The organism is Akkermansia sp. 54_46 (genome assembly GCF_001917295.1).
Taxonomy (GTDB): Bacteria; Verrucomicrobiota; Verrucomicrobiia; order Verrucomicrobiales; family Akkermansiaceae; genus Akkermansia; species Akkermansia muciniphila.
Genome location: NZ_MNUD01000035.1, coordinates 1 through 55,040, shown reverse-complemented (window position 1 = coordinate 55,040; position 55,040 = coordinate 1). Strand labels below are relative to the sequence as shown.

61 protein-coding genes and 1 tRNA gene (1 of these 62 running past the window's edge) are annotated in these 55,040 nt (G+C 54.4%); 40 read left to right on the top strand and 22 right to left on the bottom strand.

Features of this window, described 5'->3' with window-relative positions; translation table 11 throughout:
* The 9 genes from der to BHW66_RS09595 form a co-directional block, all read right to left on the bottom strand.
* On the bottom strand, window positions 1–1,192 hold the 5' portion of the coding sequence (der, locus tag BHW66_RS09635; RefSeq protein WP_240044118.1) for a ribosome biogenesis GTPase Der. Its footprint begins 230 nt before the window's first position; 1,192 of the gene's 1,422 nt are visible here — the first part of the coding sequence; it begins with the start codon at window positions 1,190–1,192; the stop codon falls past the left edge of the window.
* A gap of 48 nt (window positions 1,193–1,240) precedes the next feature.
* Window positions 1,241–2,332, bottom strand: a complete 1,092-nt coding sequence (locus BHW66_RS09630) for an LptF/LptG family permease (RefSeq protein ID WP_094139643.1) — start codon at window positions 2,330–2,332, stop codon at window positions 1,241–1,243.
* Window positions 2,333–2,483: 151 nt separating this feature from the next.
* Entirely contained in the window at window positions 2,484–3,020 is a 537-nt protein-coding gene (locus BHW66_RS09625) for a recombination protein O N-terminal domain-containing protein (RefSeq protein ID WP_102733678.1), read from the bottom strand.
* Window positions 3,020–3,793: a tetratricopeptide repeat protein gene (locus BHW66_RS09620; protein WP_102733679.1), complete on the bottom strand. Its 774-nt coding sequence runs from the start codon at window positions 3,791–3,793 to the stop codon at window positions 3,020–3,022. The genes BHW66_RS09625 and BHW66_RS09620 overlap by 1 nt, the downstream gene beginning before the upstream one ends.
* A 7-nt stretch (window positions 3,794–3,800) precedes the next feature.
* Window positions 3,801–5,702 (bottom strand): 1-deoxy-D-xylulose-5-phosphate synthase, encoded by a 1,902-nt coding sequence (gene dxs / locus BHW66_RS09615; RefSeq protein ID WP_286689017.1) that lies wholly within the window; start codon window positions 5,700–5,702, stop codon window positions 3,801–3,803.
* Window positions 5,668–5,928: an exodeoxyribonuclease VII small subunit gene (xseB, locus tag BHW66_RS09610; protein WP_012419371.1), complete on the bottom strand. Its 261-nt coding sequence runs from the start codon at window positions 5,926–5,928 to the stop codon at window positions 5,668–5,670. Before xseB ends, dxs begins: the two co-directional genes overlap by 35 nt.
* Before the next feature lie 7 nt (window positions 5,929–5,935).
* Complete coding sequence (locus BHW66_RS09605; protein ID WP_215439312.1) at window positions 5,936–7,813, bottom strand: hypothetical protein; 1,878 nt, start codon at window positions 7,811–7,813, stop codon at window positions 5,936–5,938.
* Complete coding sequence (locus BHW66_RS09600) at window positions 7,810–9,201, bottom strand: sigma-54 dependent transcriptional regulator (RefSeq protein WP_031930155.1); 1,392 nt, start codon at window positions 9,199–9,201, stop codon at window positions 7,810–7,812. The genes BHW66_RS09605 and BHW66_RS09600 overlap by 4 nt, the downstream gene beginning before the upstream one ends.
* A complete protein-coding gene (locus tag BHW66_RS09595) occupies window positions 9,198–10,349 on the bottom strand; it encodes an ATP-binding protein (RefSeq protein WP_046438004.1) in 1,152 nt (383 codons plus the stop codon). The genes BHW66_RS09600 and BHW66_RS09595 overlap by 4 nt, the downstream gene beginning before the upstream one ends.
* A gap of 131 nt (window positions 10,350–10,480) precedes the next feature.
* Here BHW66_RS09595 and BHW66_RS09590 point away from each other — a divergent pair, with 131 nt between their 5' ends.
* From BHW66_RS09590 to rplN, 18 genes are all read left to right on the top strand, one after another.
* Complete coding sequence (locus BHW66_RS09590; protein WP_065529601.1) at window positions 10,481–10,912, top strand: thioesterase family protein; 432 nt, start codon at window positions 10,481–10,483, stop codon at window positions 10,910–10,912.
* Between the two features lie 5 nt (window positions 10,913–10,917).
* Complete coding sequence (gene gpmI, locus BHW66_RS09585; RefSeq protein WP_022198350.1) at window positions 10,918–12,462, top strand: 2,3-bisphosphoglycerate-independent phosphoglycerate mutase; 1,545 nt, start codon at window positions 10,918–10,920, stop codon at window positions 12,460–12,462.
* Between the two features lie 574 nt (window positions 12,463–13,036).
* Window positions 13,037–13,420 (top strand): 30S ribosomal protein S12, encoded by a 384-nt coding sequence (gene rpsL, locus BHW66_RS09580; protein ID WP_012419365.1) that lies wholly within the window; start codon window positions 13,037–13,039, stop codon window positions 13,418–13,420.
* 26 nt (window positions 13,421–13,446) lie between these two features.
* Complete coding sequence (gene rpsG, locus BHW66_RS09575) at window positions 13,447–13,920, top strand: 30S ribosomal protein S7 (protein WP_012419364.1); 474 nt, start codon at window positions 13,447–13,449, stop codon at window positions 13,918–13,920.
* Window positions 13,921–13,983: 63 nt separating this feature from the next.
* Window positions 13,984–16,131 (top strand): elongation factor G, encoded by a 2,148-nt coding sequence (gene fusA, locus BHW66_RS09570; RefSeq protein ID WP_012419363.1) that lies wholly within the window; start codon window positions 13,984–13,986, stop codon window positions 16,129–16,131.
* Between the two features lie 37 nt (window positions 16,132–16,168).
* Window positions 16,169–16,477: a 30S ribosomal protein S10 gene (gene rpsJ / locus BHW66_RS09565; RefSeq protein WP_012419362.1), complete on the top strand. Its 309-nt coding sequence runs from the start codon at window positions 16,169–16,171 to the stop codon at window positions 16,475–16,477.
* A 45-nt stretch (window positions 16,478–16,522) separates the two neighbouring features.
* Complete coding sequence (gene rplC / locus BHW66_RS09560) at window positions 16,523–17,158, top strand: 50S ribosomal protein L3 (protein ID WP_022198349.1); 636 nt, start codon at window positions 16,523–16,525, stop codon at window positions 17,156–17,158.
* A gap of 41 nt (window positions 17,159–17,199) precedes the next feature.
* Window positions 17,200–17,808 carry a 50S ribosomal protein L4 gene (rplD, locus tag BHW66_RS09555; protein WP_012419360.1) on the top strand — a complete coding sequence of 203 codons (609 nt, stop codon included), beginning with the start codon at window positions 17,200–17,202 and terminating at the stop codon, window positions 17,806–17,808.
* Between the two features lie 6 nt (window positions 17,809–17,814).
* Window positions 17,815–18,099 carry a 50S ribosomal protein L23 gene (gene rplW / locus BHW66_RS09550; RefSeq protein WP_012419359.1) on the top strand — a complete coding sequence of 95 codons (285 nt, stop codon included), beginning with the start codon at window positions 17,815–17,817 and terminating at the stop codon, window positions 18,097–18,099.
* A gap of 26 nt (window positions 18,100–18,125) precedes the next feature.
* On the top strand, window positions 18,126–18,962 hold the full coding sequence (gene rplB, locus BHW66_RS09545) for a 50S ribosomal protein L2 (protein WP_012419358.1): 837 nt from the start codon (window positions 18,126–18,128) through the stop codon (window positions 18,960–18,962).
* A 35-nt stretch (window positions 18,963–18,997) separates the two neighbouring features.
* Window positions 18,998–19,267: a 30S ribosomal protein S19 gene (gene rpsS, locus BHW66_RS09540; protein ID WP_012419357.1), complete on the top strand. Its 270-nt coding sequence runs from the start codon at window positions 18,998–19,000 to the stop codon at window positions 19,265–19,267.
* Between the two features lie 20 nt (window positions 19,268–19,287).
* Entirely contained in the window at window positions 19,288–19,998 is a 711-nt protein-coding gene (locus BHW66_RS09535) for a hypothetical protein (RefSeq protein WP_012419356.1), read from the top strand.
* Between the two features lie 38 nt (window positions 19,999–20,036).
* A complete protein-coding gene (gene rplV, locus BHW66_RS09530; RefSeq protein ID WP_012419355.1) occupies window positions 20,037–20,375 on the top strand; it encodes a 50S ribosomal protein L22 in 339 nt (112 codons plus the stop codon).
* Between the two features lie 39 nt (window positions 20,376–20,414).
* Window positions 20,415–21,104: a 30S ribosomal protein S3 gene (rpsC, locus tag BHW66_RS09525; RefSeq protein WP_046437843.1), complete on the top strand. Its 690-nt coding sequence runs from the start codon at window positions 20,415–20,417 to the stop codon at window positions 21,102–21,104.
* Between the two features lie 52 nt (window positions 21,105–21,156).
* Complete coding sequence (gene rplP, locus BHW66_RS09520) at window positions 21,157–21,579, top strand: 50S ribosomal protein L16 (RefSeq protein WP_012419353.1); 423 nt, start codon at window positions 21,157–21,159, stop codon at window positions 21,577–21,579.
* Window positions 21,580–21,593: 14 nt separating this feature from the next.
* On the top strand, window positions 21,594–21,797 hold the full coding sequence (gene rpmC / locus BHW66_RS09515; RefSeq protein WP_012419352.1) for a 50S ribosomal protein L29: 204 nt from the start codon (window positions 21,594–21,596) through the stop codon (window positions 21,795–21,797).
* A gap of 48 nt (window positions 21,798–21,845) precedes the next feature.
* Complete coding sequence (gene rpsQ, locus BHW66_RS09510) at window positions 21,846–22,118, top strand: 30S ribosomal protein S17 (protein ID WP_012419351.1); 273 nt, start codon at window positions 21,846–21,848, stop codon at window positions 22,116–22,118.
* 37 nt (window positions 22,119–22,155) lie between these two features.
* Window positions 22,156–22,521, top strand: coding sequence for a 50S ribosomal protein L14 (rplN, locus tag BHW66_RS09505; protein WP_012419350.1), 366 nt, complete (start codon window positions 22,156–22,158; stop codon window positions 22,519–22,521).
* Between the two features lie 611 nt (window positions 22,522–23,132).
* Here the strand turns inward: rplN and BHW66_RS09500 are convergent.
* The 4 genes from BHW66_RS09500 to BHW66_RS09485 all read right to left on the bottom strand — a co-directional run bounded on the left by BHW66_RS09500 (window position 23,133) and on the right by BHW66_RS09485 (window position 31,196).
* Window positions 23,133–23,975 (bottom strand): DUF4332 domain-containing protein, encoded by an 843-nt coding sequence (locus BHW66_RS09500; protein ID WP_046437840.1) that lies wholly within the window; start codon window positions 23,973–23,975, stop codon window positions 23,133–23,135.
* 18 nt (window positions 23,976–23,993) lie between these two features.
* The gene (locus BHW66_RS09495; RefSeq protein WP_046437838.1) at window positions 23,994–26,666 is read right to left on the bottom strand and encodes a valine--tRNA ligase; all 2,673 of its coding nucleotides are present in this window, start codon (window positions 26,664–26,666) and stop codon (window positions 23,994–23,996) included.
* Window positions 26,667–26,820: 154 nt separating this feature from the next.
* On the bottom strand, window positions 26,821–29,781 hold the full coding sequence (galB, locus tag BHW66_RS09490) for a beta-galactosidase GalB (RefSeq protein WP_046437836.1): 2,961 nt from the start codon (window positions 29,779–29,781) through the stop codon (window positions 26,821–26,823).
* Between the two features lie 296 nt (window positions 29,782–30,077).
* The gene (locus tag BHW66_RS09485; RefSeq protein WP_031930148.1) at window positions 30,078–31,196 is read right to left on the bottom strand and encodes a peptidylprolyl isomerase; all 1,119 of its coding nucleotides are present in this window, start codon (window positions 31,194–31,196) and stop codon (window positions 30,078–30,080) included.
* A 205-nt stretch (window positions 31,197–31,401) separates the two neighbouring features.
* Here BHW66_RS09485 and BHW66_RS09480 point away from each other — a divergent pair, with 205 nt between their 5' ends.
* From BHW66_RS09480 to BHW66_RS09465, 4 genes are read left to right on the top strand one after another with little or no spacing between them, the layout of a single operon-like run.
* Window positions 31,402–32,100: a UbiA family prenyltransferase gene (locus BHW66_RS09480; RefSeq protein WP_180971367.1), complete on the top strand. Its 699-nt coding sequence runs from the start codon at window positions 31,402–31,404 to the stop codon at window positions 32,098–32,100.
* Between the two features lie 55 nt (window positions 32,101–32,155).
* Entirely contained in the window at window positions 32,156–32,806 is a 651-nt protein-coding gene (locus BHW66_RS09475) for a MotA/TolQ/ExbB proton channel family protein (protein ID WP_012419344.1), read from the top strand.
* A 24-nt stretch (window positions 32,807–32,830) separates the two neighbouring features.
* On the top strand, window positions 32,831–33,262 hold the full coding sequence (locus BHW66_RS09470) for a hypothetical protein (RefSeq protein ID WP_012419343.1): 432 nt from the start codon (window positions 32,831–32,833) through the stop codon (window positions 33,260–33,262).
* Between the two features lie 19 nt (window positions 33,263–33,281).
* Window positions 33,282–34,046, top strand: coding sequence for a hypothetical protein (locus BHW66_RS09465; protein WP_046437832.1), 765 nt, complete (start codon window positions 33,282–33,284; stop codon window positions 34,044–34,046).
* 263 nt (window positions 34,047–34,309) lie between these two features.
* Here the strand turns inward: BHW66_RS09465 and BHW66_RS09460 are convergent, their stop codons facing one another.
* The 4 genes from BHW66_RS09460 to BHW66_RS09445 form a co-directional block, all read right to left on the bottom strand.
* On the bottom strand, window positions 34,310–34,753 hold the full coding sequence (locus BHW66_RS09460) for a hypothetical protein (protein WP_012419341.1): 444 nt from the start codon (window positions 34,751–34,753) through the stop codon (window positions 34,310–34,312).
* A gap of 13 nt (window positions 34,754–34,766) precedes the next feature.
* Window positions 34,767–35,030, bottom strand: coding sequence for a hypothetical protein (locus BHW66_RS09455; RefSeq protein WP_012419340.1), 264 nt, complete (start codon window positions 35,028–35,030; stop codon window positions 34,767–34,769).
* A gap of 79 nt (window positions 35,031–35,109) precedes the next feature.
* Window positions 35,110–35,742 carry a hypothetical protein gene (locus tag BHW66_RS09450; RefSeq protein WP_046437828.1) on the bottom strand — a complete coding sequence of 211 codons (633 nt, stop codon included), beginning with the start codon at window positions 35,740–35,742 and terminating at the stop codon, window positions 35,110–35,112.
* A 106-nt stretch (window positions 35,743–35,848) separates the two neighbouring features.
* Window positions 35,849–36,181, bottom strand: a complete 333-nt coding sequence (locus BHW66_RS09445) for an HU family DNA-binding protein (protein ID WP_256150996.1) — start codon at window positions 36,179–36,181, stop codon at window positions 35,849–35,851.
* Between the two features lie 120 nt (window positions 36,182–36,301).
* Here BHW66_RS09445 and rnhC point away from each other — a divergent pair, with 120 nt between their 5' ends.
* Window positions 36,302–37,255, top strand: coding sequence for a ribonuclease HIII (rnhC, locus tag BHW66_RS09440; protein ID WP_286689016.1), 954 nt, complete (start codon window positions 36,302–36,304; stop codon window positions 37,253–37,255).
* Window positions 37,256–37,259: 4 nt separating this feature from the next.
* Here the strand turns inward: rnhC and BHW66_RS09435 are convergent, their stop codons facing one another.
* Window positions 37,260–37,778 (bottom strand): septal ring lytic transglycosylase RlpA family protein, encoded by a 519-nt coding sequence (locus BHW66_RS09435; RefSeq protein ID WP_180975833.1) that lies wholly within the window; start codon window positions 37,776–37,778, stop codon window positions 37,260–37,262.
* Window positions 37,779–37,994: 216 nt separating this feature from the next.
* On the opposite strand from BHW66_RS09435, the gene BHW66_RS09430 reads away from it, so the two are divergent.
* From BHW66_RS09430 to rpsP, 8 genes are all read left to right on the top strand, one after another.
* Window positions 37,995–38,717, top strand: a complete 723-nt coding sequence (locus BHW66_RS09430; protein WP_022198334.1) for an NUDIX domain-containing protein — start codon at window positions 37,995–37,997, stop codon at window positions 38,715–38,717.
* A gap of 128 nt (window positions 38,718–38,845) precedes the next feature.
* Window positions 38,846–39,442: a tRNA (guanosine(46)-N7)-methyltransferase TrmB gene (gene trmB / locus BHW66_RS09425; protein WP_022198333.1), complete on the top strand. Its 597-nt coding sequence runs from the start codon at window positions 38,846–38,848 to the stop codon at window positions 39,440–39,442.
* A 5-nt stretch (window positions 39,443–39,447) separates the two neighbouring features.
* Complete coding sequence (tgt, locus tag BHW66_RS09420; protein ID WP_046437824.1) at window positions 39,448–40,581, top strand: tRNA guanosine(34) transglycosylase Tgt; 1,134 nt, start codon at window positions 39,448–39,450, stop codon at window positions 40,579–40,581.
* A gap of 62 nt (window positions 40,582–40,643) precedes the next feature.
* Window positions 40,644–40,910, top strand: coding sequence for a preprotein translocase subunit YajC (gene yajC, locus BHW66_RS09415; protein ID WP_042448617.1), 267 nt, complete (start codon window positions 40,644–40,646; stop codon window positions 40,908–40,910).
* Between the two features lie 124 nt (window positions 40,911–41,034).
* The gene (locus tag BHW66_RS09410; RefSeq protein WP_180975832.1) at window positions 41,035–41,886 is read left to right on the top strand and encodes an EF-hand domain-containing protein; all 852 of its coding nucleotides are present in this window, start codon (window positions 41,035–41,037) and stop codon (window positions 41,884–41,886) included.
* 10 nt (window positions 41,887–41,896) lie between these two features.
* Window positions 41,897–42,799 carry a tyrosine recombinase XerC gene (locus BHW66_RS09405; RefSeq protein WP_102739019.1) on the top strand — a complete coding sequence of 301 codons (903 nt, stop codon included), beginning with the start codon at window positions 41,897–41,899 and terminating at the stop codon, window positions 42,797–42,799.
* A 270-nt stretch (window positions 42,800–43,069) separates the two neighbouring features.
* Complete coding sequence (locus BHW66_RS09400; RefSeq protein WP_306670392.1) at window positions 43,070–43,441, top strand: LysE family transporter; 372 nt, start codon at window positions 43,070–43,072, stop codon at window positions 43,439–43,441.
* A gap of 165 nt (window positions 43,442–43,606) precedes the next feature.
* A complete protein-coding gene (gene rpsP, locus BHW66_RS09395) occupies window positions 43,607–43,849 on the top strand; it encodes a 30S ribosomal protein S16 (protein WP_012419329.1) in 243 nt (80 codons plus the stop codon).
* Window positions 43,850–44,013: 164 nt separating this feature from the next.
* Here rpsP and BHW66_RS09390 read toward each other — a convergent pair whose 3' ends face one another.
* Window positions 44,014–44,544 (bottom strand): shikimate kinase, encoded by a 531-nt coding sequence (locus tag BHW66_RS09390; RefSeq protein ID WP_180974312.1) that lies wholly within the window; start codon window positions 44,542–44,544, stop codon window positions 44,014–44,016.
* A 261-nt stretch (window positions 44,545–44,805) separates the two neighbouring features.
* Between BHW66_RS09390 and BHW66_RS09385 the strand changes: the two genes are divergently transcribed.
* The 8 genes from BHW66_RS09385 (at window position 44,806) to BHW66_RS09350 (ending at window position 50,658) form a co-directional block, all read left to right on the top strand.
* Complete coding sequence (locus BHW66_RS09385) at window positions 44,806–45,852, top strand: L-threonylcarbamoyladenylate synthase (RefSeq protein ID WP_102739202.1); 1,047 nt, start codon at window positions 44,806–44,808, stop codon at window positions 45,850–45,852.
* Window positions 45,853–45,907: 55 nt separating this feature from the next.
* Complete coding sequence (locus BHW66_RS09380) at window positions 45,908–46,252, top strand: histidine triad nucleotide-binding protein (protein WP_022198326.1); 345 nt, start codon at window positions 45,908–45,910, stop codon at window positions 46,250–46,252.
* A 110-nt stretch (window positions 46,253–46,362) separates the two neighbouring features.
* Window positions 46,363–46,854, top strand: coding sequence for a hypothetical protein (locus BHW66_RS09375; protein ID WP_022198325.1), 492 nt, complete (start codon window positions 46,363–46,365; stop codon window positions 46,852–46,854).
* 23 nt (window positions 46,855–46,877) lie between these two features.
* Window positions 46,878–47,069, top strand: a complete 192-nt coding sequence (gene rpmF / locus BHW66_RS09370) for a 50S ribosomal protein L32 (protein WP_012419324.1) — start codon at window positions 46,878–46,880, stop codon at window positions 47,067–47,069.
* Between the two features lie 148 nt (window positions 47,070–47,217).
* Window positions 47,218–48,267, top strand: a complete 1,050-nt coding sequence (gene plsX / locus BHW66_RS09365) for a phosphate acyltransferase PlsX (RefSeq protein WP_012419323.1) — start codon at window positions 47,218–47,220, stop codon at window positions 48,265–48,267.
* A gap of 77 nt (window positions 48,268–48,344) precedes the next feature.
* On the top strand, window positions 48,345–50,033 hold the full coding sequence (locus BHW66_RS09360) for an HDIG domain-containing metalloprotein (protein WP_162610405.1): 1,689 nt from the start codon (window positions 48,345–48,347) through the stop codon (window positions 50,031–50,033).
* On the top strand, window positions 50,017–50,514 hold the full coding sequence (gene ybeY, locus BHW66_RS09355; protein ID WP_161994078.1) for an rRNA maturation RNase YbeY: 498 nt from the start codon (window positions 50,017–50,019) through the stop codon (window positions 50,512–50,514). The genes BHW66_RS09360 and ybeY overlap by 17 nt, the downstream gene beginning before the upstream one ends.
* Before the next feature lie 67 nt (window positions 50,515–50,581).
* Window positions 50,582–50,658 (top strand) — tRNA-Arg (locus BHW66_RS09350).
* A gap of 437 nt (window positions 50,659–51,095) precedes the next feature.
* On the opposite strand, the gene BHW66_RS09345 is transcribed toward BHW66_RS09350, so the two are convergent.
* On the bottom strand, window positions 51,096–51,722 hold the full coding sequence (locus BHW66_RS09345; protein WP_012419320.1) for a helix-turn-helix domain-containing protein: 627 nt from the start codon (window positions 51,720–51,722) through the stop codon (window positions 51,096–51,098).
* Window positions 51,723–51,823: 101 nt separating this feature from the next.
* Window positions 51,824–52,270 (bottom strand): hypothetical protein, encoded by a 447-nt coding sequence (locus tag BHW66_RS09340; protein WP_012419319.1) that lies wholly within the window; start codon window positions 52,268–52,270, stop codon window positions 51,824–51,826.
* A gap of 211 nt (window positions 52,271–52,481) precedes the next feature.
* Between BHW66_RS09340 and BHW66_RS09335 the strand changes: the two genes are divergently transcribed.
* A complete protein-coding gene (locus tag BHW66_RS09335; protein WP_046437814.1) occupies window positions 52,482–54,674 on the top strand; it encodes a thioredoxin-like domain-containing protein in 2,193 nt (730 codons plus the stop codon).
* Window positions 54,675–54,700: 26 nt separating this feature from the next.
* Here the strand turns inward: BHW66_RS09335 and BHW66_RS09330 are convergent.
* A partial coding sequence (locus BHW66_RS09330) for a hypothetical protein (protein WP_286689015.1) occupies window positions 54,701–55,040 on the bottom strand: 340 nt, incomplete at its 5' end.

Sequence of the window (55,040 nt, the reverse complement as noted above, 5' to 3'; positions counted from 1 at the left end):
GAGGATTCATCTGCTGGGCAAGCTGGATCAGGCGGTTGAGCTGGCCGGTAGTGGGCAGGTTATGGGATTCCCGGCGGATGCGCGTGATGACTTTGAAGATGATTTCCACGCCTTCCGCTTTTTTGGCGGAGGTGGCGATGAAAGGCGCGTAGTTGATGAAGAATAGTTCCCTGCGCACCTGTTCTTCCACTTCCGCCATGCGGTCCTTGCGGGAGGCATTCGGATGGAAGAGGTCGAATTTGTTGACGATGATGATACAGGGTTTTCCTTCTTCCGCAATGATGCCGGCAATGCGGCGGTCCTGCTGCGTGATGCCCGCCGCAATGTCAATGACCAGCAGGCAGATATCCGCCCGGCGGATGGCTTTTTCACTGCGCATGGCGGAGAAAACTTCTACGGAGGTGTCCCGACGGGAGCGGGGACGCATGCCGGCGGTGTCAATCAGCACGTAGGGCTGGCCGTCGTGCAGATAGGGGATGTCAATGGCGTCACGGGTAGTGCCCGCCACATTGGAGACGATGGTGCGCCTGTCCCGGAGGATGGCGTTGACCAGGGAGGATTTGCCTGCGTTGGGGCGTCCCACTACGGCTACCTTGATGGGAAGGGCCGTTTCCTCTCCGTTTTCCGGTTCTTCCTCCAGTTCTTCTTTAAGCGGAGCCCCTTTCTGCTTGAGAAAACCGTCCAGCCGGGAGGCTAATTCGGAAAAGCCTCTGCCGTGGGCGGCGGAAAGAAAGATATGGTCGTCAAAACCCAGTCCGGTAAATTCGCCCAGATTAAGGTCCTGTTTTTCGTGGTCGGCTTTGTTAAGAAGGAGGATAACGGGAATGTCCGATTTACGGAGGTGGTCCGCGATGTTCTGGTCGATAGGGGTAAGGTGATCCCGGCAGTCCAGCACGAAGAGGATGAGATCCGCCGTTTTTATGGCAATGTCCGCCTCTGCCTCTACCTGTTCTGCAAAGCCGTCGCCCAGGCGCGCGCCGATACCGCCCGTATCCATGATTTTACAGGCGCGGTCCGTAATCTTGCAGGGGGCGGAAAGGCGGTCGCGGGTGACGCCGGGTTCATCATGCACGATGGCGATGCGCCTGCCTGCCATTCTGTTGAAAATGGCGGATTTCCCGACATTGGGCCTGCCTACGATGGCGATGGTGGGGACGTGCTGCATGCACATCATGTTACCCGAAGCTCCCATACTGTGAAAGCTAATTCCACGCCAGCGGGAAGGGCTTCCGCAGGGGGCTTATCCCTTGTGCCTGGCCCGTTTGTGAAGGTGCAACGCCACGGCAACCGTGATGATGTTGGGAAGCCACAGCAGAATATAGGGGAGCATCGTGTCGTTTTTCCGGGACAAGTCTGCAAAGATCAGGGCCAGGAAGTAGAGTGAGGCGATCAGGATGCCCAGGGCAAATCCTGTGGAAGTGTCTTTTCTGCGGGTGTTGATGGCCAGTGGCACGCCGATGAGGGCAAAGACGATGCAGGCCAGGGAGAAGGAGGCGCGCCTGGGAAGTTCCGTGGCGAATTCCGTGGTCTGCTTTTTATCCAGATAGCCGGGCGTGTCCAGAGCTTCCCGGATTTCCCTGTTGGTGAAGCGGTTGGCCTTGATGCGCCGGGAGCGGGATTTGTCTAGGTTGATGCTCAGAGGCATCTCGTCCATGGTCACGCTTTGGGAGATGGAGCCTTCTTCCTGCGTGGTGATGAGGGGATTGATGAGATTCAGGGTGAGGATTTTTTTCTCGGGAGAGAAATCCATGGTCACGCGTTCCGAGTGCATGGCCACAGACGGGGATTTTTCGTCCGCTTTCTGGTAGATATGCATGCCGTGGATGACGTCGTCCACGCGTTTGTCGATGTAGATTTCCAGGTTGTCGAATTTGGTAATGGCCTGGCCTTCATTGAGAAGCCCCTTCGGGTTGATGGAAGCGGCTTTGATGAGCAACTCGGAAATGGATTGCTTGGCGCGCGGTGCGATGTCTATGTTAATCCAGTAGCAAAGGCCGGAAAGGGCGATGCCGATGGCGATGGCGGGGGCGCTCAGACGCCACAGGCTCATGCCGGACATGCGCATGGAGGTGAGTTCGTTGTCCGAGGCCAGACGGCCGTACACCAGAAGAACGGCCGTCAGGAACCCCCACGGAATGGAGAACATCAGCGAAAAGGGGATGACCTGGAAGATGAATTCCAGAACGATGCTGATGGGCGCCTTGTTTTCCACCAGGAGGGGACGCAGTTCCTTGAACAGGTTTCCCAGAAGGAGCAGGGCGCTCAGGGCCATTACCCCCAGGGCCGTGACACCCAGCAGCTGGCGGGCAATGTATCTGTCAAGGATCTTCATGCAGTAAAACCGTGCCGGATATTGTGCCCGAAGGCTGCGGACAAGTCAATCTCGCGCACGGAACAATGCGCATCCCGTCCCGGAGGAAGGACGTGTTGAGCGGGGCGGGGAACATCCCCTGCTGAGGATGAAAGCGGGATAGGCATGTTGCTCAGCTTTCTTTTTGTTCCAGGCTTCCGAGCAGTTTTTCCCGCTGCGGGGGAAGCTTGCCGAAGTGGGATTTCAGAATGACGTGCGCCGGGATGCCTGGGTGGGCTATTCCATGCAGCCGGGCGAGTTCCTGTTCGAAGTGCAGGACGGCGCGTAGCGTGGGATCATTGTTTTCCAGGTAGGTGTAGGCCCTCTGCAGCAAGTCGTAAAATTCCGGGATGGGCGTGTCCGGTTCCAGCATTTGGAGAAAAAGGCGCGCGAAATAGCCTGCCGCACTGAGCCGGAGGTAGCTTTTCCGGAGGGCCAGGCGCGGCGAAAGCAGGTCTGCGGAGGTCAGGGTGTGCAAATCCCCCTTCTTTGCCTGCGTCCACTGCATGCGACACTGATAGAAAATGTCCAGACGCCCGGCAAAGGGGCTGCCGGTTTTTCTGGCGCTTTTTGCCGCCGTCCTGATAAGGCCTTCTTCCGTGCACCAGACGGCAATCAGGCCGTTTTCTCCCAGGGGATAAAGCTTCAGGACCGTCGCTTCCGCATTCATTAACGGCGTTTTTCCAGTCCGGTTTTTACCGGCTGTTCGGTTGGGACGGTTTGCCCATAGGGGGAGGGAAGGATGCCTGCCTCCGTCATGGCGTCCGTAAAGGCCTGGATGGCGCTGGTGCCTCCGTAGATGCGGATGGCGGAAAGAAGCTGTTCCTGGGCGGCTTCCTTGTCTCCTTCCATCAGTTTGAGGATGGCCTGGGTGCAGTAGTAGTACGGCGTATCATCCATCGGGCCGTACAGCTTTTCCAATTCCGCGGCAAGAGGCTGGTTATCCAGTTTGCGGGCGCAGATATAACGCTTGAATTGCAGCAGGGGCGTCATGCCGGGATTGTCCTTGAAGGGGAGAAGGAGTTCCGTGAAAGCTTTCAGAGCCCTGGAATAGTCGTGATTGACGTAATGCGCTTCCGCCAGGTTGAACTGGATGGTGAGGTTGGAGGGATCCAGTTTCTGGGCTTTTTCAAAATTTTCCAGGGCCTTTTCGATATTGCGGATTTCAATGTAGCATGCGCCGCGGAGGTTGTATAAGCCCGGATTTCCGGCATAAAGTTTTTCCAGCTCCATGAGGGAAAAAAGACATTCCATGATTTTTTTCTGGGCAAAGAGCTGTTCCGCTTTGCGGAATTGGGCTATATAGCTTTTTCTGGTTGTTTCCGGCAGGTTGTTGAATTCCTGAATCCAGGCAGGGGAAGGGGAGGCCGGCAGGGATTGTCGCGCGGAGACGGGAAGAAGGGCAAGCGCAAGGGCTGCCAGCAGGAAGGTGCGTGTTTTCATAAACAGATCAGGAGTTCAGGTGGGGAATGATTTTTTGTAGCGCGGCTTCCGCCGTGAGTCCATATTTTTTTCTGAGGATGGATTCCGAACCATGCTCAATGAATTGGTCCGGCCATGCGATGGCTTCCACGGGCGTCTTGACATCTCCGGTTTCCAGGGATTCGAGAACGGCTGAGTTGAAGCCGCCGCTGATGGAGTGGTCTTCGAAGGTGCAGACCACCCGGCTGCGTGCTGCGTGACGGCGGATGCATTCATCATCCAGAGGTTTGATGAAACGGGCATTGATCAGGGTGACGGTGTAGCCGCGGGCTTCCAGCAGCGAGGCGGTTTCCCGGGCGATGCCGATCATGGTGCCCAGGGAAACGAGGGTTACATCCTGTCCCGTCTGAAGTACTTCCGCCTTGCCGATGGGGAGGATTTCCGCCTTGGCGGGGGCGGGGGTTCCGGCGCCGCATCCTCTGGGATAGCGGATAACGGTGGGGCCGTTCTGGTAATGGTTCATGGTTCGGAGCATGTGGACGAATTCGGCTTCATCCTTGGGCTGCATGAAGACAATGTTCGGGATACTGCGAATCATGGCAATGTCAAACAGCCCGTGGTGTGTGGGGCCGTCGTCCGGGGAAAGCCCGGCACGGTCCATGCAGAAACGCACGGGCAGTTTTTGCAGCGCGGCGTCATGTTGAATCATGTCAATACAGCGCTGCATGAAAGTGGAGTAAATGGCGATGTAGGGTTTCATGCCCTCCGCCGCCAGCCCGCAGGCGAAGAGGGCGCCGTGCTCTTCCGCGATCCCTACGTCGAAATAGCGTTTGGGGAAGGCTTCCTTGAATAAGTCCAGCTTGGTGCCGCTGGCCATGGCGGCCGTGATGGCTGTGATGGATTCATCCTCGCGCGCCATTTCCACCAGCGTGGAGCCGAAGATATGGGAGAATGTGGGGGTGGGGGCGGCCTGCGTTTCCCCGTCCCTCACGCAATAGGAGCCCAGGCCGTGGAATTTGGTGGGGTTGTCCAGAGCGGGCTGGTAGCCCTTGCCCTTCTGAGTGACCACATGCAGAATAACGGGTTCGTTGAGATCCTTGATGTAGGCAAGGGTACGTATCAGGGTGGGAATGTCGTGTCCGTCCAGGGGGCCAAAATAGCGCAGCCCGAATTTGTTGAACAGCAGGGACGGGAAGATAAGGTTTTTGGTGGTGCCTTCCAGCTTGAAAGCAAAGTCCCTGGCCTGCGTGCCGCCCAGCTTTTCAATGAAGGAGGCCGTTTTATCCCTTAACCAGGAAAACGTTTCCGATGTTTGCAGGGAGTTGAAGTATTTTGCCAGCGCTCCTACGTTTTTGTCGATGGCCCATTCGTTGTCATTCAGAATGGTGATGTACCGTTTGGTGGTCTGGCTGATATTGTTCAGCGCCTCCAGAGTGGTGCCGCAGGTGAATGCCGCATCCCCGGCTACGGCCACCACATGGTAGTCTTCTCCTTTCAGGTCCCTGGCCGCGCACATGCCCAGGGCGGCGGAAAGCGCCGTGCCCGCATGCCCCGCTCCGTAGGAGTCATGAGGGGATTCGGACATTTTGGCAAATCCGGAAAGCCCTCCGTGCTGGCGGATGGTGTGGATCAGGGGAGCGCGCCCAGTCAGCATTTTATGGACATAGGCCTGGTGGGAGACATCAAAGATGATTTTATCCCGCGGCGTTTCAAAGACGCGGTGAAGGGCAATGCTCAGTTCTACCACCCCTAGGTTGGGGCCCAGGTGGCCTCCGGTGAGGGAAAGGGAGTGAATGAGAGTATTCCGGATTTCTTCCGCAAGCCTGGGCAGTTCCGACTCAGGGATTTTCATCAGATCTGCGTGGCTGCGGATGCTTGCCAGCAGTTCCGGAAGTTCAGGTGAGGGAGAATTCATTGCTGTCTGGTTCATCAGTATCCGTTTTATCCTGAACGGTTTCCGGGTTGCTGAGAGTTTGAATGCGCAGTTCCGCATCATGCAGGATGCTGCGGCAGTGACGGATGAGCTTATTGCCTTCTTCCACCAGGGCTATCATGTCTTCCAGCTCGGTGACGGGGGCTTCCGTCAGGCGTATGATTTCTTCCAGGCGTGCTACGGATTCTTCAAATCCGGGAGCGTTTTTCCGTTGTTTGGCCATATGGGAATTAAGGTTGAGGGGCGGTTTCCTGAAGGTCTTTGTAAAGAATCATTTCCGCTCCCTGAATGAATTGGCGGGAGTCAGGCGTTCCAAAGCGCTGCGCCAGGGGGGCAAGCGCCCGGCTGTGGTCAAAGATGTACACGGGGTTTTTATCCTTGGTCTGGAACAGAACCGTGCCTTCCAGAACGAGGGGAGTGAATTCTCCATAGGAGGAGGAAATGGTGTGGAGGTTCATTTTTGACGTGGAAGAAGGAGTCACCAGAATGCTGCCCACCTTGCCGCCGTGGAATTTCAAAATGCGTTCCAGCACCATGAATTGTTCCACCATTTTGGGGATGCCGATGGCTTTCCGGTCTGCATACCACCCGACGGCGGACGGCTGGTCCGTGAGAATGAAATCCTTTTCCGCCGTCTGGGTGCGAAGATCCCGGTTAAGGCCCAGGGGATAGTAGGGCGGCCATGCCGGAATGCCGCGGCCGGCCGTCAGGATGCCCACCCGCACAATGTGCGGAAGGTTGAGCAGAAGCGGAAGGGAAGTGATGAGAAGGGAGAGCAGCAGGACGCCTCCCCGAAGGATGGAGATTAGCTCTTTGTTGGAATGCCTGGCTATCAGGTTGAGAACAAATGCCGTGCCATAGGCCGTGAAAAAGGGAGCGAAGAGGATTTGAATTTGCCCTAAGGAAATGCCGGTTTTATTGGAGGTATAAATGGCCATGCCGATGACGGCAGGAACCCACATGGCAAAGATGCCCCATTTGGACTGGTTGACTTCCGGACGTTTGAATTTATGCAGGAGGGCCAGCAGAAATACCATGGCCAGGGGGAGATTGCCGAGGTTTTCGTAGAGAAGGTCACCCTGTGTCAGAATGTTGTTGATGACGGAAGTGACTACTTTTTGGGCAGCGATGGGAATGCTCCCGGAAACCAGGGCGTTCATCGCTATTTCTTCATTGCCGGTCAGCCCCGTGAAGATGGTGTAATAAGCCGTTCCGAAGAAGCCTCCGCTGAGGGAGCGGTTAATGTAAATGGGGTAGGCCAGGAAAAGAAGGAGAGTGATAAGGCCCGGAATGCAGTACAGGCCGTGCGGTTTGAACCGGATGCCTGCAAAAATCAGAAAACCGGCCATGGGCCACAGCCCGATCCATCCGGTAAGGCAGACGCATGAAAAACAGATGGAGCTGCCGATGAGAGGCCACAGGAATGCGCGGTTTTCTTCCTTGTTTTGCAGGGCCGTGTACAAAAAGTGGATGCCCCAGGCAAAGAAAAAGAGCATCATCATCTGCGGGAGGCCGCTGGTAGCGTATTGCAGGAAAAGATTGCTGAGTATCATCGTCAGGCAGGTGAAGCAGGCGATGGTGACGTCAAACATCCGGAGAAGGATGTAATAGCAGCTCAGGACGGACAGGATGAAAAACATGCAGGAAATGCCCGCCACAATCCGGTCAGGCAGGTAAATCATGGATGAGCCCGTCATGCTCCACAGGTCAAATTTGTGGACGCCGGCCATCCTGAAGACAGCTGCTTCCGTCAGGATGTTCAGCGGAGCGTTGCGTGTGTCCCGGAGGGCATAGGGATTGAATTTTTCCGGATCGACGAGGGTTTCGCCTTGTCCGGCCCGGATGGCTTCCTGTTCGTGTATCTGGGCGTCTGAAAGAAAAGGGTTGAGGCCGGCGCGTGTGCTTCCGGAGACCATCTGGATGGGTCTCAGCCAGTTGGTGGTCATCCCCTGCCCCCTGGCTACGTTGCGGGCGATTTGGGCGTGGTCCATGGCGGCATCAGTGCCCAGCCCGTTAAAGTTGAAAAAGTACTGCACCCCCGTGATTGCCAGCAGCAGGATAAGGATAATGATAAAAGGGGTGCGGGATGCCGAGGAGGGCTCATTCATGAATGGAGGATGTCTTGTAGTTTGCGTTGAAGAGTGCGCCGGCTGATGCCCAGCAGGTGGGCTGCTGCCGTTTTATTGCCGTTTGACTGGGCCAGCGCTTGTTGGATGGCATTCCGTTCCAGCAAGGATAAATTCAAAACCCCGGCCGGGACAAGCCCATTCTGCGTGTTGGGTGCATTGTCCTCCGGCCGTTCCTGTGGAGCGGCTTCCGGAGAAGTATCCTGCAGTTGCGGGGGAAGATGATGGAGGCCTATGCTGGCGGAATTGCTCATGACGACGCCATGTTCCATGGCCGTGCGGAGTTCACGAACGTTTCCCGGCCACTGGTAATTCCGGACGGCTTCAAGGGCGTCCCGGGAGAGGGGTTTGAATTCCTTGTTGTTTTCCCTGGCGAATTCCTTCAGAAAGGCGGTGGCAAGTAGGGGGATGTCTTCACGGCGGTCCCGGAGGGGGGGCATCTGGATATGCACCACATTGAGGCGGAAGTAGAGGTCTTCCCGGAATTTTCCTTCCTGCACGAGCTTTTTCAATGATTTGTTGGTGGCCGCGATAACGCGCACATTGACGGGAATGGATGCATTGGAACCTACGCGTTCAATGGTCCGTTCAGACAGCACCCGCAGCAGCCGGACTTGTGTTCCGGCGTCTATTTCCCCGATTTCATCCAGAAAGATGGTGCCGCCGTCCGCCTGCTCAAAGCGGCCGATGCGGCGTTGTCCGGCTCCGGTGAAGGAGCCTTTTTCATGGCCGAACAACTCGCTTTCCAATAATTGGGGGGAAAGGGCCGCACAGTTGACGGCCACGAATTTATTTTCCGGCCTTCCGGAAAGGGAATGGATGGCCTGGGCTACGAGTTCTTTTCCGGTGCCGCTTTCCCCCTCAATCAGCACAGTCGTTTTGCTGGGGGCCACCTGACGAATAATGGAGAATACGTGTTCCATGGCGGCGGATCTGCCCAGGAGTTTTTGCAGTCCGGAGTCCGCCTGGATGCGGGTGGTGAGTTCCTGGTTGGCCGTTTCCAGGTTCCGGGTATGGAGCGCCCGTTTGAGCACCAGCTCCACGGCGTCCAGATTCAGAGGTTTGGTGACGAAGTCGTACGCTCCCTCTTTCATAGCTGCTACGGCGGCATCCACGGAGCCGTAGGCAGTCATCATGATGCTTTGCGGAGGGTGAGGCAGGGATGCAGCGGCTTTCAGCACATCCATGCCGCTTTCCCCGCCCAGTCTCAGATCCGTCAGAACCAGGTCCGGAGATTCTTCCTGCAGGAGGGCGGAAGCCTGGGAGAGATTGGCGGCGGTGTACACTTCATAATCATCCTGAAAACCCATGCGCAGAGCGTCGCGCGTGGGTTTTTCATCATCTACAATCAGCAGAACAGGCATCTTCATGAGGGAATGGAGGATGGCAGGAGCCTGATGGTGCGTTCCACGCGCGGCAGGAAGACCGTGATGGTAGTTCCCTGACCCGGCTGGCTGGCCAGCGTGATGGACCCGCCGTGTTCCTTCACGATGCGGCGAACGATAAGCAGCCCCAGTCCGGAGCCGGTGGACTTGGTGGTCAGGAAAGGTTCATAAATGCTGCCCATGACCTCCGGTGAAATACCGCAGCCGGTATCCGCCACAGTAACGAATACGCTGTCATCCGTATAACCGCTTTTGAGCAGAATGGTGCCTCCCTCCGGAGGGATGGACTGGTAGGCATTCTTGATCAGGTTGTAAAAGACCTGTTTGATTTGGACGGGGTCCAGGCTGAGGATGGGAAGACTGGGCTGGAGGTCCGTGTTGATTTGGATGCCGCGCTGCTGGATTTCCGGTTCCAGCAGTTTCAGCACTTCCATGAGGATGGTTTCAATGTTGTAGGGTTCCCGGATGGGCCTGGTGGGGCGGATGGCCTGGAGGAATTGCTTCAGGATAACGTCCAGCCGCGTGGTTTCGCTCTCCGCTGTTTTCAGCAATTCCTCCATGTCCGTCCGGTACTTTGGAGGCAGCTGCTTTGCCTTCCTGGCCAGGAGCTGGAGATGGAGGCCTATGGAATTGAGGGGGTTGCCTATTTCATGAGCCACTCCTGCGGCCAGCAGCGTCAAGGTATTCAGGCGTTCTGCCTCAAGGTTTTCCGCGTTTTTTTTATGCCGGGGCGTTTCATCCCGTATCAGGACCAGGTGGCCCTGGTTTTTGCTGCCGATGGGGGAAATGAAAATGTTCAGGAATCTGTGTTCCGGGTAAAAGATTTCCGTGTCCCGGGAGACGGCGGTCTGGCTCTGCTGGATCGTGTCCCATGAGCAGTCCCTGCCCAGGAAAATACAGAAGTCATCCGGGGTTATTTGCCCGCGTTCCTTGTCAAAGAGTTTAAGGGCAGCCTTGTTGACGAACAGAATTTTTCCCTTGTTATCCAGCAGGATCAGGCCTTCCTGAATGGCTTCAAATACCTGCTGGAAAAAACCCTGCTGTTCCGCCAGCTTGACAAAAAAGCGCTGGAGATCCTCCTCCTTGATGTGGTCAATGCGGCCGATCAGCTTGTCAATGGTGTCTTTTTTCATGGCGGCGGGTCCGTTGCCGTGCGGCTTGCTCTTATATATAAAGAGCGGCATGTCACAAATCAAGCTGATGTGACATATTGTCGCGCATTTGCGGCTGGACATGGTTCCGGGGGAGGAGGCAGGATGATGGCATGCCTGAAGATTTTCCCTGCATTCCCTTTGTCAGAACGCGCCAGGTAGCTTTTCATGATACGGATGCTTCCGGGGTGGCCCACTTCTCCCGGCTGCTTTGTTTGGTGGAAGAAGTGGAGCACGAGTACCTGCGTTCCCGGGGGGTGGAGGTTCTTTCCCCAGACTGCGGATGGCCCCGCGTGCATGTGGAGGCAGATTACTCCAGCTCTGCGGGGCTGGGAGATTGGCTGAGCATAGAATTAAGCCTGGGAACGGTGGGAACCAGTTCTCTGGAATGGAAATTTGCCGTATTTCATTCCGAGCGTCCGGTGATGAGGGGAAGATATGTAGTCGTCCGTGTGGGGAAGGGCGGCAAACCTCAGGCAATTCCGGAATCGGAGAGGGAATGCCTGATTTCAGGCTTTTCAAAAGGAGGGGATGCCTGTAAATAAAGCCTATGTCTTCTAAAAAGCCTGTCGTTCTTGTTATTCGCGACGGCTGGGGCCGCAATCCGTTGGGGCCTGATGTCGCGAAAGAGTACGGTGACGCCACTGTTCTGGCTGATACCCCCTTTACTGATTACCTCCTTGCCAACTATCCCCACAGCCTGCTGGGCGCTTCCGGGGAGGACGTGGGCCTTCCGGACGGCCAGATGGGTAATTCCGAAGTAGGACACTTGAACCTGGGTGCGGGCCGCGTTGTCTTTCAGGACCTCTGCCGGGTGGATAATGCCATCAAAGATGGGTCCATGGGGGAAAACGCCGTGCTGAAGACCGCTTTTTCCCAGGCCGCTTCTTCCCGTCTGCACCTGCTTGGCCTGGTGAGTGACGGCGGCGTGCACAGCCATATCAACCATTTGATCGGCATCGTCAAATATGCTTATGAAGCGGGTGTCCGCGATATTTGCATCCATGCCATTACGGACGGCCGTGACTGCTCGCCAACCAGCGGGGCCGGCTTTATTCGCCAGCTGGAGGAAGCCGTCAGGCCGTACGGCGCCAAAATTGCCACGGTTGTCGGCCGTTTCTATGCGATGGACCGGGATAAGCGCTGGGACCGCAACAAGCTGGCATGGGATGCCATCGTTCTGGGGCGCGGCGAACAGTGCTCCTGCTCCCCTGCCGAATATGTGGAGCAGTGTTATGCGAAGGGGGAGACGGATGAGTTCCTGAAGCCCGGCATTTTTGCCTATGGCAACGAACAGCGCGTGAGGGACAACGATGTGGTGTTCTTCTTTAATTTCCGTGCGGACCGCGCCCGGCAGATGAGCGACGCTTTCCTTTACCCCGAATTTGACGGATTTGACCGTGAAGTAACGCCCAAAGTGCACTATGTGACGTTGACGGAATACGATGCCAAGTATCCCTCTCCCATTGTTTTTGAACAGGAACAGCTGAACAATATTTTCGGGCAGATTGTGTCGGAAGCCGGGAAAACCCAGCTCCGCATAGCGGAAACGGAAAAGTACGCCCACGTTACTTTCTTCTTTAACGGAGGTGTGGAGACCCAGTTCCCCGGAGAAGACCGCATCCTTGTTCCTTCCCCCCGGGAAGTGGCTACTTATGACCTGAAGCCCCAGATGAGCGCGGCGGAAGTGGCGGATAAATTTGTGGACGCTGTGGACAAGTATGATGTGGTAATCATGAATTTCGCCAATGGGGACATGGTTGGCCATACCGGATTTGTGGAAGCCGGCATCGCCGCCTGCGAAGCAGTGGACAGCGCCTTGGAAAAATGTGTGAAGAAGGTGTTGGAACTTGGCGGCAAGCTGCTTATTACGGCGGATCATGGCAATGCCGAACACATGCGCAATGAGGATGGTTCTCCGAATACAGCCCACACGACCAACCTTGTGGATCTCATTTACGTGGCGGACGACAAGGATCAGGTAACTCTCTCCGATGGCATTCTGGCGGATGTCGCTCCCACGCTGCTGAGCCTGATGGGGTTGAAACAGCCTGCCGAAATGTCCGGACATTCCCTGGTGACCCCTGGGAAATAGCGGGCTGCTGAGTTCATTGATGAAATCCGTTTCCGGATGCGTTCCGGAAACGGATTTTTCTATGTCATGCTTTCCGGACGGGGCAAAATGGGAAAGCAGGCAGGTTAACAATAAATAATAGACCAGCTGCCGTTTTTATGAAAAAATTTTTCGTGAATTCTGATGGAAAGCTTGTTTTTTGTGTCTCTTCGGCACTTCATGCATTTTTTTCTGCGGTAACATACCGGACATGAAGAAATGGTTTTTTTGCCTGTGAAGAAGATTTTTTGTTTCATCCTCCATAGGTGGAGAACTGCTGGACGGGGAGGAAAAGAGATCCCGGGAGCCCGAAATGGAGTTTTAAAAGGAGCGGGGAAAATGGAACGGATAAAATATTTAGGAAAAGATGAATAAAAGACTTGTCATGATATAAAATCACGTTATATTGGCCGTCCCCAAACGTGCCGAAAGGCACAAGAAATACGTTTTCTATCGGGTTTGCCTCCGGAAAAAAGGCGCGCTTCCTGCTTATAAAAAGGAATGTTCGCCTTGAATATCGGATCAGACCGACGAACCACAACCAAAGCAGGAAAACATGCCGACCATTAATCAGCTCGTCCGCAAGGGACGTATTACTCCGGAAGAGAAGTCCAAATCACGCGCTCTTCATAGCTGCCCGCAACGCCGCGGTGTTTGTCTCCAGGTGATGACCCGTACGCCCAAAAAGCCGAACTCGGCTCTTCGTAAAGTGGCTAAAGTCCGTCTTACCAATGGTGAAGAAGTGATCGCCTACATTGGCGGCGAAGGTCATAACCTTCAGGAACACTCCATCGTGCTTGTTCGCGGCGGTCGTGTGAAGGACTTGCCGGGTGTTCGCTACCATATCGTCCGCGGCGCTCTTGACTGCCTCGGTGTCGACAAGCGCCGCCAGGGCCGCTCCAAGTATGGCGCCAAGCGTCCGAAGGCTGCTGCCAAGTAAACCAAACATCTTACCTACTATATATTATGGCTCGCCGTAAACGCGTTTATAGAAAAATCGAACGTCGTGACCCTCGTTACGACAGCGCTCTTGTTGGCAAACTGATCAGCAAGGTTATGCTGGATGGCAAGCGCTCCCTTGCGGAACGCATTGTTTATGCCGCTATTGACATGGCTAACGAAGGCACGGACAGCATTGATCCTCTGGAAGTAATCACCCGCGCTATTGAAAATGCCAAACCCCGTGTGGAAGTAAAGAGCCGCCGCGTCGGTGGCGCTACTTACCAGGTCCCGCTTGAAGTGGATCCGGCCCGTTCCGAATCCCTGGCCATGCGCTGGATTGTGAACTACGCCCGCAACCGCAAGGGTGTGCCGATGCACAAGGCTCTCGCCAACGAAATCAAGGAAGCCGCCAACAATCAGGGTTCTTCCGTTCGCAAGCGCGACGACGTTCATAAAATGGCTCAGGCCAACCGCGCCTTTGCCCATTTCCGCTGGTAATTCCTTCTGCGACTGTCAGCCGAATCATTCACTTTCGATCACTACAGATACTTTCCAGACACTATGTCCGATCACGTAAATAATCCCAATCGCAAGGCTCCCCTTGAGCGTTACCGCAATATCGGTATTTCCGCTCACATTGACGCCGGCAAAACCACGTTGTCCGAGCGTATTCTTTTCTACACCGGCATGATTCACAAGATTGGTGAAACCCACGACGGTTCCACCACGACCGACTGGATGGAGCAGGAACGCGAACGCGGTATCACCATTACCTCCGCTGCTGTCACCACCAACTGGAAGCAGGTGAAGAATGAAGGTATCAGCAAAGTGTTCGAAGGCGAAAATTTCCAGCTGAACATCATCGACACTCCCGGACACGTTGACTTCACCGCTGAAGTGGAACGTTCCCTTCGTGTGCTTGACGGCGCCATCGTGGTGTTCTGCGGCGTGGCAGGCGTGCAGCCCCAGACGGAAACCGTGTGGCGCCAGGCCACCAAGTACAGCGTGCCCCGCATGTGCTTTGTCAACAAGATGGACCGTACCGGCGCCAACTTCAACAACGTGCTGGACGATATCCACAACAAGCTGGGCGCGAATGCCGCTGCCATTCTGATCCCCATCGGCGCTGAAGACCAGCTCCGCGGCCAGATTGACGTGGTGAACCAGAAGGCCGTTATTTACGCCGACAACGACCGCTTGGGCTCCACCTACACGATTGAGGATATTCCCGCCGAACTCAAGGAAGAAGCCGAACTGGCCTACCATGAACTCGTGAGCCGTGTGGCTGACGTGGACGATGAGCTTGCTGAAAAGGTGCTCATGGAAGAACCCTTCACGCCCAAAGAGCTTAAGGAAGCTATCCGCCGCGCCACCATCGCCAACAAATTTGTGCCTGTTGCCGGTGGCTCCGCTTTCAAGAACAAAGGCGTTCAGTTCCTGCTTGACGCCGTGGTGGATTACCTCCCCTCCCCGGTAGAAACCGTTCCCGCCCACGCGGAAAGCACGCTGGATCCGGAAAAGACCTTCGAAATCACCGCTACGGACGATGCCAAGCCCATGGTGCTGGCGTTCAAGCTCTGGGCTGACAAATTCGTCGGCAAGCTGGTGTTCATCCGCGTGTACTCCGGTGTTCTCAAGAAGGGTGACACCGTGTACAATCCCCGCACCCGCAAGACGGAACGCGTGGGCCGCATCATTCAGATTCAGGCTGACCAGCATACGGATATTGATGCCGTGTACTCCGGTGACATTGCCGCCATCGTGGGGCTGCGCAACGTGACCACGGGCGACACCATCACCAGCCCGGACAATGATATCTGCCTGGAACCCCCCACCTTCCCGGAAACCGTTATTTCCATGGCGGTAGAGCCCAAGACCAAGGCTGACCAGGAAAAAATGTCCAATGCTCTGGGCCGTCTGTCTGAAGAAGACCCGACTTTCCGGGTGAAGACTGATGAAGAAACCGGCCAGACCCTGATTTCCGGCATGGGTGAGCTTCACCTGGAAATCATTATTGACCGCCTGATGCGCGAATTCAAGGTGGAAGCCGACATCGGCAAGCCCCAGATTGCCTATCGCGAAACCATTACTGCCCCTGCCCATGGCGACGGCAAACTGGTCAAGCAGTCCGGCGGCCGCGGCCAGTACGGCCACGTGGTCATCGATGTGAAGCCGAACGAACGTGGCAAGGGGCTTACCATTGAAAACAAGATCGTAGGCGGCGCCATTCCCAAGGAATACATGAACGCCGTTTATGCCGGTCTTAATGAAGCCATGACCACGGGCGTCGTCGCCGGTTATCCGGTGGTGGACGTGCACGTTGAAGTGGTGGACGGTTCCTACCACGAAGTGGACTCCAATGAAAACGCTTTCAAGATGGCTGCCATCTTCGCCATGAAGGACGCTTTCAAGAAAGCCAAGCCGATCATGCTGGAACCCATCATGTCCGTTGAAGCTTCCACCCCGACCGATTACCAGGGCGACATCATGGGCGACCTGAACCGCCGCCGCGGCCAGATCAGCAACATGGAAAACAAGGCCAACGCCTGCATTTTGAAGGCTATGGTCCCCTTGTCCGAAATGTTCGGTTATTCCACCGCCATCCGAACCCTTTCCAGTGGCCGCGCTTCCTATTCCATGGAGCCCTCCCACTTTGAACAGGTGCCCCAGAACCTCGTTGACCAGATTGTCAGCGAGAAGGCTAAATAAACAAACCTTTGAAGTATAACCAATAGACCGCACGTCCATGCAAAGTCCAAAAATCCGCATTCGACTCCGCGCATTTGACTACCGCGCTATCGACCGCTCCTCCCAGGAGATCGTTGAAACCGCCAAGCGCACCGGAGCCAAAGTTCACGGCCCGATTCCGTTGCCGACCCGCATTGAAAAGTTTTCTGTGAACCGCTCCGTTCACGTCAACAAAAAATCGGCCGAACAGTTTGAAATCCGCACCCACAAGCGTCTGCTCGACATCGTTGATCCGACCGCGCGCACGATTGATGAGCTCAAGAAGCTTAATCTTCCGGCCGGGGTGGACATCACGATCCGCATCTAGTTTGGTACCCGGATAAGTAATTAAAAAACAGAAAGACACACTACAATGGCTCTAGGACTTATCGGAAAAAAGGTCGGTATGACCCGCCTGTTTGACCAGGAATCCGGCGCTATGGTGCCCGTGACCGTCATTGACGTCAAAGGCAACACCTTCGCTCAGATTAAAACGGAAGAAAAGGACGGCTACAATGCTATCCAGGTCGCCTTTGATGCGCAGAAGGAAAGTCGCGTGGCCAAGCCTCAGGCCGGCCACTTCAAGAAACTGGGCATCCAGCCCACCAAACTCCTCAAGGAATTCCGCGTAGAAGCGTCTGAATTGCCTGCTGAAGGCGCTGAAGATCCCGGCGTGGATCTCTTTTCCGCCGGACAGTGGGTCGATGTGATCGGCACTTCCAAAGGCAAGGGGTTCCAGGGCGCGATGCGCCGCCACAACTTCCACGGTTCTCCCGCCGCCCACGGCTCCATGATGCACCGCCGTACCGGCGGCGTAGGCGGCTGTTCCACCCCCGGCCGCGTCTGGAAGAACCAGAAGATGCCCGGACAGATGGGCAATGCCAAGCGCACGGTGCAGAACCTGAAGGTCGTCGCCGTTCGTCCGGAAGATAATGTCATCCTTATCTCCGGTGCTGTGCCCGGCGCGCGCGGTTCCTACCTCGTGATTCGCCCCGCCAAGAAGAAGTAAGGCTTTAGTTAACCTCACATTGATTATAGGAAAACCTATCTATGTCCGCAAATACCTTTACATTAGAAGCCGCCGCCGCCGCCAACATCCAGGTTGTAGGCAGTGACAAGGGCTCCCAGGCTGTGCATGACCTGATCGTGGCTTACCAGGCGAACCGCCGCACCGGTTCCGCCAATTCCAAGACCCGCGCAGAAGTCAGCGGCAATAACAAAAAGATCTTCCGCCAGAAGGGCACCGGTAATGCCCGTCACGGCGATAAGCGCGCTCCCATCTTTGTGGGCGGCGGCGTGGTCTTCGGTCCCCGCCCCTGCGACTACAGCAAGAAGGTGAACAAGAGCACCCGACGCCTGGCTCTGCGCCGCGTACTGGGTGACCTGATTGCCGCTTCCAAGGTCAGCACCGTTTCCGAATTTTCCGTGGCTGACGGCAAGACCAAATCTTTCATCAAAGCCGTCAAAGACCTGACGGATGCCAAGAAGGTGCTCATTGTGGCAGCTTCCTTTGACGAAACCACCTACCGTGCCGCCCGCAACGTTCAGGAAGTTCTCCTGATGACCGCTGCGGAAGTGAACATTGAACAGCTCATGAATGCTGATGCAGTGATCCTCGTTGACAACGCTTTAGAAACCCTCGCCAGCCGTACTGCTTAAGAAGCCATGAAAGACATTTACCAAGTCATCAAGAAGGTGCGCATCAGCGAAAAGGCCACCATGCTCCAGGAAACTACCGGCGAGCTGGTCTTCGAAGTTGATCGTGACGCCAACAAAATCGAAATCAAGAAGGCTGTCGAAGTTGCTTTCGGCAAGAAGGTCGCATCCGTGCGTACCGCCAACTATGACGGCAAGCTCAAGCGCCAGCGCCGCTCTGATGCAGGTCGCACCGCTCATTGGAAAAAGGCTTACGTCAAGCTTGCCAACGGTGAAACCCTTGACCTCGTTTAAAGCCCCTATTAGGAAGGAAAGCTATCATGTCCCTCAAGTCATTCAAGCCAGTTACTCCCTCTAACCGTTACAAGGTGTGGCCGTCCTTTGACGAAATCACCACCTCTACCCCGGAAAAGAGTCTCTGCAGACCCCTCAAGAAATCCGGCGGCCGCAATAATAATGGCCGCATCACCACCCGCCACATTGGCGGTGGCCATAAGCGCAAATATCGCCTGGTGGACTTCAAACGCAACAAGTTTGACGTGCCCGCTACTGTCCTTACTATCGAATACGATCCCAACCGTACCTGCCGCATTGCTCTGATTGAGTACAAGGATGGTGAAAAATCCTACATTCTGGCCCCCACGGGGCTGCAGGTGGGCATGAAGGTGGAAAGCGGCCAGAAGGTTGCTCCCAAGGTAGGCAATGCCATGCCCTTGAAAAACGTTCCTCTGGGTACTTCCGTTCACAACATTGAAATTCGTCCGGGTTCCGGCGGCAAGGTAGCCCGCGCTGCCGGCCAGCAGGCCATCGTTTCCAACCGTGAAGCGGGTTACGCGCTGATCAAGATGCCTTCCGGTGAAATCCGCCGTTTCAATGAAGATTGCTACTGCACGATCGGCCAGGTAGGCAATACCCAGCACATGAACGAAATGTCCGGCAAGGCCGGCCGTACCCGCTGGATGGGCGTTCGTCCTACCGTGCGCGGTATGACGATGAACCCCGTCGACCACCCGAACGGTGGCGGTGAAGGCAAGTCCAAGTCCGGTGGCGGTCGCCAGCACCTCAAATCTCCGTGGGGCCACGTCAAGGGCCAGAAGACCCGCCGTCTCCGCAAGCCCAGCGACTCCGTCATCGTACAGCGCCGCAATGCCAAGTAATCAATATATTATAACTTTAACTAGGATTATATAACATGGGACGTTCTCTCAAAAAAGGCCCTTTTGTCAGCCAAAAGCTTCTCGCCAAGATCGACGCTCAGCTTGAATCCGGCGACCGCAAGCCGATCAAGACCTGGAGCCGCGCATCCATGATTACGCCTGACTTCGTCGGCCTGACTTTCCTGGTGCACGCTGGCAAGAACTTTGCCACCGTGTACGTCACGGAAAACATGGTAGGCCACAAGCTTGGTGAATTTGCCCCGACTCGTGTCTTCAAACAGCACGGCGGTATCGGTAAGAAGTAATCAGTAAGTTAACAATCAACATGTCGAATTCTTCTTCCATCCTTGCATACTCTCTTACCACCTTGGTAGGGCTGGGCGGGGCGTTGCAGGGAGCGGAAGAGGATACGGCGGCACTGACGCGCAGAATCGAGCGCCTCGAAAAGCAGAATGCGGCCCTCAAGGCATCCTATGTCCAGGCCCGCAGCGACGCCGACAAGGCGGCCGCACAGCTGGTGGACATCCGTTCCAGGCTGGAAGCTTTGGGGGGCGCTGCGCTAGGTAACAGCGAGGAACGCCTGATTCAGGCGATGGCGGACATCGAAGCTTTTAATGACCGCGTCCAGCGGTTGGAGCAGGCATCCGTCAAGCTCTCCGGAGCCATCCTTGCCTACATGAAACAAGCCATATCCGAAGATGCGAACGCCAGGACGGCTGTGGAGAGTTCTCTGCGCCTGCTGGAATCCGTTCTGGGATACAGGCAACAGCCCGTGCGAGATGGCGCGGGAACCCTGGCGGAAGCCAAGGTGCTCAGCATTGATTCCGAATCCGGAGTGGTGGTGCTGAATACCGGCAGAACGGCAGGAATGCAAGTCGGGATGCCGGTTCGGTTAACCCGGGGAGCTCAAACCATCGGAGAAGCCGTAGTCACGGACGTCCGCAAGGAAGTATGTGGCGCGCTTGTTCAGAAACTTGAGACGCCAGCCGATCCGGTGCGCGTCGGAGATTCTGCCTCAGTAAAAACCAACGACTAAATCATCTTCATAATAACCTGCACTACGAGGAAAAACCCATGGAAGTGAAAGCTGTTTACAAATACGCCCGCATCTCCGCCAAGAAGATGCGCGATGTTGCTCAAGAAATCCAAGGCTTGTCCGTCTCCCAGGCGACCGACATCCTGTCCTACACCCCCAAGAAAGGTGCCTACCTGCTGAATAAGACGCTCAAGTCCGCGTTGGCCAACGCCGAGAATAATGCGGAACTGTCCGTTGATACGCTGGTGGTCAAGTCCGTCATGGTCGATGAAGGGCCCACGATGCGCCGCACGATGCCCCGCGCCCGCGGATCCGCCAACATGATCCGCAAGCGTACATCCCATATCACCGTTATCCTGGCCGATCAAGAAGGCTAGGCCATACCAATCTAACACACATATAGCTGAACTAATATCATGGGTCAGAAAGTAAATCCAATCGGGTTCCGCCTCGCCGTCAACAAGGACTGGCGCTCCAAGTGGTACGCCACGGGCCAGGATTACGCCACCAAGCTGCATGAAGACTTGGTGATGCGCAAGTACATCAAGGAACAGTTGATGTCCGCCGCCGTTTCCAGCATCGTGATTGAGCGTGCCTGGAACAGTGTCCGCATCACCGTCCACACTGCCCGCCCGGGGCTTGTCATTGGCCGCAAGGGTGAGGAAATTGAAAAGATCCGCCAGTACCTCCAGAGCCTGTGCGGCGCTTCCACCCAGGTCAACATTGACATTGTGGAAATCCGTTCCCCTGAAACGGACGCCCAGCTTATTGCAGAAAACGTGGCCGTCCAGCTGGAACGCCGCGTTTCCTTCCGCCGCGCCATGAAGCGCGCCGTGCAGGTTGCCATGGAACGCGGGGCCGACGGCATCCGCATCCGCTGCGCCGGCCGTCTTGGCGGGGCTGACATTGCCCGTGCCGAATGGTACCGCGAAGGCAAGGTGCCGTTGCAAACGCTCCGCACTCCGATTGACTACGGCTTTGCCGAAGCCCGTACCCTGTACGGCATCATCGGTGTGAAGTGCTGGGTCAACAAGCGCGATGAAGTCGTCTCCCAGCAGAATTCCCGTCCGTCCGGCCCTCGCGGACCCCGTCGTCCGCGCGCCTAAGAAAGCCGCTACCACATTTGTTCATCACACTTAACACAAGGAGGAATAAGATATGCCTTTAATGCCCAAGAGAGTGAAGCACCGCAAGATGCACCGCGGCAGCCGTTCCGGCAATGCCACCAGCGGTACCTATGTTGCTTTTGGTGACTTCGGCCTTCAGGTGCTCGACCGCGGTTGGATCACCAACAACCAGATTGAAGCCTGCCGTATTGCGATCAACCGTTACCTGAAACGTAAAGGTAAGGTGTTCATCCGCATTTTCCCGCAGAAATCCTTTACGTCCCGTCCCCCGGATACTCGTATGGGTAAGGGTAAGGGCGCCGTGGAAGGCTGGGTAGCCGTGGTTCGCCCCGGCAACATTCTGTTTGAAGTAGGCGGCGTGACCGAATCCCAGGCGCGTGAAGCCCTTCGACTGGCTTCCAACAAGCTGGGCGTATCAACCCGCTTCGTCTATCGTCAAGGCGTTCAACACTAAAGCTACTCATCACCATGTCCGATAAGAACTCCGCCAAAGAACTTCGTGCTATGTCCGCCAAGGAGCTTTCCGCTCTGGTGCGCAGCCTTCGTGAAGAACTTTTCAATCTCCGCCTCCAGCAGGCCACCGGCCAGTTGGAAAACAACCAGAGAATCCGCACCGTCCGCAAGGACCTTGCCCGCGCCCTTACCATTAAGGGTGAAACCGGGGAGGTTTAATTGAGGATTTCCGGTAATTACAGAATATTCTAACACTTTTAGAATCCAATGTCCGAACAAACCGAAACAACCAAGAAGCCCGGCCTTCGCAAGACGCGCGTCGGCGTGGTGACTTCCACCAAGATGGACAAGACCATCGTTGTGGAATACGTTGCCCGCGTTCCGCACCCCAAGTTCAAGAAGATCGTCAAGAAGAGCAAGAAGTTCTATGCCCATGACGAAAATTCCACGGCCAAGGTAGGCGATAAGGTACGTATCGTTGAAACCCGCCCGCTTTCCAAGCTGAAGTGCTGGGAACTGGTGGAAGTGCTTACCCATTAATCAGGAATCAACCATTAAGTAAAGGAGATTTGATACCATGATCCAGATGGAATCCCTAGTCCAGGTAGCCGACAATACCGGCGCCCGCTCCGCCAAGATGATTGGCGTTATCGGCAAGCGCACCCGTCAGGCTCACATTGGCGACATTATTACCTGCCACATCCGCGAATCCATTCCCACCGCTTCCGTGAAGAAAGGAACCGTGGTGAAGGCCGTGGTAGTGCGCACCGCCGCCCCGATTCGCCGTGATGACGGTTCCGTGCTCCGTTTTGACGGCAATGCCGTCGTCATCATCGACAAGGACAACAACCCGCGCGGCACCCGTATTTTCGGGCCGGTCGCTCGTGAACTCCGTGAAAAGAAGTTCATGAAGATTGTTTCCCTTGCTCCGGAAGTGCTCTAACCGAGACGTCTCAGGATTTTGGACGCCATCCTCCGAAAAGGAGGATGGCGTTTTTTATTGTCCCCGTTTTTCTGATAAGTTTTCATTACGGTGTGCTTCCCATATAGGGAGAAGGTTGCCGGAGCGCAGCCCTTGCCTGGCGCAGGAGGCCGGCAAATCCGGAATAGGTTATGAGGGGGGAATTCCGGTTGTTGAAATGTCCGGTTGTTTTTCTGGACTGCCGTTTTCAGGGATATGCTTTTCCATGACGTTGAACGCATGTTTGAGTTGCTAGGATATCCGGAGGAAGGAGGAAACGTATTTATCCGGAAGAGACGGAGAAACGGCCTTCTTGCCGGATTTTTCCGAGCCGGTTTTGAGGCGGTTCCTCATGGTGGCTTTTTATAGAATAAGTTACCGGAAGGGGGCGTTGCCGGGAGCCGTTCCATGAGATACGGAAGCGGGCAGGGGCTTCCTGTCCCGTCAGAGCGTGGGGTTGAAGTGCGGGGAATAGGGGCAGATAATGGAAGGGACGGACAGATGGAGGAACCGCCTTCCGAATGCCAGGTAAGGGGAAGAAAGGAGGCAGGAGGCCGGGATACCGTGAAGCCTGGCGCAGGAATTAAGCTTCGTTAATGCCTGTGCGGTTCGGTACGGGGTTTTCCCAGTTGCTGGGAGGAACCGCAGGCCGGGCAACGGAACCAGCGGAAGAGGAATATATGCAGTGCCGTGGCGAATACGTAGCCGAACAGGGGAATATGGTGGGCCGCCTTATTGCGGGTGTATTTTTTAAAGGAAAAGACATGGGCCCTGCACACGCTGCATTTCCGGGGAAGCGCCAGGGAAAGATAGAGAACCAGCGCCAGAATCCAGGGGCCGAAGCAGAGGCTGATTAACGGCCAGCCTCGTTCTCCATTGAGAAGCACAAGGGTGGTGACCGAAATGGAGAAGAGGATGCAGATGAACAGGAGCAGGACGATAACGGCTCCCATCCATGTCCGGAAGGAGGTCATGTGCTTGATGCCTTTTTTGCGAAGGTAGGTTTTCGGCTCCTTGTGGGTGTGAACATGTTTTGCGGGCTGGTAGCTGTGTTCTTCCTGCAGCCTGGCCTTGGCGGAGAGATGTTTTGGAGGTCCGTCCGTATGGGAACGCCCACGTTCCCTTCTGTTTTCTGAAGAATCAGTAATCGAAGGGTCAACGGGAGTGGCAAGGGGGAGGCCGTCGCCCTCATGGATGGGAAGAAGCTCCGGTTCCGGCGCAGTAGGAGAAGAAAGAGCCTGATTCACCCATTCCCTGAAAACGGGAGCGGAAGGAATTTCCGTCTGCAGTTTCAGCATCCGTTTTGCCTGGTGAAGTTCAGGCAAAACGGTGGAGGGGTCCGCGGAAGCGAATTGTTCAAGAGTACGTATACCCACCGCTTCAAGCAATTCAATGAATTGCTCGCGGCCGGCAAAGTACTTTTGAATATTATTCATTCCCGGAATGATAGATGGTTAGGAAAGGGAATCAAGCATCCCTTTTAACTGGGATTGTTTTGCCTCCCAGTCCGCCAGACGGGCTTTTTCCTGATTCACGACTTCTGCCGGAGCTCTTTCCACAAAGCCCGCATTACCCAGCTTGGCCGCGGATTTGGCGATTTCCCTAGCTATTTTGTCCAGTTCCCTGCCCAGGCGTTCCTTTTCCGCTTCCACGTCAATAAGGCCTTCCAGGGGCAGGAAGAGTTCCCCAAGCGGCGTGAGGGCCGCAGGCGTTCCCTTGGGGGAGGAGTAAGCTGCGTCCCGGATGACGGATTTGGCGTTCGCCAAAATGGCCAGACGGGAGAGGATATCCTGGGGTACGTCGTGGGGAGTTTTCAGGATGAAGCTGACGTTTTTATTGTTGGAAAGGTCGTATTCCGCTTTCAGGTTGCGGGCCTTGTTGGCCGTTTCATAAAGGGCTGCGGCCTGGGTATTCGCCAAGGTGATGCGGCTTTCATCAAGTCCTGCCAGGAGGTTTTCGGCAGAGGGGAGAGGAGTGCGCATGAGCGGCAGGCCGCCGTTGCTTTCCGCAAAGCCCAGGGAGGCCCAGAGTTCTTCCGTGATATGAGGCATGACCGGATGCAGAAGGGCCAGGTAGTGCCTGAGCACCGTGTCCATCGTGGTGAGCGTGGCTGCCCGTGCCGCTGGGTCCGCCCCGTCCTTCAGGTCACCCTTGACGGCTTCCAGGAAGCGGTCGCAGTATTCGTTCCAGAAGAATTGGTACAGGGTTTGGATGAGGGCGTTGAATTCGTAGTCCGCCAGCGCTTTTTCTACATCTGCATGCAGTTGCTTGAGCTTGGAGATAATGGAGATATGTACGGATGAGTAGTGAGGGGCCGTTTCTCCCCTGGCATCTCCCTGCATCAGCCGGAAGCGCGTGGCATTGTACAGCTTGTTGGCAAAGTTGCGGCCTTCGCTGATCTGGTTTTCATCAAAGCGCACGTCCGTTCCTGTGGGGGCGATGCGCATGAGTCCGAAGCGGAGGCCGTCCGCTCCGTAGTTGGCGATCAGGTCCAGAGGATCCGGGGAGTTGCCCAGGGATTTGCTCATTTTACGCCCGATTTTGTCACGGATGATAGACGTGAAAAAGACGTTGCTGAACGGTTTGTCATGCTGGAAACGGTATCCGGCCATAATCATGCGCGCCACCCAGAAGAAGATGATGTCCGGTCCCGTGACAAGATCCGTAGTGGGATAGAATTTGGCGCGGGTTTCCTCATCCATGGTGGAGAAAGGCCACAGCCAGGAGGAGAACCATGTGTCCATTACGTCGTTGTCCTGAATCCAGTTGTCCGGGTCCTGGGGCGGTTCGGTTCCCACGTAGAGGAAGCCCTGTTCCAGTGCGGAGGCGTCCAGCGCCGGGGCGTTCCTGAGTTCTTCCGCCTTGTCTTTGCGGTACCAGACCGGGATGCGATGGCCCCACCAGAGCTGTCGGGAGATGCACCAGTCCTGAATGTTTTCCAGCCAGTGGGCGTAGGTTTTCGCCCAGCGCGCGGGGCGAAAAGTGATATCCCCTCCCGCTACGGCGTCCGCGGCTTCTTTCACGCAGGGGTATTTGAGGAACCACTGCATGGAGAGGCGCGGTTCAATCGGGACATTGGCGCGTTCGGAGAACCCGACTTTGTTATCATAGTCTTCAATGTTGACCATGAGGCCGGAGGCTTCCAGCATTTCCACGGATTTGCGGCGTGCGTCAAAGCGGTCCATGCCGTGGAGTTCGGGCACTTCCGGGCAGTTGATATGACCGTCGGGGGTAAGGATGTCGATAATTTCCAGGTTGAATTTCCGGCCTATTTCAAAGTCGGCCTTATCATGGGCCGGAGTGATTTTCAGAGCGCCCGTGCCGAATTCTATTTCTACATATTCATCTCCGATGATAGGAATGGGGGTGGGATTGAGCGGGCGCATGACGTTTTTCCCGATGAGGTGGGCGTACCGCGGATCCTTCGGGTTGACGGCCACAGCCACGTCCGCCATGATGGTTTCCGGGCGGGTGGTGGCTACATGGAGGGCTCCGGACCCGTCTTCCAGTTTGTAAAGAACGGTGTAGAGCTTGCTTTTCTGCTCAGTCATGATGACTTCTTCATCAGAGAGGGCCGTGAGGGATACAGGGCACCAGTTGACCATGCGGCGGCCCCGGTAGATGAGTCCTTCCTTAAAGAGTTCAATGAAGACCTGTCCAACGGCTTTGGTGTATTCCTCATCCATCGTGAAGCGTTCGCGGTCCCAGTCGCAGGAACAACCCAGCTTATGGAGCTGGTTGATGATGATGCCTCCGTGTTTTTCTTTCCATTCCCAGACTTTTTCCAGGAAGGCTTCACGGCCCAGATCGTGGCGGCTCCGGCCCGTTGTCTGTTTGAGGTCTTTTTCCACCCTTACCTGCGTGGCGATTCCGGCATGGTCTGTTCCGGGCAGCCAGAGGGCTTCGTATCCTTTTTGGCGCGCGCGGCGCACCAGGATGTCCTGAATGGTGTTGTTCAGCACATGGCCCAGATGCAGCACTCCCGTGACGTTGGGGGGAGGGATGACGACAGAGTAGGCAGGCTTTTCAGAAGCCGGGTCAGCCTTGAAACAACCTTCTTCAATCCAGCGGGATTGCCATTTTTCTTCCACCAGGGAGGGATCGTATGCTTTGGGCAGATCAGACATGGGCAAAAGGGTAGCATAAAGTTTTTTTCTTTCAATCCCTACCTGTCCGGGAGAGGGTGGAAAGATGGCTCTTTTTCCCCGGAATAATGTGATGAAAAAGCCGCCGGGTTTCCTGATGGAGCCCGGCGGCTGGAACGGAGTTTTTCCTGTTTTTTTATTTGACCGTCACAGTTGTCTGAGCCGGCTTGAGTCCGTTGGAGATGACTTGGAGCGTCACTTTTCCGGATTCTCCCTTGCGGGAGCGCAGAATGACCTGGGCAAGACCATTGAAGGCCTTGATTTTCATGATTTTCTTGTTTTCCGGATTCGCCATGGTGGTGAAGTCCGTGGGATCACCATTGCAGATGCCGGCGATGTCCGCAGGGCCGCTTACCCTGAAGGTGAGCTGGTTTTTGCTTCGGGGCACCATACGGCCCTGGGCGTCGCGGACGGCTACGGTGACATAAGACAGGTCATAGCCGTCTCCCTTGATTTCATTGCGGTCCGGCTTGAGGGTGAGTGCCGCAGGTTTTCCGGTAGTGGTTACCGTGTCCGTAGCCCAGATTTTACCGTCCTTTTTGGCGACTACTTTGAGGGTGCCGGGCGTGTATTTGACGTCTTCCCACACGAGGCGGTAGCGGTCCTTTTCCCCGGTGCCCTTTTTGCGGACGCCCTGGGATTTCCCATTCAGGAAGAGTTCCGCTTCATCCCCGCTGGTGTAGACATGCACGGGTGTTACCTGCCCCTTGCGTTCCGGCCAGTTCCAGTGCGGCAGGATGTGCGCCATCTTGAGATCCGGCCTCCAGTGGGCTTGGTAGATGTAGAAGCGGTCCTTTTTGAAGCCGCACAGGTCCACGATGCCGAAGTAGGAGCTGCGGGAGGGGGCGCGGTCTCCCAGTTTTTTGAGTTCCGCCATCAGCTTTTCGCGTTCCGGCCCTTCCGGCACGTTCAGGGCGTTGGTGGCGTCCAGATTGTACGGGGTGGGTTCCCCAATGTAGTCAAAGCCCGTCCATACATATTCTCCCGCGCTGTTGGGATTGTCTTCCTGAGCGGCGAATTCCACATCCGGACGGTTGGCCCAGCCGGGGGCGTACAGGTCATAGGAACTGACCTGGTAGAGGTAGAATCCCTTGCCCTTGTTCCAGTCCACGGGGAAGAAGTATTCTCCGCGGGAGCTGACGCAGGAGGCGGTTTCCGCACCATAGAACGGCTGGTGGGGGCGGTCCTTGGCGAAGTCCTTGTAGGCCCAGGGCTTGTAGTTGTAGCCGTAAACATCCAGGGTGTCCCCAAAGCCGTTGCGTGCGGCATTGGCGTTGTTGCAGCCGGAAGTCACTTTGCGCGTGGGGTCTTCCCGGTGGAAAAGATCCGTCAGGGTTTGGGAGATATGGTGCAGATTTTTCATTCCCTGTTCCGGAACTTCATTTCCCGAACTCCATGCAATGACACAGGGGTGGTTGCGGTCCCGGTGGCAGAGGTTAACCACGTCCCGTTCATGCCATTCGTTAAAGGATTCGTTGTTGACGCCTTCTTTGGAGCATTGCCATACGTCGAAAAGTTCGTCAATGACTAGGATGCCCATTTTATCGCACAGGTCCAGCACTTCCGGCGCAGGCGGGTTGTGGGACGTGCGGATGGAGTTGACGCCGAATTCCTTCAGGATTTCAATCTGGCGCTCATAGCCTCGAGTGTGGGCGGCGGAGCCGAGCGGTCCCAGGTCATGGTGCTGGCAAACGCCCTTGAGCTGCACGCGCTCCCCGTTAAGGTAGAATCCCGTGGGTTTCCATTCAACGGTTCTTACGCCGAAGTTGGTGAATTTTTGGTCGATGACTTTGTCTCCCATCCTGACCGTGGTTTTCATCTTATACAGATGGGGAGCGTTTAGGGTCCACAGAGTGGGGTTTTTGAGCGTCAGCGTGCTGGTGATTTTGCCCTTTTCCCCGGCGGGAATTTCTTCCCCTTTGGTGGTTGTGGAGGCTACGATTTTACCTCCGTCCAGGATTTCTTCAGTAACAGTGGGGATGACGGCTTTGTCCGTGGTGTTTTTTACCGTGGTGTCCACTTCCACCTTGGCGGCGGATTTGGTGATTTCCGGAGTTTTGACGAAAACGCCCCAGTGTTCGATGTGCACAGGGTTGGATTCCGTGAGCCACACATGGCGGTAGATGCCGCCGCCCGGATACCAGCGGGAGGTGCTGGGGGGATTGTCCACTCTGACGGCAATGGTATTTTGCTGCCCGAATTTCAGGAAGGGCGTGATGTCCACGCGGAAGGAGCTGTAACCGTATTTCCATTCGCCGGCCAGGTGTCCGTTCACATAAATTTTGGGGCGGGACATAACGCCGTCAAAGTCCAGATAGAATTGGTTGCCCTTGGCGTCCGCCGGGATTTCCAGCGTTTTGCGGTACCAGCCAATGCCGACCCAGGGGAGTTTTCCGGTTCTGTTTTCAATTTCCATCCGGAAGGGGCCTTCCACGCCCCAGTCGTGCGGCAGGTTCAAGGAACGCCAGTTTTTGTCGTTGAAAGAGGGGCTGGAGGGATTGTCCGACTTACTGGTTCCGGCGGCGGCCTGAGGGCGGATAATTTCCCCCTTGTCGTTTTTAAAGGTGATTTCACGGATGCTGGCCCAGTTGCTCTGGTTATTGCCCGTGACGGTGATGCGGAAGTATCGCGGTTTGCCGGTTTTGTTTTCTACCGTGTCTTCCTTGGAGTCGTTTTGCCCGGAAGTTTTGTCTTCAATAGTTGCCCAGCGTTTTCCGTCACCGGAGCCTTCCAGCTTGAAAAGATGGTTGCTTTGTTTTTCCCACAGGATGTTAACGGTTTTTACATCTACGGGGCGTCCCATGTCCACGGTGATTTTTTCTCCGCTTTTGCCACTGGCGGCACACCAGCGGGTGGACTTGTCCCCGTCCACGGCATTGTCCGCCGGATTGCCGGATTCTTCACTGGTGGCAGTGGCGAATCCCATGGCTTTTCCCGGTTCCGGTTGCGTACTGCCATCCGGCATTTTCCCGAAACGGGCGAATTTCCAGTTCCAATCCAGGCTCTCCGTTTTGGTTGCATTCAGAGGCGCCGCCATGAGGCTGGCGATACTGAACGCAGTAATGCAGAGGGTCGTGCGTGTAATATTGGTGAACATATCTGTGATATTACGACTGGAAATCTGCCATCTTGCAAGATTTTTATTCAGCAGGATATGGTTTCTGCCCGGATTACGTCAGCAGGGTTCCACGCGTCAGGCGGGATGACTTGCGGCCGCCGTCCAGTTATGTATGAAGGCGTCTTCCAGAGATATGGGCGAGAGGAAGATGCCCCCGGCAGGAGAAGGAGAGCGGACGGAACGGTTGGCGGAAAGAAAAACAGGGGGAATGAAAGAGAGAACGCCGGACCGGCCTTGTTGAATGGGCCGGTCCGGCAATGGGGAAAGGAGAAAAATCAGATGTATATTTTGACGATGGCTTTTTTCCGGAGGCGTTCCACCCATTTTTTATAACGTTCATTGCTGCGCTTGTTGCGCGCCATGATGTCAATCTGCTCCTTGATGGCGGAGAGGGGGGGCGGCGGCGCCAGTTCCTTTTTCTCCACCAATACGATGGTGAAGCCGGTGGAGTCCACCAACGGTCCGATGATTTCGCCGGGCTGTGCGCCAAAGATGATGGCGGCGGATTCCGGGGAGAGCGTGGAGCGTTCCGTAACGGGCCAGTCACCGCCTTTTTCCGCATATAGATCCTTGGAGTAGCGTTTGGCCATTTCCTCAAAGGTGGCGTTTTTGGATTTGATTTCCTTGGCGATGAGTTCCGCTAGGTTCAGCTGTACTTCCGGCGTGGAGGCGGAGTCATCCCCCAGCATGGGAATGAAGATTTTCTTGAATTTGATTTTGTCTTTGGTCAGGTCCCGGTATTGTTCTTTGGTAGATTCGTATTCCTGCTGTATTTCCTCCGGAGTAGGCGGTATTTCCTGGTCGTATTTGGAAGCCCGCATGATTTGAACCTGGAGCTGTTTTTTCGTCATTTCCCGGAAAGCGCGGATGGTCATGCCGGAGAGGCTCAGGTTTTTCAGGAAGGCGGAACGATCTCCGTTAAAGGTGGTCAGGATGGTGCGGTTGACTTCCTGGTCAATGAGAGAGTCCCTAATGACGCCGCCCATGCCTTCAAATTCATTGCGGAGCAGTTCTCGCTCCACCAGGTCTTCAATGATGTTTTTTTTCGCCAGGGCCAGTTGCTTGTAGAATTCGGGCCCCTGTTTGGGATACTGGGCCGCGAGCTGTGCTCCGATGGGCATGAGACGCACGCTGACCTCATTGGCCGTGATGGGACGGCCGTTGACTGTGGCGGCAATCCGGTTGACGATCCGCTGGGGCTGAACACGGGATGCCGGCGCTTCGTTCGGAGAGATGCGCTTGGATTCGTCTGGCCGCACCGTTTCCCTGCCTTCATCCCCGTGAAGCTGGACGGCTCGTGGAAGGGAGGCCCGTGAATCCACGATGCTTTGCCCCTGTGCGGACAGGGGCATGGTACAGATGAGAAGCGCCTGGATGTGGGTCCTGATATTCATGGGGGGAGAGAAGAGTATTTTTAATGCCTCCGGCATGATAGGGGACAGTCCTGCAAAGACAATCTATTTCTGGGTATGTATGGATGCTGCCCGGCATGGGCGGGATGCCGGTTCCTGCATTTTTGCTGACTGTGGATGTGCTTGGTCATCGCCGTTTTTCCCTGTACAGTATGCGGCGATGCATGATTGCCGTTTATTGAGAGGAGTGCTCCGTTCCTCCCGTCCGGCCAATATTCCCACGCTGTTTACCAACGCGGCGGCGGCGTGGGCTTCCGTCCGTGGGGCGGAGCTACCGCCTCTCGCCCTGTATGGGGGCGTAGTGCTGATGGGGCTGTGCTTTTATTTGTATGGCATGTGGGAGAATGACCGTGTGGACGCCAGGTGGGATGCCGCCCGTTATCCGGACCGCCCCGTGCCGTGCGGCGCGGTGAGCGTTTCCGTACTGAGGCTGTTGTCTTTGGCGGCCGGGTTGTCCGGCCTGGTGCTGAACATGGCGCTGGGCGGGGAATTTGCCGTGGGGGCTTTGCTGCTGATTGTGATTTCCCTGTATAATGTGTTCCATAAACTGTGGAGCGGCTCCATTGTTTTGATGGGGTTGTGCCGCGGGGTGTGGGTGCTGGCCGCCGGCCTGGCATTTGCCCGTTCGGGTGGAGAGTCCGTTCCTCCTCCGGCCTTGCTGTGGTATGCTTTCGGCCTGTTTTTGTTTACCTGCGTGATTTCCGCCGTAGCACGGCGTGAGGCGGGCAGGCCCCGGGTTCAAAGGGCTGTGACGGTGCTGCTTTCCGGCATGTGCCTGTTTGATGCGGTATGGCTCCTGAGTTTCGGTTCCCTGCTGTGGCTTGGTTCCGTCTTATTATGGGCGGGAACGCGGCTGCTGCAGAAGCTCGGTTGCCGGGCCACATAGGTTTGAGTTGAATTTACATGGGAAGTGTGCATGATCTAACGCGAGAAAGAGGGTTATGAATGAATTGATCATCAAGATAGGTCCGTTGTTCTGGGTTTTGAGCGTTCTGGCCGTTTATGCGCTGGCGGTTGTCGCGGAGCGGATTTTGTATTTTCACAGGATTCAAATTAATACTGGAGATTTTTTAAGAGGTATTTCCAAGCTGGTAAATGCCGGAAAGACGGATGAAGCCCGGCATGAGGCTTCCATTTTACCGGGACCTGCGGCCCGCGTGGTTTCTTCCGTGCTGGCGCATGCCGGATTGAGGCGTGAAGAACTACGGACTGTGGCAGAGGATTCCGTTCAGATGGAAGTGTTTCAGATTGAAAAGAATATCCGCGGATTGCTGGTAGTGGCTACGGTGAGCCCGCTAGTCGGCGTGCTGGGGACGATCCAGGGGCTGGTGGGATTTTATTCCCAGCCGGGGGTTCTGGAAGGGAAGGCTCCCTCTCTTGCCATGTCGGATGCCGTTTACCAGGCCCTGCTTAGTTCCGCCCTGGGGCTGAGCATTGCTATTCCCGCTTATTTGTTTTATTCCTACCTGGCCTCCCGCTCCCGCCAGATTGTACATTCCCTGGAACGGGCCGGCACGGAGGCCGTTTGCCTGGTGTGTGATGCCCGGCAGAGGCGCGAGGCCGGAGAGAGCATGAATGGCCGGGGCGTGTGAGTGCAACAGGGAAGGAGGAAAGGCATGCAGATCAAGACCCGTTCAACATTGCCCGCCGGGGCGTTTTTCATTCAGGTGGTCGTCCTGCTGGATTTGGTTGTTCTTGTCTGCGTGCTGACGATCATGACTTCCCGTGTGGGAATGGCGTACGGGTATGAGGTAAAGGCTCCTTCTTCCCATTTTCTGATGAATATTGTGGGGGATGTTGAGTTTATTTCAGTTACGGCTGGCGACCAGCCCGCTTTTTATATCGGAAACCGCCTGATTGAAGGCGGGCTGCCCGGCGTTTCCTCAGAATTGGACCGGATTTCCCGGGAGCATGGGGAGAATGGGAGCCGTATGGGGATTGCCCTGCGTTTGGATGATTCCGTTTCACGGGCCCTGGAACAGCAGCTGGTGGATATGGTGCTTGCCAAGGGGATGACGTGTTATATTGCCGCCGAGCCCGCGGATTGATTTTTTCCCTTGTTACCTCATGAAGCTGAATAAAAAGAGCCGGGATAAAATTTTCGACCTTCATTTGGGATTGACGTTTGACTGGAGGGAAACCGGCCTGTTGCGCTGGCGTATTTTTCTGTGGATGCTTTTTTTTGGCGTTTGCGCTTTTGCCGCCGGCCTTTTTGTCCATGTGGAGGTGCCGGAAATCCGCAGCAGGGGAGATCAGCCGGGTGCCGTGGTGGTGCTGCCTGCAGATAATCCGCGCCTGCATCAGTATGTGCTGCGCAATACTCCTCTGCCTGTGAGAGGCCCCGTTTGGGCTGATCCGGTGACGGCCGGCCCGACCGGGGAAATGGGTGTGACTTTGCCTTCTCCGCGTTCCGCAGATACGCCTCTGGCCCCTCTCCCCCCCGTGTCCGTGCCCACTGTGGCGGATCAGGTCTGGCGTATGTGGCAGCATCCGGATTTTCATATACGCGCCATGATGAATCCTTCCTTGGAGATTTCCGGAACATGCATTCCCTATTTGTCTTTTTGTTCCCCGGGGCTGGATGGACGGATTGTTACAGCCGGCTCCCTGTCCGGTTTTTCCAGAAGTGAAGATCACACGGGGCTGAGGAGTGATTTTTTTGTGGTGGTGGATGTATGGGGCGTTCCTTCTCAAGTTTTGTTACTGGAGTCTTCCGGAAGTAATGGAGCGGATGAGTCCGCAATGAGGTTCGCCCGGTCTTTGCGCTGGGTTCCGTCCCGGGAGCCGCGGAGCGGCACCATGTCCATCGAATGGAAGGAGGAAGAGCCGTGAATATGACCCTCCAAGATTTTTTGATGCGCCTGTTTTTACTGGGCGCCGGCGGTTTTTGCGCTGTGGTGTCTGTTTGCCTGGCTGTGGGATGGATACGATCTTTCCTGGATCGGAGGCGCAAGTTCCAGTGCCGGATATGCGGATTCCGGTTTTATATGGAGAAGGGGAATTCCCGTGCGGAGTGCCCGCATTGCGGTGCGGCCAATAAAAAGAGCTGAAAAAACTCCGGGCAGGAAATGGCACCTGGGACGTTTCCGGCGGCTCTAATAAATCCGCAGAGATTCTTCATCAATGGGGAGCGAGTCCATGCCCAGGTCTTCCGCACCGTGTGTTCCCATTTCTTCCCGAACATAGATGACGTCCACCCGGCTGCTCTTGCCTTCGCCGGAACGGTAGCGGATGCGCGGTTCCCTGATGACGACGGTATTGCCCCCCATGGCCGCAGCTTCCTTGGTGAAGTAGTCGATTAGTTCCTTGTCTTCCATAGAGACATGGACAATGCGCCCTTCCGGCCCGTTAAAATGCCCCACGTTGGTGTATTCCCCCATGGGGTATTCGTCAATGACCAGAACTTCGTTCTGGGGGATGGGCGCACGCGGAGGACCGGAAGTGACCGGCGTCCACGCATTGGGGCCGGAGGGAGAAGAGCAGGCTGTAATCAGGCTTGTAATGAGGCAGAAGGCCGGACTGAAAAAAGGAGCTTTCATGGTTGTCCTGCCGTCAATAATCGGCAGGCGGCACAAAAATGCAACGGTAAACTTCGTTGCCGTCATGAAAGATTTGGACCATGACACGCTCCGGAGTTCTTTTAACGCAATAGGAGTCGTGTTCTTCAGGGATGGGGGGCGCATAACGGCGCGTGCTGCGGCGCGCAAAGACATGCTGGCGGAATACTCCCACGACGGCATGATTGCTCATTTTGACAATGGTATAGTAGTCGCTGGTAGGCAGGGTGATGGAAGGAGGAACGTCTTTGGCACTCACGGGCAGAATTATAGATGGCGGCTGAAAACAATGTCGAATCTGAAATGTGGCATGGGATCACGTCCGAAACATCGGCACATCAGTCCGTGCGTCCCATCATTTCCCGCGTTTCCTGAATAGTATGCGCCTGGGCTTGCCGCGCACTCATGATAGTTGGCTGTCCAAAGCTTTGTCTCTTGGCCTCAATGTCCCGGTTGACAGTGCGGTCGAAGCGTTTGTCCGCCTCTTTCCAGGAGCGTCCATGAAAGTCGGATTGCTGCGTGGCGTATTGTTTGGAGGCATCCTGCCAGGAGTGGGTATTTACTCCCTTGGCGCGGGCGATGAAGTCCGGCGTTTCCAGCTTGTCATCCGTGAAGGATTTGATGCCATCCCATTTCTTCGTTTCAAACCGGGTAGAGGCGCCGTCAAATTTCTTTTTTTCAAAGGATGCGGTTTCAAAAGCCTTTTTTTCGATTTGAGACGTGTTGCCGCTGTACCGGAGTCCTTCAAAGGAACTCCGTTTTTGGGACACCATCCTGGTGTTTCCTTCCTTGTCCGTCTGCTGGCCGAAGCCGCCGGCGAATTTCGCTTCCAAGGCATCCATCAGCTCTGCGTCCGTTTTTTCCGAATCAGGGCGTTGCCGGGGCTGAAAGTTTGTAGCTACCGTGCGTTCTGTAGCACAGGAGCAAAGTGCTGCTGCGGCAATCAGAAGAAGGTACTGTATCCGGAACATGCTCACGTTCCCTTATATTCCCGAATGCCGCGCAAATTGCAAACAAAAAGGCGCCTCCATTGCTTGATGGAGGCGCCCGGAGTAATCTGTCTGATCCCTGTGGGGATTATTTGGAGGCGGTCAGCTTGGCGACCTGATCCTTCAATTCTTTGCCGACCTTGAATTTGACAACGGAGCGGGCCGGAATCGGCACATCCTGGTCAGGGTTTTTGGGGTTGCGGCCTACTTTGGGCTTCACTTCCTTCACCTGGAAGGTTCCGAAATTGCGAATCACCACACGGTCGCCTTCAGCAAGGGTGCTGGAGATAATGTCCACGGCACGCTGTACGATGTCGAACACTTCAATCTGAGTGAAGTTGGTTTCGGCGCTGATTTTGTTAACGAGGTCTCGTTTTGTTAATGTTTTAGCCATATGGAGTGCAGAATGATATGAATGTATGAGTTTTATAGTTCAGCGTGCATGATTTGTCTCCTAAAAAATCACATAATCCGTGGCATGCTTGATTTTTACGTTCTCAACTGCGTGATGCAGGAATTTTGCTTGACCGGAATGGTTGGGATGCTTCCATTGCTTGCCGCCGGAGTGTTCCGGCTCCGGGAAGGATATATGCGAACCACGTTTACAACCATGCTGACTGACGCCCAAGCCGGAAGGCTTGAGTCCATTCTTGAGGAAAAGGGGTTTGAAAGAAGAGAGGTGCCCTATGCGCGTTTTTCCTTTGCCGGGCCTTCCCTGCTGGCGACGGTTTACGAGAAGAAGAACAAGCTTCTTCTGCAGGGAAAGGGAACGGATGATTTTATAGAGTTTACGCTGGAACCGCAGGTGACCGGAGTTTTGTCCCAGCCGGAAGAGATGGAAGAAGGAGTCGATTTTGTTCCTCACTTCGGGATAGACGAAAGCGGAAAGGGAGATTACTTCGGCCCGCTGGTGGTGGCTGGTGTTTATGTGGACGGGGGCATCGGCGCCGCATTGCGCAAGCTGGGTGTTTGTGACAGCAAGCTGGTAGGGTCTTCATCCAGAATCCGCTGCCTGGCGGAGGGGATCCGCAGGGTGCCGGGCATCCGGTTTCATCTGGTAAGCATTGGCCCGGAACGGTATAACCAGCTTTATCCGGCGTTCGGGAATTTGAACCGTTTTCTGGCCTGGGGGCATGCTACGGTGATTGAGGGGCTGGCGGCCAAGGTTCCGGATTGTCCCATGGCATTGAGCGACCAGTTCGCCAATCCGTTTGTTCTGAAGAGGGCGCTTGCCGCCAAAAAGGTGTCTGTCCGGCTGGAACAGCGTGTCCGGGCGGAGAGCGATGTTGCTGTGGCTGCGGCATCTATTCTGGCGCGCGAACGTTTTGTGAATTGGATGGATGCGGCGGGAGAGGGCGCCGGCATGAAGTTGCCGCTGGGAGCTTCCGGCCAAGTGGTGAAAGCTGCGCGCCAGTTGGTGGCCCTGCATGGGGAAGAAATGCTGCCCAAGGTGGCCAAGATGCATTTTAAGACCACACGGAATGTGTTGAAGTAGGGAATCAGGCCGGAGTGGCGCAAGGGGACGCTTCTTTTTTCCATTTCCCGTCTCCTACGGAAAGGACGGTGATTCTGACTTTGTCCAGTCCGTGGTGCTTCATGTCCAGCCGTTCTGCGGCTTCTTCACTAAGATCTATGATTCTGTTTTTGATGAAGGGGCCCCGGTCGTTTACGCGGACTTTTACGGTTTTGCCTGTTCGAAGGGATTGAACGAGCACTTCGCACGGGAGGGGAAGGGTGGGATGCGCTGCGTGCAGGTGCCAGGGGCGCACGTTTTCTCCGATCGCCGTTTTTCCGCTGACGAGCCCCCAAAGGGCGCATTCATTGTAATAGGAGGCAATTCCCGTTTGTTCATACGTCAGCGCCTGTTCCACGTTCATGGGATGGTAGCGGTGCCCCCGGATGGTATAGGGGCGGGTCATGTAGCCCGGATAATCCCGGCTTTTGGGAGAGGACGAGCAGGATGCCAGCCATAGCAGCCCGGCCAGCACGGACATTCCCCTGAGGATACCTGTCTGCATGATTTTATTATATGGATGGGGAGATGATGAAATGCAAGACGCAGGCGCGTTTTTCCGCCCGTGAGAAGCAGTATTCCGGAAGTGGCGTGATGTTTCCCGGGGGCAAGGGGAACGGTTTTTCATTGCCGTTTCTATTTTGATTTTGGTTGACTTGGCTGGTTCGCTTGCGTAGCGTTGATGCGATTCTGGGAACTTACTACAATAATAGATAACATAATGAGCAGGCAGGCATTTTATCCGCATCTCTCAGTGGATTGTGTGTTGATCGGGTTCGATGAAGAAGGTCTGAAAGTCCTTCTGGTTGAGAAGACGCAATTTGAACCCGGCCATACCGGCGCCATTTCCAAATTGCCCGGCGATTTGATTTATGAGGAGGAAGAATTGGATGCCGCTGCCCGCCGCGTTTTGTTTGACATGACCGGCATGTCTTCCCCCCATTTGGAACAGTTCCATACTTTCGGCGCTCCATCGCGCATCAAGAATCCGGAGGACAGGGCATGGGTGGAGGCTGTTTCCGGCCAGAAGATAGGACGCCTGGTGACGGTGGCCTACATGGCCATGCTCAGGATTTCCACCAAGCTGCGCAAACTGATGGAAAGCCATAAGACCCGCTGGGTTCCTGTAGATGATTTGCCGGAACTGGCGTTTGATCACCGGGATATTATTGACCTGGCGCTGGAGAGAGTGCGTTCTTCCGTGAAGAAGGAGCCTGCGCTGATTTATGACATGTTGCCTGCCAAGTTTACGGCTCTTCAGCTCCGGCGGTTGAATGAGGAGATTCACGGCAAGCCCATGGATGTGCGTAATTTCCACAAAAAAATCGCTTCCCGCCCCTACATTGTGCCGCTGGATGAGAAGGAGGAGGGGGTTCCCCACCGCGCCGCACGCTATTACCGTTTTGACCGTAAAATTTATAATCGCCTTTATTGCCGGAGCTGACGGTTCCGGGCCGTTCTGGCTTATTTTTTCCGTTTTTTCGGGCCTCTTCCCGCCATGCTTGCGGGGAGAGGGTCTTCTCGTTTGACAGAGTCCGTTTTGTAACGCATCTTATCCGCACGTTGATTCCCATGATAAATCCGGCCTTTATTCCAGACGATTTTTTCAAGGTGCTGGCGCCTTCTGATATTTTTGGAGCGGATGGTCCGTTTGAGGTTGATTTGGGGTGTGGGGACGGAGGGTTCCTGCTCCAGATGGCGGCCCATTATCCGGAACGCCGTTTTCTGGGAATAGAACGGCTTTTGGGCCGCGTACGGGGGGTTTGTTCCCGGGCGGCCGTCCGCGGGTTGGATAACGTGAAGGTGTTTCGCGTGGAAAGCCGTTACTTTCTGGAATGGATGATGCAGCCCGGCTGCATTTCCCGGCTGCATTATTTATGTCCGGATCCTTGGCCCAAGGAGAGGCATCATAAGAACCGGCTGGTGCAGGAGGATTTTCTTCCCGTGCTTCACCGTTCCCTGTCCGATGGCGGGGAGTTCCTGTTCAAGACGGATCATGAAGGATATTTTCTGTGGGTGCTGGACCATGTGGCGCGCAGCGGTCTGTTTAGCCGTGCCAGTTGGGATGAGGACGAATTTTTTTATCCCCGTACGGATTTCCAGCTTCAATGGGAGGCCATGGGAAAGCCGATTTACCGCGCCCGCTTTATCAAATTGCAGAAAGTCTGATTCCAATGCCTTTTATACTTCATCAGAAAGATTCCACCACGGCTGCGCGCCTGGGGTCGCTTGAGTTGCCGCATGGACGGGTTCCCACCCCCATTTTCATGCCGGTGGGAACGCAGGGTTCCGTGAAAACCATGCATCCGCAGGATTTGGAGATGCTGGGAGCTGAGATTATTCTGGGAAATACCTATCATTTGTCCCTGCGCCCCGGTTCCGCTTTAATTAGGCAAATGGGCGGATTACACAAATTTTCCTCCTGGAACCGCCCTATTTTGACGGATTCCGGCGGGTTCCAGGTCTGGTCCCTTGCCAAGCTCCGTAAAATTACGGAAGAAGGGGTGCGTTTCCAGAACCATTTGGACGGGGCGTACATGATGCTGAGCCCGGAGCGGTCCATGGAGATCCAGGCGGACTTGGGCAGTGATATCGCCATGCTGTTTGACGAGTGCCCCCCTTATCCCTGCGACAGGAAGTACGCGGAAGCCTCCCTGGGGTACACGCTTCGTTGGGCCCGCCGCTGCAAGGCGTGGGTGCAGGAACATCGGCCCCGTTCCGGGGAAGGGCGTCAGCACCATTTCGGTATTGTGCAGGGTTCCGTGTATGCGGATTTAAGAAAGAAGTGCGCGGAAGAACTGGCCGCCATGGATTTTGACGGGTACGCCATCGGCGGCGTTTCCGTGGGAGAGCCGGAGGATGAAATGCTCCGCGCCATTGATCATTCCGCTCCCTGGCTGCCGGAGGAGAAGCCCCGGTACGCCATGGGGCTGGGCACCCCCCCCCAATTGCTGGAAATGATTGCCCGCGGCGTGGATATGTTTGACTGCGTAATGCCTACCCGCCTGGCTCGCCACGGCGTGGCGCTGACTCCGGACGGCCCCATGCATATCAAGAATCAGCGCTGGGCGACGGATTCCCGCCCAATTGACCCGGAGGGACATCCGCATGTCACGCAATTTTCCCGCGCTTACGTGCGGCATTTGTTTAAAGCCGGTGAAATACTCGCTTTAAGATTGCTTTCTTTTCAGAATCTGGAATTCTATCTCCGGCTGATGGCCCAGGCGCGCGAGGCCATAGCCGCCGGCACGTTCGGTTCCTTCAAGGATTCGTTTATCGCGCGGTATAAAGCAAACGACATTTTATGAATATCTTTATGTTAGCACAGGCTCAGGATGCGGCGGGCGCCGCCGGGCAGGAACCCGCAAATATGTTTCAGCAGATTCTCGCCAGCCCCATGTTCATGTTTGTGATTATCATCGTCCTGTTCTGGGTGATGCTGATCCGTCCCCAGAGGAAGGCGCAGAAGGAGCAGCAGGCGCGCATCGCAGCCCTGCAGCGCGGGGACAAGGTGATTACAAACGCAGGGCTGCACGGTTTTGTGGAGAAGGTGAATGAGCGCACCGTTTCTCTCAAGATTGCGGAAGGCGTGGTGATTGAATTGGAAAAGAACGCGATCGTTCAAGTGGAGAAGTAAGTTTTTCCGCTTTCCGTACGTTTCCTGCATCCGCCCGTGTCGCCCGCCGGCAGGGGCGGATGTTTATTTTTGAAACCGTCTTTTTCCGGCGGGGTTAGTAAAAGTGGTTATGAGATTGCCCCACATGTTTATCTTGTCATGTTCCGCAGCGCTGGCGTTCGGTCTGTTCCCGTTTGCGGCAGGGCAATCCGTGGCTTCCGGCGACCGCGGGAAAATGGAAACTGCCCCCAGGCCCGGACTGGAATGCCTTCAGGTGACTTTGCTCATCCGCCAAATGGTTTTGGACCGCTATGACACCACGGGTACGGGAATTTTGTCCGAACAGGACAAGGCCCGGTTGGTGGAGGATGCCCGCTCTGCGCGGAGGGAGGCCAGAAAAGCCTTCCTGAGGAAGTTTGATAAGGATGGGGACGGAAGGCTTTCCCTGGAAGAGTACAGGGCTTTCCGGGAACATGTAGAGAAACGGCGCGGGGTGCGCAGGCCGGATGCCGGGCCGGACAAGAGAGATGGAATTCCGTTTTACCCTCCCGCCGAGAGGAAGGAAATTCCTCCGCCGCCCCCTCCGGCAGAGGGGGTGGAAATGCCCATGGTGGAAATTCGCACGGTGGGACGGAAGCGCTTCATGGTTGCTCCTGGATTGTTTCTGCTGACTCGTAACATGTTGCTGCAGAATTATGATGCCAACGGGAACGGCCGCATTGATCCGGAGGAACATGCCGTTGTCATGAAAGATGCCGCGGCTCTGTACCAGGCCAAAATGAAGGAAATGATGGAGCTTTACGATTTGGACCAGGACGGTGTGCTCAGCCCGGTGGAGAGAGAGCAGGCTCTGGCGGACAGCCATAAAGACAGCCCTTTGTATGCCATGGAAGAACCGGACGATATTGATTTGTTCATCCGGGCCAATATTAGTGAAGTGCTGCTGAAGGAGTCGCCGGTGGATGCCGGGGATGACAAGGATAAAGGTACGGAGTAATTTATTCTTCATGATGGGGATTCCTCTGGAACCGGAACAGGACTTTCTTCAATATCTGGAGGTGGAAAAGCAGGCTTCTCCTCATACGGTGGAGGTGTACGCCCGCGCCTTGCGCCAGTTCAGGGCCTGGGCGGCTGATTCATTCCCAGGGTGGGAGAATTGTACGCCGGACCAGATGAGGGACTGGCTTTTCCAGGAGCTGAAGGATGAAGCCGCCACGTCTTCCATCCGGCTGAGGTTTGCCGCCCTGCGCAGTTTTTACCGTTTCATGATGCGGAGGCACGGGCTGGAGACGAATCCGATGACGGGCGTTTCCCTTCCCAGAAGGAAAAAAACGCTTCCCGTTTTCCTGACACTCAACCAGATGTTGGAATTGTTGGAGCTTCCCTACAAGACGGCCGTTCCCGCCAATGCTCCCGCATGGCTTCCCTACCGTGATGCCGCCATATTGGAACTTTTTTATTCCTGCGGGATGCGCCTGAGTGAATTAGTAGGGCTGGATGTCGGCAGTGTGGACCACCGTTTCCGGGGCGTGAAGGTAATGGGGAAGGGGCGCAAGGAGCGCATCCTGCCTGTGGGAACTCCTGCTCTGGCTGCTCTGGAAACTTATGTTTCCATGGCCTGTCTGCCGAAGAATTCCCCCTTGTTTGTCTCCCGTATAGGAACCCGGTTAAGCGCTCGCTCCGTGCAGATGATGCTGAACAAATATGTGAAGCTGTCTTCCATTCCTTTTACCATTTCTCCCCATAAGATCAGGCATACATTCGCCACGCACATTCTGGAGGCTGGGGCGGATCTCCGTTCCGTCCAGGAACTGCTGGGCCATGCTTCCTTATCCACTACCCAGATTTACACGCATGTGACGCGTGCCAGAATGGCGGAAGTTTACAGACAGGCGCATCCCAGGGCATAAGGATTTTTTTGTTTCATGAAGGAAGAACTTATGTTCGCAGGTATTCTGCTTCTTTCCTAGGCATCTCCGGGGCCCGACCAGGCTTTTGTTACCCGGAGCACGCTGGCTTACGGCTTTGGCGCGGGAGTGATGGCTGCTTTGGGCATTGGTACCGGAATAGTTGCCCATGCTGCACTGGCTTGTACAGTAGGAGCATCCGTTTTTCACAGTTTCCTGGGGGTGGGGCTGTTTTGCGCCGCTTCCTGCTGGATGCTGTATTTGGCATAGAAAATATGGCCGAGGGGGAGGAATGCTTTCCTTGCCGGGTGCGGGGATATTTCCCCGGCTTCCTGTATTTACCGTGATGCTCTGGTGACTAACCTGATGAATCCCAAGGCCACGTTTTTCTTTGTGGCTCTTTCCGCTCCGCTGTTGGAAAAAAATCATGATCCTTCCTATGCTCTTTTTATCGGTTTTTTAATCGTGGCGACGGGAACGGCGGGCTGGATTTTGTGGGCTCTTGTTTTCCGCTGGCAGCCCATTCGTTCCTTTTACGGACGGTATGCCGGAATACTGGATGGAATATTGTCCCTTGTGCTGGCGGGGTTCGGATTCAGCATGCTGTATTCTTTTGGCCGCATGGCGGTGGAAAATTTTTCCTGATGCAGAAATGGAGGAGAGGCTTTTTTCCTGTAAAAATAACTCTGGTATTGACAATGACTCCATTATATCGCATACATCTGCACCCGCTGTGGAAAGCCGAACGCGCACGCATGTGAGTGGCAAGGCGCGCAAGTTTTCCATTAACACCTTTTATTTATAATTGATATGGCAGTAGCAATCAGACTCAACCGTCAGGGTTCCAAGGACCGTCCTTACTACAAAATCGTCGTTGTCGACAGCCGCGCGCGTCGTGACGGCCGTTACATTGAGCAAGTGGGCTCCTATGACCCCATGAAGGAAGGCGTCAACTATACCATCAATCTGGAAAAGGTTGACAAATGGCTTGCCAACGGAGCACAGCCCTCTGAAACGGTGAATTCAATGATCCGTAAGGCCCGTAAGGCTTAAGCCTTTTCCGGTGCATTATTATTTTCCTGAAGGCGTTCCTTTAATGGGGATCGCCTTTTGTTGTTTCTTGTGCGTGGAGCGGGAAAAAGGGCTTCCCCGGAAGCGCTTGCGTTAGGATGAATCAGAAAGAGAAAATTTCCCGCTCACGGAAAAACGGGTCGGCATTATTGCCGTCGGGACCGGAATACTCTGGCGGATTCCAGAATGCCGAATGCGATTTCATGGATGTGGAGATTGGCCGTATCAATGGTCAAGTGCGCCGTTTCCTGGTAAAAATCATGCCGTTCATTCATGAGATGTTCCAGCACGGCCTTGGGATTGGGTTGTTGGAGCAGGGGGCGGTTGGTGCATCTGGAAATACGCTGGTACAGGATGTTTACGTCTGTATGGAGCCAGACGACGAAGCCCAGTTTTTTCAGTAGCAGCCGGTTTTCCGGTCTGATAATGATGCCTCCTCCTGTGGAAATAATGCGGCTTTGTGCGGCGGCCATCTGAAGCTGTTGCAGGATTCCGGTTTCCAGGTCTCGAAAATGTGATTCCCCATGAATTTTGAAAATCTGCGGAATGTGCATTCCCGTCTGGCGTTCAATTAACTGGTCCGTATCCATAAAACCAAGGTTCGTTTCCCGGTGCAGTTCCTTTCCGATGGTAGTTTTGCCGCATCCCATCAGCCCGATCAGGATGATGTTTGGCAAGGATGTTGATGCGGCCCTATTCATGGCTTGATTGTACTCAATCCGGTAGCGTGAGAAAACAACTTTTTAGCGGAATGGCCTTTTCCTGCGCCAGCTTTCACTCGGGGAAGTCCGTAAGGGTGGAGTGAAGTAAAGGCAGTTGGAAAAAGAGAAGGGAAGTATGAGGCCGTAGGACGTGCTCTTATTCATTTGTCTGTTTTCTCCTTTCAGGGGAAGGAGGTCTTGCTTGACGCAGGAGCTTCTTCAGGCAAGGATAAAGCCATGCAAACCGAATTGTTCGAGGTAGATCCCCTGTCAGACAACCGCAAACTGTATGCCCGTGCGGCGGAAGCTCTGGGTGCGGGAGCGCTGGTAGGGATTCCCACGGAGACTGTATACGGCCTGGGGGCAGATGCCTTGAACCCGGAAGCGGTAGCAAGGATTTTTGAAGCCAAGGGAAGGCCTTCTTTTGATCCGCTGATTATTCATGTGCATCATGGGTGTGAGGTGGAAAAATATACCGCCGTTCCGGAGGGGCTGAAAGATCTGGTGCATACGCTTGCCTCCAGATTCTGGCCGGGGCCGCTGACCCTGGTGTTGCCAAAGGCGGATATCATTCCGGATATTGTAACCAGCGGCCTTCCTACGGTGGCCGTTCGCGTAAGCGCTCATCCTGCCATGCGGGGGGTGGCGAAAGCGCTGGGGCGTCCTATAGCTGCGCCCAGCGCCAATCGCTTCGGCCATATCAGCCCTACTTCCGCCTCTGCCGTGCAAAAGGAATTGGGGGGCAGTATTGAAATGATTCTGGATGCCGGAGCCTGTTCCGAGGGGCTGGAAAGCACGATTGTGCGTCCTGTGCTTGACGAGAAGGGCAAGCCCTCTCTGGAATTGCTGCGTGAGGGGCCGGTGACCCGGGAACAATTTCGCAACTTGGTTAAGGTGGTGCGCCGCAAGCCTTCCTGCCGTCCTGTTTCGGAAGAATCTCCGGCGGATGCGCCGGGGCAGCTCACCAGCCATTACGCCCCGCGCAAACCTATGCTGCTGCTGGAACCGGGGGAAAATTTTGCCCCGGTGGAGGGGGTGAGGTACGGCTTGCTTTCCTATGAAGGAACGTCCGCTCTTGCCCGGGAAGGGGATTGGGCGGAAGTGGTAGCCATGAGTCCCGGCAGCGGGCGGCTGGCAGAAGCTGCCGTGCGCCTGTTTGCCCTGATGAGACAGATGGATGAAAATGAAGCTATTGACGTCATTGTGGCGGAATCCGTTCCGGAATCCGGCCTGGGCCGCGCTATTATGGATCGCCTGCGACGCGCTTCAGCCGTCAGGGAATAACTTGCCCACGGTTTGCAAAACATGTTAAAGTCATTGCAGATTCCTTTTTGATTTTATGGCCGCTACGTTATTTGAAAAAATCTGTTCAGGGGAAATCCCCGCGGACATCGTATATCAGGATGACCTGTGTGTTTGCTTCCGGGACATTAGTCCACAAGCACCGGAACATTTGCTGCTTGTTCCGCGCAAGCCCATTCCCCGCCTTTCCGAGGCCGGGGAGGAAGATGCCGCCCTTCTGGGACACATGATGCTGGCAGTCGGGCGGATTGCCCGGACTCTTCATCTGGATGAAGGTGGCTTTCGCCTGGTCATCAACAATGGGCATGACGCCGGGGAAGCTGTCCCCCATTTGCACATGCATCTGTTGGCAGGCCGCAAGCTGGAATGGCCTCCCGGTTAGGCCGGAGCGAATTCGGGCATTGCCTGAAAGAGGGACGGATGTGTCATTTTCCATGAATGGTGCCGCCCTGCCTGCTTGTCAGGCATTAAGTATGCCTGTAAGATATACTCATGAAAAGATTGCTGGTAGAACTGGAGAACTTGCCGGAGGCAGGGAAAAAATACAGCGGTGAACTGGATTCTGAAATTTTCGGCATTGATGATGAAGAGGTTACTTCCATTGGGCCTCTTGCTTTTGATCTGCATGTGCAGAGATTTGAAAATGAATTGTTTGTAAGAGGCAATATTTCCGCCCCCTTTAAATTCCGCTGTGTGCGTTGCCTGGGCTACTTTGACTACGTGGTGGAAGTTTGTGATTTCGCGACTTCTTTCCAGATTGATTCACAGAATGTTGTGGATGTTTCAGATTCCTTGAGGGAAGAAATAGTTCTGGATTTTCCGGCATACCCGAAGTGTGCTGACGGAGGCATGGAAAACGACTGTATGGCGAAAACTCCGTATTTTGGAGTGGACAAAGAGGGGGGAACGGGTGTAAACAGTTCTGCCCCGATCAGGAATAGCGGCGTGTGGGACGCCCTCAATGAACTGGGAGATCATCATTAATCACCTTTTTACCAACTAAAGTTATGGCAGCACCTAAGCGCAGAACGTCCAAGATGAAGCAGCGTACCCGCCTTGCCGCTCAGGCATGGCGCGCGCCGAAGCTCCGCAAGTGCCAGAATTGCGGCAGCAGCACCCCCGGCCATACCGCCTGCCCCAATTGCGGTACGTACACGACCCGTTCCGGCAAGGAAATTGTGGTGAAAGCGGAAGCGTAAGTTCCGCGGGCGCCGCATTTGCCTTGAAAATTATCGCCGTATTGCGGCGCTATCATATAGACTTTCCAGCCGCTTTTGCTTCGCAAAGCGGCTGAACTTGCTTGAAGCGGACTGTTTTTTCTGCTAACACATTTCTTCAACAAATAATATGAAGATTGCACTGGATGTGATGGGCGGCGACAACGCGCCCGATATTAACGTGGACGGGGCGAAGCGGGCCCTGCAGGATTTTCCTCTCATTGAAAAAATTTATCTTGTGGGAAGGGAAGAAACGGTGCGCAGCTCTTGTGACCGCTGGGGGCTTTCCGGCCCGCGCGTGGAGATCGTTCCGGCTGCGGAAGTTGTGGAAATGAATGAATCCGGATTGCTGGCGGTGAGAAAGAAAAAAAATTCATCCATGTCCATTTCCGTGGATCTGGTCAAGTCCGGAGATGCGGATGCCGTGGTCAGCGCGGGCAATACGGGGGCGGCTGTAGCGGCTGCCACCGTCAAACTGAGGTTGCTGGATGGTGTGGAACGTGCGGGCATTGTGACCCAGCTTCCGAATGAATTCGGAGTCTGCAATGTGACTGATACCGGAGCCAACCCGGATGCCAAGCCCCGGCATTTGGTAGGGTATGCCGTTATGGCCAGCATTCTGGCGCGTTCTGTTTACGGCAAACAAATGCCTAAGGTGGGAGTTATGAGCAATGGCTCTGAAGATGAAAAGGGAACAGATTTTACCAAGGGAACTTTTTGTCTGTTGAAGCATTTGGAGGAGCGCGGTGCGCTCCCTTTTAAATTCGTAGGAAATGTGGAAGGCCACGATCTTTTTGAACATGAAATAGATGTGGCTCTGACAGACGGTTTTACCGGAAACGTCCTGTTGAAAACATGCGAGGCTACCGCCAAGGCTTTCAGCAAATGGCTGAAAGAGGAACTTAAGGCAAACCCGTTCCGTATGGTTGGAGCTGCCTGCGCCTCCGGAGCATTCCGTGCCATGAAAGCGCGCCTTTCTGCGGACTCCGTAGGGGGAAGCCCTCTTCTGGGCGTCAGGGGCGTGACCATCATTGCGCATGGCAGTTCTACCCCTGTAGCCATTCGCAATGCCCTGAGAGTTTCCATGGAAATGGTGCAGCAGGGCGTCAACCCCCTAATAGAAGAGGAGATGGCCCGGCTGGGCACTATTCCGGAGGTTGCCGAAGTGTACCCCAAATAATTATCATGTTTCATTTTCTGAAAAAGCATGCCGCCGCAGCGGCAAAAGAAAGTGCCTCCCCGGAAGGGGCTGCCTCCGTGTCCCGTTCAGCCGGTGACCGTTTGGATTCCAGCCTGGCGGTATCCGTCGGGTTGTGCGTGCTGGTTTTCATCGTGCTTCAATGGATGGGCAGTTACAGTCCCCACTGGGGAAAATCCATATGGCATCATGTGTCGGAAGCTTTTCTGCTTTTTTCCGTGACGCTGGCGCTGATGCCTATGTACTGGTTATGCGCCGGTTCCCTGCGCAGGAAAAACAAAACCTTTGTCGTCACGTGGGGGGCGGTTCTGGTCCAGCTCCTGTTTTTTGGTCTCATCCGGCATGTAACGGCTGACATTACTTCCGACATAGGCAATGAACTTTTGTACCTTCCCTATATGATGGCTCCGTTGGTTGTCACGGTGCTGCTGGGACCTCTTCTGGGCATGTTTGCCACTATTTCCATCTGCATGCTTGGCGGATTTTTCATTCTGCCGGAGCAATATGCTCCGGAAAAGCAGGTCCAGTTCTGGATTCTGAGCTCTCTCTCCGGCATGCTTACCGTGTTGCTTACCCATAACCTGCGGAATCGTGCTCAGTTGCTGCGAGCGGGCTTCTTTGTGGGGCTGCTTGTCATGGTGCTGTGTTGCATCATGGGTGTCATCAATCTCCAGGCATGGGACTACAACCTTACTGGAGTTCTGGTTTGCCTGGCCGTGGCTTTTGGCGTAAGCATGCTGACCAGCGTGCTGATCAGCGGTGTCCTGCCTATCATAGAAGGAGCTTTTAAAATCATTACGCCCATTTCCTGGCTGGAAATGGCGGATATGAACCGCCCTCTCATGAAAAGGCTGCAAATGGAAGCTCCGGGAACCTTTCACCATTGCCTGATGGTTGCCCAGCTGGCGGAAGCTGCGGCGGAAGCCATTGGGGCCAATCCCATTGAATGCCGGGTGGAGGCCTACTACCATGACATTGGCAAGATGCAAAACCCCCTTTATTTCATTGAAAATATCATGGACGGCCCCAATCCCCATGATGAGCTGACGCCCAGCATGAGCGCCCGTATCATCATCGACCACGTTCAGGACGGGGTGGCATTGGCCAGGGAGAACAACCTTCCGCGTCCTTTGGTGGACGTTATAGAGCAGCATCACGGCACGTCACTGGCTTACTTCTTTTACCGGAAAGCCCTTCAATACCGTGATGAGATTCTGAGCCGCGTGGAAAGCGGCCTGGCGTCTCCGGATGACGTCCCGGAGGTGGTGGAATCCAACTTCCGTTACAAGGGGCCCAACCCGCAGAGCAAGGAAACGGGAATCGTCAGCCTGGCGGACATCGTGGAAAGCGCCACGCGCTCCATGGGTAAAATTTCCTGTGAGGAAATGCAGAAAAGGGTGGATGAACTTTTGAAGCAACGGGTGGTGGACGGCCATTTGGACGATTGCGGCCTTACCTTCGGAGATCTCAAAAAGATTCGCAACAGTTTCATTAAGACGCTGAAAAGCATCCACCACAACCGCATTGCCTATCCTTCCCACAATCCGGAGGCAAAAATTGAAAAAAATGCTTTCTCTGATGTGTCCGTCAGGGAAAAAGAAGAGAAAGCGGTGAAAAAGGAAGGTGAAGGCAAAGCCGTTCCTGAAATCATGGAGTTGCCCGATGCCGGAACCCTTCAAGAGGGAAAATCCACGGAAACGGAGATGAAGAACGGAGCGGATGCGGAGGAAAATGAAACCGAATCTTGAACTCTACAATCATTTGGGGGAGGGGAGGCTCAGTTCATCCGTTACGGATGCCCTGATTGGAGCCTTGGAGAGTTGTCTTCCGTCCGTGTTGGCGTTGCCTGAAGGTCCTGTCCCCGTACTTTCCGGATTGGATGAAGTAGAAATCAGCGTGGTTTCCGATGACGTCATCCGGGATGTGCATGCCCGTTTTTTGAATGATCCGACGGCGACGGATGTCATTACTTTTCCGCATGGAGACGGAATAGGAGAGATCATCGTCAGCTTTGATACCGCTATCCGGCAGGCTTCGGAATTCGGAGAACCTGTTTTCAGAGAACTTTTCCGGTACATGGTGCATGGTCTTCTGCATCTGCACGGATATATAGATACGGAACCGGAGGAACGGGAACGCATGTTTTCCTGTCAGGAGCCTCTGGTGCGGAAGTTTGGAGCGACCCTGGTGGACATACCTTTTACGCATGACCGCTGCTCCGGCGCTTAAAGCGCGCTTTTCAAAGATCCGGGCTTGCCAAGTTGAGATGAACTCTGTTACTCTTTTGCCGCATCATGCGTCCATAGCTCAGTTGGATAGAGCAACTGCCTTCTAAGCAGTGGGTCACTGGTTCGAATCCAGTTGGACGTGCCATTTTTTAACCCCGTATTCTTTTTAAGAATACGGGGTTTTTCATGTGATAAGAGCTTTTTCACCAAAAGCCGGCTTTCTTAAAAATGGAGAGGCAAGGTAAGTATGGTTAACTCTGGTGAACAGGCTGCATAGAAGCACTATTACGCATGGTTCGGACTGTTTTTCCAATCAATAGTGATTGATTTTTGAAACTGGAGGGATGATGTAATGTGGCTGAAGATTTTTTCTCTGTGTTGAGAGATAGGATAGTCTGTGGCCGTCGTGATAAAAGGAACAAAAAAATGAAAGGGTTCCGTGAAAGATTAAGAAGAATGGCCCGGAAGGCCAGGCTGGCGGAGAACCTGCGATGTTTTAGAAAAATACCGGCATGGGTATGCAAACAGTGCATTTTCAGAAATGCTCCCGTGGAAAAGAAAATTTGAACTTTTGAATAATTCTTATTTTATCCGGCGGTGGCGAATCTCTCCGGTATTGGTAATACGGGAGTATGGAGACGTCTTTGAATATTCATCCTGAGTGAGTACATTAACGCATAACTCCAGGATTTTATGCATGCCGTACATGGGAAGATCTATGTCCGGATGTAGTTTCTGGAATTTGTGAACAATTTCCATTTCCGTTTCAGGAAAATTCACGGGAATGGTATTGGGAAGCTGAACTTTCCACGACTCGCCTTCACTCATCAGCTTATCGATAAAGAGATATTGGGTGACAGGAATGTTACCGCGTGCAGTAAACCAGGTATGTACGGTGCGGACGGAAACGCGGCATTGTTCCGCAAGCCATCGGCGTGTTTTGCCGTGAGCCCGGAGCCATTCCTTGATTCTGAGTTTTTTCGGGTCACATTCTTCCGTATTGGAAGGTGGATTCAGATCTGAATCGGAAACCAGGCCTGGAATGATGCGGGAAAGCGCTTTTTTGGTATTGGCCGATATTTTACGAACGCTCATCTGTGCGTAAAAAGTTTGCGGCCGGATGCCTATCTCCTCCGCCAATTGATAGGACTTGCGGTTTTGGCTTTGTAGCCACTCCTTCACCAAAATGCGTATATCGTCGTCAGACATGAATTTGTGCAGATTTGTAATGAAAGAAAAGATAGGGAAGAGGCGATAACAACACTATTTTCTCTTTCTCTGGAATCGATCCGGAATATCGCATCCTCTTTTCAGCTTCTGCTTTTGATGCTGGAAAGAGCATCCAGTGCTTCACTCGCCCATTCCGGAACGGTCAGGCCATGGCGTTCAGCTTCATTCCTGAACTTTTCATACTTTTGAGGAGTAACGGGAACGTGGATGCTGTTCGGATTTTTTGTTTGAGCCAGGCGTGCCTGTTTGGCGTACTCTTCCTTCATGATTCTGATGATAAGGCGTTGTCTGGCACGGGGAATTGGAACAGTGGAAAGCCATTTATCGACCTGACTTTTGCTGACGCCGCAAAGGTCGGCAAATTCGTCCCGGGTCATTTTCGTAAGAGCGAGAAACTTTCTGATACTGGACTTCATTTCATCCATGAGCGCATTTTTCGCATTCAGAAAAATCTGGCAAGCCATTTCTGGCATATTTTCTATTTTAGAAAATAATATTGTCTTTGTATATCCAAAAAGGTAAATCATTTTTCCTAAATCCAATGAAACTCAAAAAAGTGTGGATGCTGAGCGTGTTTGTTTTCTTATTCCATATGAAAAACTTCATGATTAATATTTTTTATTTTTGGGAATATTTTGTATTTCGTTCTGGTGAAAAGAACACGATAACGGCTTTTCTATCTTTCCTTTCCTTTTTCTATTGGCTTGACACAGAAGGTTACGATAGTACCGTGTTACCATGTTAAATTCCTCTCTGTTGGTTTTAGGGTGTTCCATGATCTTTGCGGTGTCTGCCGGAATGCCATTGCACGCAGCTTCTTCTGAGAAAAAGGAAAACAAAACGGTTGCTTCGGAGGATGCCCTTCCATCACTTGCTCTGGATGGTTTGCCGGATGTATGGATACAGGGAACTCCGGTAAAGGAATGGGAAAAGGACAAAGTGTACATTTTTGAATTTTGGGCTACCTGGTGTGGCCCGTGCCTGGCTGCTATGCCCCATATGGAACAATTGCATCAGGCATTTAAGAATAATCCTCATATGCAGGTTATCGGAGTTAACGTCATGGACAGGAAATCTCCGGAATCTCTGAAAGAATTTTTAAGAAACCGTCCATCGCCCCTTACTTATGCCATGGCCGTGGATGTGGATGGGAAAAAAACCAGGGATAAATGGCTGTCTCCAATGGGGGTTAACGGCATCCCCCATGCTTTTGCCGTTAAAAACGGCAAGCTTATTTGGAGAGGGCATCCTGGAAAACTTTCTGAAGAAATGATGCGGGCCATGTTGAAGCCTGATTTTTCTGCAGCATCTCTTCCGGGGGATAATCCCGGCGCAAACGCCCGTGCATGGAAGCTCTACCGCCAGGTTTCTGAGAGAACGGGAGAGCTTGCCCGGAAGGGAGGAAAGGGGGAAGCGCAGGCCTTTTTAAGGCAAATTCAGGATTCGGGACAGTTTCAGCAGGATCAGATCATTCAACTGAAAATGGTTCCATTCAGAGTCTTGGCGGAATTGGAAAAATTCCAGGAAGCACAGGCCGTACTGGATGACCTGTGCAAAGAGTATCCGGACAATTACCGTGTACAGATTGATGTGGCGGGAACGCTTCTAAATGGAAAATCCGTGCCTGCCGGAAAAATGGATGCCGCCCTGGTGGAAAGATGTCTGAACCGTTGTATTGAAATCTCCAGAAGGAATAACAAGGAAGCTTCCTTGCCATGGAAACTGATGGCGGAACTTAGGGAACGGCAGGGAAATATGGAAGAAGCGTTGCAGGATATGGAAAAGGCGCTTTCCTTAACGTCCATCAGCAAAGCCTGGACGAAGTTGCAGCAGCTTTCAGGCAATAAGAAATCCTTTCAGAATCTTGTAAATCAGGCGGTTGCTGAAATAAAACCGGAACCTCCGAGGAAGATGCAGGAAATGGGAGTAGTGCAGGAAGACAAACAGTACACTCCCCTGTTCAGCAAATTAAAATGGTTCAATCATCCCGGTCTAACAGGACTTCCTGTCGGCAAAACCGTATTCATCAGCTTCTGGAGAGGCCACAATAATATACTTGGAGAAACAGCTCCTGGAAGAGCTCTTGATGCCGTTCTTAAAAAACACGGGCTTTTAGACCATCCGGGAGTAAAAGCCGTGGTATTGGGACTCAATCCGTCGGCGGAAAAACAGATGCGGGACTATTTATCCGGGCCGGAAGGATGGACTCCTTATCCTGTCGGTATTCCATCGGATCGTTCGGTCATTGAATTTTGTGATTTGCTCAAACTTGACTCATTTCCCGCCGCGGTCGTCGTTCGTGACGGAACATTGCTGTGGGCTGGAGAAATTAAGAAGATGCCCGAATGGGTGGCGGAAACTGCCAGATTGGACTCTTTTGACAAAAACAGGTTTGCGGAAGAAGATGCGAAACGGAAGGCCCGCCAGCAGGCCATGTATGCTGTCATAAAAAAATCCTTTGAATTGAGGCGGGAAAAGAAATTTGATGAATACCAGAAGTTGATTGAGGAAAATGCAGGGCAGTTTTCCGATAACGGATGGTTTGCGTCTACTGTGGCGGAAGTGCGGGCGGAAAAGGCTTGGAAGGAGAAAAATTATCGGAAAATGGTTGATATCTTTGACCACGTCTTGGAGTGTTTCCCCCGGGAAGATTCGCTTGCTTCCTATATCCTGAAAATCCTTAACGGCTCGGAGGAAATGCGTAAATACAGCTATAAGGCGGCTCGGCGCGCTCTCCAGATTATGAGGGATTCTAATACGAGGGATGATGGCGGATACAATGCCGCCTGCTATGAAGTGATGATGAATATGGCAATGGAGAAAAAAGATTATGACCAGGCAAGGAAGGATGCTGCAAACGCCCTCCGGGAACTGCCTCTGGTTCATCAATACGCAGTCATGAAGAAAAAGAGTGGAGGAGGCAAAAAGTAGAGAGAAACTTAGGACTTCTGAAACGTTTAGGCCTCTTTCGTGCTGAAAGAGGCTTTTTTATTAGAAAAAAATAAAAATGTAATACGTTGATAATCAGATATTTTTTTGATTTTGATCTCAACAAATCGCAAAAAATAGATTTCTCGGCACGCCAACACGGCGACGGGATGAAAAGCCCGGCGGCGGACGGACTCGGAAGAGTATCGGAAGCGGCTGGAGCCGGCCACCCGGAGAGACCCCTGGAAGCAGGGGCGATAAGAAGATTTCAAGGGAATGACTACCGAAAACCGCCGAGGGTTTTCCGAGGGCGCCGAGAGGTGCCGGAGGGATGAAAAGCCCGAAGGAGCTACCTGGCTCTGAGAGGGG

What these genes read in the sequence shown, in the direction of transcription:
- BHW66_RS09460 (WP_012419341.1), bottom strand. Translation starts at nt 34,753, where the DNA reads ATGAAAGCTCCTTTTTTCAGTCCGGCCTTCTGCCTCATTACAAGCCTG.
- yajC (WP_042448617.1), top strand. Translation starts at nt 40,644, where the DNA reads ATGTTTCAGCAGATTCTCGCCAGCCCCATGTTCATGTTTGTGATTATC.
- galB (WP_046437836.1), bottom strand. Translation starts at nt 29,781, where the DNA reads ATGTTCACCAATATTACACGCACGACCCTCTGCATTACTGCGTTCAGT.
- BHW66_RS09625 (WP_102733678.1), bottom strand. Translation starts at nt 3,020, where the DNA reads ATGAATGCGGAAGCGACGGTCCTGAAGCTTTATCCCCTGGGAGAAAAC.
- rplN (WP_012419350.1), top strand. Translation starts at nt 22,156, where the DNA reads ATGATCCAGATGGAATCCCTAGTCCAGGTAGCCGACAATACCGGCGCC.
- BHW66_RS09485 (WP_031930148.1), bottom strand. Translation starts at nt 31,196, where the DNA reads ATGAATATCAGGACCCACATCCAGGCGCTTCTCATCTGTACCATGCCC.
- BHW66_RS09435 (WP_180975833.1), bottom strand. Translation starts at nt 37,778, where the DNA reads ATGCAGACAGGTATCCTCAGGGGAATGTCCGTGCTGGCCGGGCTGCTA.
- BHW66_RS09475 (WP_012419344.1), top strand. Translation starts at nt 32,156, where the DNA reads ATGAATGAATTGATCATCAAGATAGGTCCGTTGTTCTGGGTTTTGAGC.
- BHW66_RS09375 (WP_022198325.1), top strand. Translation starts at nt 46,363, where the DNA reads ATGAAAAGATTGCTGGTAGAACTGGAGAACTTGCCGGAGGCAGGGAAA.
- rnhC (WP_286689016.1), top strand. Translation starts at nt 36,302, where the DNA reads ATGCTTCCATTGCTTGCCGCCGGAGTGTTCCGGCTCCGGGAAGGATAT.
- BHW66_RS09595 (WP_046438004.1), bottom strand. Translation starts at nt 10,349, where the DNA reads ATGAAAAAAGACACCATTGACAAGCTGATCGGCCGCATTGACCACATC.
- rpmF (WP_012419324.1), top strand. Translation starts at nt 46,878, where the DNA reads ATGGCAGCACCTAAGCGCAGAACGTCCAAGATGAAGCAGCGTACCCGC.
- rpsJ (WP_012419362.1), top strand. Translation starts at nt 16,169, where the DNA reads ATGCAAAGTCCAAAAATCCGCATTCGACTCCGCGCATTTGACTACCGC.
- rpsP (WP_012419329.1), top strand. Translation starts at nt 43,607, where the DNA reads ATGGCAGTAGCAATCAGACTCAACCGTCAGGGTTCCAAGGACCGTCCT.
- BHW66_RS09430 (WP_022198334.1), top strand. Translation starts at nt 37,995, where the DNA reads ATGAGCAGGCAGGCATTTTATCCGCATCTCTCAGTGGATTGTGTGTTG.
- dxs (WP_286689017.1), bottom strand. Translation starts at nt 5,702, where the DNA reads ATGAACCAGACAGCAATGAATTCTCCCTCACCTGAACTTCCGGAACTG.
- rpsQ (WP_012419351.1), top strand. Translation starts at nt 21,846, where the DNA reads ATGTCCGAACAAACCGAAACAACCAAGAAGCCCGGCCTTCGCAAGACG.
- rplW (WP_012419359.1), top strand. Translation starts at nt 17,815, where the DNA reads ATGAAAGACATTTACCAAGTCATCAAGAAGGTGCGCATCAGCGAAAAG.
- rpsG (WP_012419364.1), top strand. Translation starts at nt 13,447, where the DNA reads ATGGCTCGCCGTAAACGCGTTTATAGAAAAATCGAACGTCGTGACCCT.
- rplD (WP_012419360.1), top strand. Translation starts at nt 17,200, where the DNA reads ATGTCCGCAAATACCTTTACATTAGAAGCCGCCGCCGCCGCCAACATC.
- BHW66_RS09465 (WP_046437832.1), top strand. Translation starts at nt 33,282, where the DNA reads ATGAAGCTGAATAAAAAGAGCCGGGATAAAATTTTCGACCTTCATTTG.
- ybeY (WP_161994078.1), top strand. Translation starts at nt 50,017, where the DNA reads ATGAAACCGAATCTTGAACTCTACAATCATTTGGGGGAGGGGAGGCTC.
- rplV (WP_012419355.1), top strand. Translation starts at nt 20,037, where the DNA reads ATGGAAGTGAAAGCTGTTTACAAATACGCCCGCATCTCCGCCAAGAAG.
- BHW66_RS09620 (WP_102733679.1), bottom strand. Translation starts at nt 3,793, where the DNA reads ATGAAAACACGCACCTTCCTGCTGGCAGCCCTTGCGCTTGCCCTTCTT.
- BHW66_RS09405 (WP_102739019.1), top strand. Translation starts at nt 41,897, where the DNA reads ATGATGGGGATTCCTCTGGAACCGGAACAGGACTTTCTTCAATATCTG.
- fusA (WP_012419363.1), top strand. Translation starts at nt 13,984, where the DNA reads ATGTCCGATCACGTAAATAATCCCAATCGCAAGGCTCCCCTTGAGCGT.
- tgt (WP_046437824.1), top strand. Translation starts at nt 39,448, where the DNA reads ATGCCTTTTATACTTCATCAGAAAGATTCCACCACGGCTGCGCGCCTG.
- rplP (WP_012419353.1), top strand. Translation starts at nt 21,157, where the DNA reads ATGCCTTTAATGCCCAAGAGAGTGAAGCACCGCAAGATGCACCGCGGC.
- xseB (WP_012419371.1), bottom strand. Translation starts at nt 5,928, where the DNA reads ATGGCCAAACAACGGAAAAACGCTCCCGGATTTGAAGAATCCGTAGCA.
- rplB (WP_012419358.1), top strand. Translation starts at nt 18,126, where the DNA reads ATGTCCCTCAAGTCATTCAAGCCAGTTACTCCCTCTAACCGTTACAAG.
- rpsL (WP_012419365.1), top strand. Translation starts at nt 13,037, where the DNA reads ATGCCGACCATTAATCAGCTCGTCCGCAAGGGACGTATTACTCCGGAA.
- BHW66_RS09335 (WP_046437814.1), top strand. Translation starts at nt 52,482, where the DNA reads ATGTTAAATTCCTCTCTGTTGGTTTTAGGGTGTTCCATGATCTTTGCG.
- gpmI (WP_022198350.1), top strand. Translation starts at nt 10,918, where the DNA reads ATGTCTTCTAAAAAGCCTGTCGTTCTTGTTATTCGCGACGGCTGGGGC.
- BHW66_RS09385 (WP_102739202.1), top strand. Translation starts at nt 44,806, where the DNA reads ATGCAAACCGAATTGTTCGAGGTAGATCCCCTGTCAGACAACCGCAAA.
- BHW66_RS09500 (WP_046437840.1), bottom strand. Translation starts at nt 23,975, where the DNA reads ATGAATAATATTCAAAAGTACTTTGCCGGCCGCGAGCAATTCATTGAA.
- rpsS (WP_012419357.1), top strand. Translation starts at nt 18,998, where the DNA reads ATGGGACGTTCTCTCAAAAAAGGCCCTTTTGTCAGCCAAAAGCTTCTC.
- rplC (WP_022198349.1), top strand. Translation starts at nt 16,523, where the DNA reads ATGGCTCTAGGACTTATCGGAAAAAAGGTCGGTATGACCCGCCTGTTT.
- rpmC (WP_012419352.1), top strand. Translation starts at nt 21,594, where the DNA reads ATGTCCGATAAGAACTCCGCCAAAGAACTTCGTGCTATGTCCGCCAAG.
- rpsC (WP_046437843.1), top strand. Translation starts at nt 20,415, where the DNA reads ATGGGTCAGAAAGTAAATCCAATCGGGTTCCGCCTCGCCGTCAACAAG.
- BHW66_RS09340 (WP_012419319.1), bottom strand. Translation starts at nt 52,270, where the DNA reads ATGATTTACCTTTTTGGATATACAAAGACAATATTATTTTCTAAAATA.
- BHW66_RS09470 (WP_012419343.1), top strand. Translation starts at nt 32,831, where the DNA reads ATGCAGATCAAGACCCGTTCAACATTGCCCGCCGGGGCGTTTTTCATT.
- plsX (WP_012419323.1), top strand. Translation starts at nt 47,218, where the DNA reads ATGAAGATTGCACTGGATGTGATGGGCGGCGACAACGCGCCCGATATT.
- BHW66_RS09590 (WP_065529601.1), top strand. Translation starts at nt 10,481, where the DNA reads ATGCCTGAAGATTTTCCCTGCATTCCCTTTGTCAGAACGCGCCAGGTA.
- BHW66_RS09600 (WP_031930155.1), bottom strand. Translation starts at nt 9,201, where the DNA reads ATGAAGATGCCTGTTCTGCTGATTGTAGATGATGAAAAACCCACGCGC.
- BHW66_RS09605 (WP_215439312.1), bottom strand. Translation starts at nt 7,813, where the DNA reads ATGAATGAGCCCTCCTCGGCATCCCGCACCCCTTTTATCATTATCCTT.
- trmB (WP_022198333.1), top strand. Translation starts at nt 38,846, where the DNA reads ATGATAAATCCGGCCTTTATTCCAGACGATTTTTTCAAGGTGCTGGCG.
- BHW66_RS09345 (WP_012419320.1), bottom strand. Translation starts at nt 51,722, where the DNA reads ATGTCTGACGACGATATACGCATTTTGGTGAAGGAGTGGCTACAAAGC.
- BHW66_RS09410 (WP_180975832.1), top strand. Translation starts at nt 41,035, where the DNA reads ATGTTTATCTTGTCATGTTCCGCAGCGCTGGCGTTCGGTCTGTTCCCG.
- BHW66_RS09450 (WP_046437828.1), bottom strand. Translation starts at nt 35,742, where the DNA reads ATGTTCCGGATACAGTACCTTCTTCTGATTGCCGCAGCAGCACTTTGC.
- BHW66_RS09535 (WP_012419356.1), top strand. Translation starts at nt 19,288, where the DNA reads ATGTCGAATTCTTCTTCCATCCTTGCATACTCTCTTACCACCTTGGTA.
- BHW66_RS09495 (WP_046437838.1), bottom strand. Translation starts at nt 26,666, where the DNA reads ATGTCTGATCTGCCCAAAGCATACGATCCCTCCCTGGTGGAAGAAAAA.
- BHW66_RS09380 (WP_022198326.1), top strand. Translation starts at nt 45,908, where the DNA reads ATGGCCGCTACGTTATTTGAAAAAATCTGTTCAGGGGAAATCCCCGCG.
- BHW66_RS09630 (WP_094139643.1), bottom strand. Translation starts at nt 2,332, where the DNA reads ATGAAGATCCTTGACAGATACATTGCCCGCCAGCTGCTGGGTGTCACG.